Raw genomic sequence first — 47,799 nt, 5'->3', positions numbered from 1 at the left:
GAACAGATCCCACGACGAGCCGTTGGTGCGCCACAAGTAGCCGCTGCTGAGTGTGCTGCCGCCGCGACACCAGACGCCTTGGCTCGCCGCGATGCTGGTCACGATGGTGCATTGGGCGTAGTTGTCGCTGCTCGCCATCGGGGTCGCGGCGCGCAGGATGGTGTTGCCACTGGACGTATCCGGGGCCAACTGCCCGCCGATGATCGACCAGTCACCGCTGACCTCAACCCAGCCGGGCCCGAGGTCGCTGCTGTCGGGGCGGTTGAAGTCGTCGCTGAAGCTGGCCACGGGTCAGGCGGTGGAGCTGGACCGGTAGAAGTCCGTGATCGTCAGCGTGAAAGCGTTCCCGTCCGGAGACCATGTCAGGTCGTGCTTGGTGAGGGGGATCAGGTCCGCGTCGGTGCCGGTGGAGACGTCCGGGTCGTAGCAGATGGCCACGGCGCCGACCGGGTTGCCGGTGGGGGAAGCCCATGTGACGTCGGTGGCGTCGATGTTCACGCGGTCGTTGGTGTCGTCGATCGTCACCGTGACGGAGGCGAGGGCCTTGCGGCCGACGGTGGTCTGCTCGTTGGTGGTGCCGGAGACGACGTCGGCGAAGGTGTCCTTGTCGCGGAGCACACTGTCCGCCTCCAGGCCGCTGGATTCCAGGGCGATGAGGACGAGGCCGTCGTTCGCGGCGGGAAGGCTGGCCAGGTGCGCGACCCGGCCGAGCGCCTGGTTGAAGACGATGTTAGCCACGACGATCTCCAATCAGGTAGCACGTGATGGGGGTGTCCCGCCGCCCGTGGCGTGGATGAAGCGGCGGCGGGACGTCGAGGCGGGTGAGCAGACCGCCCCGGCTTGTGGGTCCGCCCGGCCCCCACAGCCGGGCGGACCGGGGCCGAGCGCTGGGGGCGCTACAAGGCCCTTCCCTGCGGAGACCACCGACGCAGGGAGTCAGGCGGCACGGGCTGTTTGTCCACCTGGGGTTTTGATGCTGGGGGCCGGGGTGGGGGTGACGACTTCTTGGGTCTCTCGGTCCCGCTCGGCGGGGTCGATTTCCATGAGGTCGTAGCGGGCGTTCCGGCCTTTGCCGTGGACCGTGATGCGGCCTTCGGATGCCCAGCGCCAGATCGTGCCGACCGGGCGCCCGGTCCAGTAGGCGACATCGGCGGCTGTGGCGAGCGCTACGGAGGGCATGATCACCTCCGGGAACGACGAAGGCCACCCAGTGCGGGTGGCCTCAGCGCGAAGTACTGCTATCTGAGCAGATCATCACTTCGGTTCTGGGGTTGTGTCAAGTCATTCGTGTGGCGCATGTCAAGTGGCGGGACGCTACTGGTCATCGAACAGCGCCCGAACGATGTGCAGGTACTCCCAAATCCAGATGCCGAGTTGTTCGGCGGCTGCGTGGTAGCCCTCGTTGCGGATTCGCCGGTTGGGCCGCCACGTTCCGGCAGCGTGCCGCGCGACCCAGTACCCGCAGCGGGGCGACATGACGGGCGGCATGCTGAGCCAGTAGGCGGTGACGTCGTCGACGGGCGGCGGCTTGTGCCCCCACGGAGGGGCGCTCACGCCGCTCTCCAGTCTCGCTCGGTGTCGGCGAGGAGCGCGCGGATGTAGGCGAGCGCCAGGCTCACATCGTCCTGCTCCGCCCGGAGAGTCGGCCGGGCCACGGGGATCGTCTGCCACAGCAGGCGGGACAGGGATGGGCATTCGGGCCGGTCGTGGCGCTCGACGCCTTCGCTCATGCCGCGGCCTCTGCCGTTCCTGCGAGCGCCTGCTCCTGTGCGGCCCGGAGTTCCCGCCACTCCCCCAGGGTCTCCCACCGGCCGCCGCACGCCCCACAGTGGACGCGGTGGGAGGCGGCCGAGGCGGTCAACGGCTGCCCGCAGTAGGCGTCGCCGACGCGACCGGGGCAGGCACCTATCTGCACGCGGCCCGGCCTGCGCTCGTCGGCGACGATGGCCGCGCATTCGCCGTGGAGCTTGCGGAGTTCGTCGATATCCTGCCCGACCTCCTCGTAGGAGGAGCACGCCCACAGCAGGTTGTCGCCGAGGAATCGCACCAGATGCGGCACGGCCTGCGCCGGGGAACCACGCCACGGGGCGATCGTCCAGCCCAGCACAGCCCGCCACGCATCCTCAATCGCCGACAGGCGGGCCGCCACCCCGCCCGGCCCGACCAAGGCCAGCACTTCCAGGCGCGGCGGGATCGGCGGCGTCTTCGACCCCGACATGCCACCACCCGAACGGCGCGCCCCACGCATCAGCGCCGCCGTCGAGTCGAGCCGACGGAACAGCGCGGGGAGTTCCGTGATGCGGGCGAGTGTCTTGTCTTCGCAGGGGCGGCACACCAGCCGGCCCGCCTCCGCGACCCACAGCTGCCGCCCGCAGCGCGGAGACACGCAGGTCGGCCAGTCGTAATCATTGAGAGTGGGGTGATCGTGCACGGCAGGCTCCTCGCGGTGGCTCGGGAAGCGGGGGGTGCGATAAGCCAATTGTTGCACTAGAGGTTGACAGTGTGGGCCAATGGCACAGTCGACAGCGTCGGGGAGACTGAGGCATGAGCGAAGCACAGCGACAGGAGCCGTCTGATGGATGACCTCGTGCAGTGGCTCGGCGCCCAGCTCGACGAGGACGAGCGGATTGCGCGGGTGGCGAGCAGCGGGCCGTGGTCGGTGGACAATGCGACCTACGCCGAGACCATCTACGCGGTCGACGGGACTGCCGTTGTCGGCGGTGGACGTTGGGGCGGCGAGGCTTCTGTCTTCGACTCGGCAGAGGACGCCCTTCACATCGCAGCGCATGATCCGGCGCGGGTGCTGCGCGAGATCGACGCCAAGCGGCAGGCTCTCGCCCACTTCGAGCGAATCCAGCAGCTCACCAAGCGGGATATCGAAGCCTATGTGCTCGCCGAGGGCGCGGTCTCAAAGCAGATCCAGATCATGGCCACCGCCTACGCGGACCGGCCCGGCTACCGGGAGGAGTGGCGCCCGTGATCGCCTTGTATCTGCCGGGCTCGTCCACCCTCCCCCGCTGGGTGCAGGTCACGGTCGGCATCGTGCTGCTCGGCCTGATCGCCGCCCGAATCTGGCTCACCTACCGCCGCCGCAAGTGATTCCCGAATACTGCCCCGCGCCGTGATCGGACGGGGCAGACTGCGGTCATGGCAGTCCGCTACGGCATCCAGGCAGACACGCAGCGCGAATGCCAGCAGGCACTAGAACTCCTGTGCCAACAGCTCGGCTTGGAACCCGCGCTGCCGCCGAGGCTGCTGTCGGATGACCGGTGGATGGCGCGGGCCGTACCCACGACAAGAGCCCCGACTGCCAGCGACGGCGGCCGGGGCTCCGGTGTGAGCGGGTAGGTCAGGCAGCCTTCGTTTGCTTCTCGCGGATGTCCCAGACGAGGCCGAGGTCGTCGACTTCGAGGACGGTCCCGCAGTCGCCGCACGTGTATTCCTTGTGGCCGCCGTCGGTGACCTTGCCGGTCATCTCAGCGTCGCAGCAGTCGGGGGCGAGGTCGTGGCCGAGCTCGTCGGCGAGCGAAAGTTCCATGTAGCCGCAGATGGTCGGGGTCATGCGCACGGGCCTTCTCCTATCGCCAGGCGGGGCCGTCGTATTCGACGGCATGGATTTGGGCGTCGGGGTGCTCGGACTGGGTGCGGAGTACGTCGGCGACGAGGGATCCGAGGCTGTTTGTCGTGTTGAAGCTGAGCAGCGTGCCGGTGCGGCCGTCGTACAGCCGGTAGTTGATGTTGGTGTGGGTGACGTTGCGATCCGGCAGCTTCTTGCCGTTCCAGAGGTCGGCCATCACGCCGCCGCCCCGGCAGCCGGCTTGGCGCCGAGGCGGACCGCGCCGACGACGGCAGCGACACCGAAGGCGGCCACCGCTGCTGCGACGGTCACCGGGTCGGGCGCGCCGGCACTGATAGCGCCTGCCGCGGTGGCGCCGATGGCGGCCGTCGATGCGACGATCACGGCGGCGATCCGCCTCGGGCTGGGGACCTGGTGCACAGGATCCTCCTACTGCTGGTTGGTGGATTTGGCCCACACGCCGCTGGTGCGGGAGTAGATGTTGCGCTGGTCCTGGTAGAGGTCGCCTGCGATGTGGATTTCCGGAGGCGGCGGCGGGACCGCGGCGACGAGCCGCCTCACGGCAGACCCGACGGCGGCGACGAGCAGGGCGAGCGCGGCGACACTGCCCGCACTCCAGGCGATCACCGCCGGGTTCGCATGCTCGGTGGCGACCATGAACACGGACCCGGCCAGGATCGGCAGGCTTAGCCCGGCCCCGCCGTACAGGGCTACGCGGCCAATCTGCGTCTCGCGGGGGGTCATCGGCGGGGTGCCGGGCTGGACCACGGGCTGAGGGCCTACCGCGTGCGGGAGGGGCTCGGCGGGCTGGCGGGCTGGGGCGTGCGGCACTGCTTCGTTTACGGCAGCGATGAGCTGGTCGGCGATCTCCTGGGCGGTGCGTTCCCGCTGCCCGTCCGTGTCGGTCGGGCGCGGTTCGGGCAGCGGCACAGTCATGGCTGTCGAGCCCCTCTACTTGCCGGAGACGTCGTTGACAGTCTGGGTAGCCGCGCTCGCCCCGTTGCCGATCATCGCCTGGACCTTGTCGACGACACCCGCACCGAGGGGCGTCATCATCACAAGCACCCAGAACAGGGAGACGACGGCGACTTCTCGGCCTCGGAAGCTGCTGTCCTTCTTCATCCAGATGGCGATACCGACGGCCACGATGAGGGCCAGGCCGGAGATGGTCAGATTCATGTGTGCTGTCTCCTGATCGGGTTAGGCGCTGATGGATTCGGTGTCGAGGGGTTCCGCGACGTGCCAGTCCTTCTGGATCTTGGCGAGCTTCCCGAGGCGTTCCAGGCGGGCCGTGGCGTTGGCGACGTTCGTCGGCTTAAGATCGGTGACCTCGGCGATCTGCCTGTTGCGCCGGGCCCCGCCGTCCACGGCACGCCAGACAAGCTCGGAACGGCTCGGCGGCACGATGTCGTCGAGATCGTCGTCATCGACGTCCGTGTCGGCTTCGGCCGTGAGAGCGCTGGCTGCCGGCTTGGTGTCGATGACCTTCCTGCCCTTCCCGCTTCTCTCCTGCTCCTTGGCGACGAGCTCCCGCAGGAACGTCTCCTCATCGGCGGCGTCGAGGTGCCGGTACTCCTCACGCCGCAGGTAGGCGAGACCCGCCGGGCCGGCCGCGACCGCGGCATCTGCCTCGGCGCTGCTCAGCGTGCACAGCGGGAACTGGCGGGCGACGCGGGCCGGGTTGGAGTGGAACATCGCCCGTGACTGCGTGTACTGGGCTTTCCCGTCGGCGATGTAGCACAGGCCGCCCGTCTCCGAGCCGTTCGGGAACCGCTCGGGGAGGGGCGCCAGGCGGAACTCGGGGGTGCGGGAGCCGAGCGACATGATGTCGACGTCGGCGCGCGCCGTGCGGAACAAGGCGATGTTCCCGGACTGCAGCATGTCGCGAACCGCGTTCGCCGACGCGCTGGAACCGATGGCGTCCAGGTTGGGGATCTGCACCCAGATACGGGCGGCGATTCCGGCGGCGCGGGACAGGCGGCCCGTGCTGGACACGGCACCCAGGAGCGGCTTGACGTGGTCGGCCTGGGGATCCTTCAGGATCATCTCGTTGAACTCGTCCCACGTGCACACCATGGGCTTGAACGGGTCATCGGCAACGAAGAAGGAGCGGCCAGTCTCGGTGTAGCCCTCCTCGTCGAGCCACTGCATCTTCATCTGCTCGGCAAACCGGTACTCGGAGACGGCGTTCGCGGCCTGACCCATGAGCATGGCCCCGTAGAACGATTTGAGCAGCCAGTCGAGTTCGTTCAACCACGAGGCGTAGCCGGCTCCGCCCTTGCCGTCGGCGAGCCACGACACGAACCCGTTGAGGCGCTGCGCAATCTGCAGGTCTTCTTCGAGGCTGGTCTTGCCGGCGCCGGTGGTGCCGGAGCCGAAGGAGTGCACGGATGACGCCGACGGGCGTCCGGACAGGCCGCGTTTCTTGCGGTCGAACTTGAGCAGCCGCCACTTCGCGGGCCGCCCGTAAATGTCGCTGCCGACGGTGATGTAGCCCTGCTCGTCCATCGTGAGGGAACCGAGGTCGAGGGCGACGCCGTCCTGCAGCGGGTTGACGCTCATCTCGTTGACCTCAAGGCGGCGGGCGTCGACCATCCGCAGGTGCAGGCGGTCCACCGCGTCTTCGCCGGGCAGGTCGAGGGCTTGGGCGATGGCGCGCGGCTGCACGTCGGCGACGGAGGAGCCCTTGCGGGGCATGAGCAGATGGAAGCGCCGCCCAAACTCGGTGGCCTCCGGGTTAAGGAGCTTGCTGCCCTGGTAGGGGCTGTACTCATCCCACACCGCGGCGAGGTCATCCATGTCGAGCTCAGCAGAGGTCAGGGCGCGGAGGCGGACGGTGAGCTTGGCGCGGTTGGCGGGCATGTCGTCAGGCCGGTAGATGTTGACGGCCCGCGGCGGCACCTCGAACGCGATGCTCACGGTGTCCTGGCCGACGCCGGCGGCGGCCTTCGTGGTGGTGGACACGATGATCGCGGTCAGCTTGTCGTCGTCGAGCTGCAGGCTGACCAGCTTCGAGGCGGGCAGGATGCCGCGTTCGCAGGCGATCCATTCCGCCCAGCGGGCGTGGTACCAATCGACGCCCTTCAAAGGTGCGACAGGCCCGGCGTCGCGGGCGGGCAGCCGCCACATGCGGGCCCCCCAGCCTGCACCGGCGCTCACTGCGAGCATGCTGCCCCACCACGGCAGGCCGATTGCGCCGACGGCGGGCAGGGCAAGCAGTGGGCTGGTGCGCAGCGTCATCTCGCCGAGCGAGTAGGGGCGCCACCAGGCGCTTCCCCAGTCGGGCAGGGTGTGCTGCCATGCCTGGGTGAGCAGCGTGCACCGGGCCCGCTGGCTGGCAGCGCTCGCGGCGCGTACCAGCTGGGGCCGGTGCGGGTGACGGCGCCAGCCGTCCCCGACGACGTACAGGCCGCTACCTGTCGGGCTGCTGGCAGGCACGGCGAGATGGCGACGCATGCGGCGGACCCTGCGCCGGTAGCCGCTCATGCTGCGGCGGCACAGCCACTGCCAGGGTTCCCCCTGCCCGGGCAGCCACCGCCACGGGCCCGGATACATGCCGAGCGCGGACCAGCCGGCGGCCACGCTCGTGGTGCCGAGAGCTGTGTACAGCAGCGGGTCGCCGGTCAGGCAGGTAGAGGCCAGACCGAGGCTGGCGCCCGCGTACAGGCCAGGATTGTGCAGGCGGGCCGCCAGCGCGCTGCTACGGCTCGTCTTGTGCTGTGGGTCTTTTGTGGTGGTCGAGGGCTTGGCTATCGTCGAGGCTGCCATCCGGGTCTCTCCGAGTCTGAGGTGGTGAAGGGCGGGGCCGGGCCATAGCCCCGCCCTTCGCGATGTGCGGCTAGCGACGCTTGATGAACTCGCGGTCGGCCATCTTCACGGTGTGTGTGCGGTTGGCGTCGGCCATGCGCCCGTGCTGCGCCTTGGTCTCCGACTCCAGGCCCTGCGCGTTGACGGCCAGAGAGTCGGCGGCGGACACGATCTGGCCGACGTTGCCGGCCATCGCGTTGGAGAGGTTCGAGATCTCCATGTAGGCGGTCGTGGTCGGCTCATCGACGTCGAGTTTCGTCATGGCCTCCGACAGGTACTTCGCCGAGTCGGCGCGCTCCTGGAAGCGGATTTGCATCCGCTCGACGGCCGACTTGGTGCGGGCGGCCCGGATGCCGTATGCAGCGGCCCTGGCGAGGAGAGCCGCATAGGTGACGGCTGCGCCGGCCTTCTGTGCTGCGGTCGTCGTACTCATGGTCAGGCCGCTCCTGTCGTCTCGTAGACCTCGCTGTGGGCGTTGGCATCCTCGGCGTCGACGGCGTCGGAGATGTAGGCGTCCCGCTCGGCGACGTCTTCCATGTCTTTCGCGATCTCGGCGTAGACGCCCTGACCGGCGATGAGGAGAGCCTTCGCTTCCACGACCTTCTCGCCCTGAGTGATCGTGTTCTTCTGCAGGTCATCGATCTGACTGTGGATCACCTCGTACTGTTCCTTGCAGCGGGTGACCCAGCCGATGACCTTCGCCCCGAATCCGGCCTGCCTCAGCCTTGCGACCAGATCGTCGCCGCGGCCGATCTCCCGCTCGGCACGGGAACGAACTCGGTCGTACACCCGGGCGTCCTCTTCGCACATTGCGGAGAGGTCGTCGGTTTCGTCTTCGACGGACTCGTAGGTGACGTCTGCTGCCATGCGGCCAACTCCTGGCGTGTTGGAAGGTGGTGGCGTGTCGGACCGGGGCGTTTCCATCTCGGCGTCGGGCGGGGTGGTGTAGTCGGGGAGGTGCGCGAAGGACCCGTCCGGGTCGTAGTCGGGGTCGTCGGCCGCCTCCGGTTCCGGCGGCTTCTTGGCGCTTGTGTCGACGTCGCCGCTTGGTGCCGTCGCCGGCTCCTTCGGGGCTTCTGCATGCGCGTCCGGTGCTGCTGGCTCGTCGGGTTTGGACGTGGCGTCTGCCGCGTCTTTCTCGGCGCCCGTTGTGGTCGGCACCGTGGGGATGGGCGGCACATCCGGTGGCCGGGCGGGCGGCACCGGCACGAGTACCGGGCCGGGGTCTTCGTGCCCGGCGTTTTTGCGGCGCTCGCGGTAGCGCTGCCAGGCGTCTCGGCCTGTGTGCTGGGCCCAGGTGACGCCGCGGCCCGTCCATTCCCCGGCGCGGGCGCCGAGCGGGGGCCGTGCCGGGCGGTGGCTCCGATAGCCCGACCCGAACGTGGCGGGCACCGGGGCGGACGTTCGAACTGCGGTGGTGCTGTCCGCGGGCACCGGAGCGTCCTTGTGCTTCTCCGCGATCCTGCGGACGGCTTTCTCGTGCCGCGCGGCCTCCCGCATCTGGTCGCGTTGTGCTGGCGACAGGCCCAGCTTTGACTGCTCGCTCTGCGCGCCTGACTGGTACGCAAGCCATGCGCAGGCGGCGATGAGCAGAATTTCCATCAACTTCCCCTAACTGGCTGTGATCGGGGCGGGTGAACGGCGGGGTTCGTGCGCGCACGTGCGCGCGTAGCATCCGGAACGTTCACTTGTCGACCGGGTGAATGAACGAGTGAATGTTCACTGGGTGTAGCGGTCGGCGATGCGTTGAAGGGCATCGCCGACCTCACGCCACGCACGGTTCGCCACCACCGGATCCAGGCGGCCGAGCGTGCTCCGCAGCCGGTCCATCCGGCGGATCGCCCCCGACTTCGGGGACAGCCGATCGGCCCGCTTGATCTCCTTGGGCCAGTAGGCGGCACCGCGCACGGCTGGCCTCCTTTCGTTTCGTCGTTGCTTGCTGCGGTGGGACTGGTGGCGTCCGGGTCTGCTTGCCGGGTCTGCGCCTGTTCCGCTCACCGGGTCACTCACCGGGCCGTTCACCTGCGGTTTTGTTCTGTCGACTGCGTCCGGCAGGCGCAGCAAGGTCCAGGGCTGGGGGCACTGGGCCTCACTGGTGGTGCCGGCTATCGGGCAGGGGCGCCGGTCTCGCGGGCTTCGATCGCGCGCCAGGAGGTTCGGACGCGTTCTTCGCGGGCGCGGAAGCCGCGGGCGCGGAACTCGTCCTGTGCCTGGCGGTAGGAGCGCGGCGGATCCATGTTGTATCGGAGCCAGCGCAGGACTACGTCGAGCTGCTCGTCGCTGAGCTTGGAGTCCTTCTGCGGCACCGGGACGCCGGCGGCATCGGCGAGCTCCTGCAGCTTCATCGGGTTCTGTACCGGGGTCTGATGCCCGGCTGTCTCCCCAGGCACCTGCACGCCCGATTCGTCCCGACTCGCAGGAGACGTGACCACAGGTGCAATCTGCGGGGTGACCTGTGTGACCACTGCGTGACCCTCCTGGTCACCGCGCCCGGCGCTCACGGCCGTGACCACAGGCTGCGGAACTGCCCCTTCGAGACGCCTGGCAGCGAACGCGCGGGCCTTCTCGCCATGCCGCTCGTCGGACTTGGTCAGCTTCTTCTCGGCCTTGGCGCGGGCCTTGTCGATCTGCTTCTGCCCCTTGGTGAGCATCTGCGACTGGGCGACCTGCCGCTCCACCGACGCGAGATGGGACGCCGTCTCCGCAACCACGTCGGTGCGCGCCTCGACCCGCATGTGGCGGGCGTCGGCCGCGGCCAAGGCGCGGGCGTTGCGGTCGCCAGCGGACTGCTCGGCGATCTGCGCCGCCGTCGCCCCGTCCGCGAGGACGTTCCCCGCGAACAGGCGCAGCCCCATGAACAGCGCGGCGGCGACAGGAACGAACGCGAACACCTGCGCGTGCCCAAGGACGAGCAGGGTGCCGGTGGACACCCCGACCGCCACCGCCGACAGTCCCAGCATCACGATCATGCCGACACGCGACCGCAGCCGGATCGCCTGCTCCGACATGCGCAGCGCACCAATCCACAGCGCGTCGTACACGATCGCGATCGACCAGCCCGCCGCCAGGCCGAGGGTGCCGTGGAGGCCGAGAATGTGGCCGAGCTGCCCGCCCACGGTCACCGCGACCAGCGTCAACGCGGCGAGCGTGAGGAGAGCCTCCACCACAGCGAACACGTTCAGACGGGCCATCAGCCGCCTCAGCAACTCCATGATCTCTTCCTTTCAGGTTGAAGGGCGACTGGTCAGCGGCGGTACCACGGCACGTCCTTGGCGGTCTCACCCTTGCGCTCGTTCGCAGCCAGGTAGTCGGGGTCGGTGTCGTCCTGGTCGCGGGTGTTGAAGCGCTCCAGGTCAGCGGTCGCCTGCTTGTGGGCGGCGACGGCCTCCGGCGCGCCGAGGATCTTGTTCTTCCAGCCCATGACGGGCTCCCTTCGGGTATGGACTCCGGGGCTGTCCCGGCTCCCCTCACCGCCCGTGCGGGACGGGCGGATCGGGCAGCCGGTCAGACCTGGGCGTCGCGCTGCTGGATCAGCTGGATGACGAGGCGCGGAAAGTCGGCGACCGCATCGAAGTCGGCGAAGGTCACGCCGTACTGCTCGGCCACCCGCACCATGTCGTCAAGGACAGCCGCCGCATCCGCGCACTGGAGGGCGCTCGGCTTACGGCTGGGCACGTACTGATCGGCTGCGGCACCGATCCGGGAGCCGACGTCATCGACATCGCCCCGGCCCATCAGCCGTGCTTCCGCTGGAAAGCCTGCAGCTCGGCCGTCGACATGCTGTTGGCGATGTCACGGACGGCCTGCTCGTCGCCCTGCCGGGACGCTTCGAGAAGGGCATCGGCCTTCAGGGTGCCGATGCCGGCCTGGGCTGCCTGCGCGGTCACGGCAGCGAGATCGGCGGCGAACTCGTCAAGGTTGCGGGCCATGTCGTCTCCTTCGTCTGGGATTCGGGTGTGGTGCGCGCCCCGGGCCCGAGTCGATCGGGCACCCTTCACGGCAGATCACCGGGGCTGAGCCGTGCTGGCGGGCGGAATGGGTCCGCGGTTCGCCCGCCGGCACGGCGGTCATCGGGGTTAGCGCTGTACGACGGGTTTGCGGATGTCGCGGTGGTGGACGGTGACGGTGTGGCCGCGGCGGCGCAGACGGCGGGCAAGGCGTTCGGCGACCACGACGGAGCGGTGACGGCCGCCCGCACAACCCGATCCGACGACGATGTGGTCGCCCTTCGGGCCCTTGGTGTAGGCGAGGACCTGCCGCACTGTGGCCCGCAGCAACGGGCGGATGCCGGTGGTGCGCATCACCGCACGCCGCACCAGACGGTCCCGGCCGGTCAGCTGCTGCATGCGCGGGTCGACGTGCGGGTCACGGAACGCGCGCCGCAGGTCGAGGACCACGTCGGCTTCCGGGGCGGCGTCGTGCAGGAACCCGAACGACACGATCGCGACCGTGGCCATCAGGCGGCGGCCGGGTAGTCGAAGCCATCCAGCTCGACGACCAGGTCGGGGTCGACGGCCTGGGCGTGGTCCCGGACGAGCTGCATCACGTCGATGCGGCCCTCGTTTCGGGCGGCCAGGTAGTCGTCGATGATCTGGGCGGCGTAGGCGTCGGACGCCTCGGCAACCGTGGTGGAGGCGCGGCGCTTGACGCCGAGCTCGGTGACGCCCGCATCGGCATCGAACAGAATCGTGGACATAGCGGACATGGCGGGGTCCTCTCAGGGACGCAGGAGTAGTGGAGGTGGTGCTGGTGAGGTGAGGAGCCGCCGGGCCGGGGGGAGAGGTCCCGGCGGCTTCGCACCCGGCCAGAGCCGGGGGTGAAGCCGTGACGGCGGGGCCAGGGGAGAACCCGCCGCCACGGCGGAACAGGGGTTACGCGGACGGCCGCACGATCACCAAGAAGCTGTCCGACGCAATATCCATCACGACCTCGGCGGGCGTACCCTCCGCGCGGCGGGCCGCAGCAAACTCATCCGCAGGCCACGAACCACGCGGGCCACCAGCCGGAAAGCGGGCCAGAATCGTGCGGCGGACATACGAGGCGGCCTCATGCGCAGCCACATCAGCCGGGCTCAGGATCACAGTCGTCATCGAATCCACCTGCCGTCCCGCATCGCCGTCGAGCCGTCGGCCAGCGTCACGTCACGGACCAGCCACGACGGCACCGCCCCATCCAGCTCGCGGCGATCGAACTCCGCCTGCCAGCAGGCGTCCCGGTGCATGCACGACACGGTCACCTTGTAGGCAGGCTCCAGAGCAGCCTTGATCTCGCCGGCCCGTTCCTTCGACGGCACAATGATCGAACCGCAATTGCGGTTGAAGCCGATCAAGAACAAGTCGCGCAAGGCGACACCGCGCACATCCAGCACCGACAGCACCGGCTCCGCCGCCCCATGCACAACCACACCATTCGCGTGAGTGGTCGTCCAACGACACGCCCACCTGTCCGACCAGGCACTCACGACGCCACCACCTTCACCGGCGAGTCGACAGGCAGGGTTTCGGTCCGGAGAGCCGGCGCCGGGGCAAGCGCCGCCTCCAGACGAGCCACGGCAGCCACGGCAGCCGCAGGCAGAGGAGCAGTCGGGCGGGAAGACGGCGGAGCGGGGGTCGTCGTGGCCATCAGGCCACCTCCTCTTCGGGAACGTCCGTCGACTTCAAGACGGACTCAGGAATCCGGAGGGCGCCTGTGGCGCCATCGTCGGGCTGGAAGGGCTGGCCGTTCCGGAAGGCAGGAATAAAGCCCTTGTGGATCCAGCGGTAGACGGTCGCAGGGTGCACTCGGAAGTGCGTTGCGACGTCTCGAACTCGCAGCATTGCGCCTCCTGTCGAGTGCTTCGCATCTGTGAGCAACCATAAAGGCTTGACGCTTAACGTAGCAAGCTTCGCGATGCGCTTCTGGCCAGAAGCCAACGCATCCATATTCATCAAAGGATTAAGGTTGAGGAGGTCAGAAGAACAGCGTCAGCATGAGGGGAGGCACAAGAGATGGCCGAGAAGCAGCGCACAGGCGACTCGCTCGCCTACGTAACCGCCCAGCAGGCCGAGCAGGCAGACGCCTGGACACAGGAGACGCGAGGCCAGGGAGGGCAGCACCTAACCGAGGTGGCAGAAGTCGATCCACCAACGGAGGTAGCGAAGGCCCTGCGCCTCCCGAGCCGAGAGAAGGTGATCGTTCGACGCAGATCCATCCTGCTAGATGGCGACGTCATTGAGCTCGCCGACTCCTACTACCCCGCCCCCGTCGCCCGCGGTACGGGTCTCGCCGAGAAGAAAAAAATCAAGGGTGGCGCGCCAACCCTGCTAGCCGAACTCGGCTACAAGCCGCGTCACGTGCACGAAGACCTAGAGTTCACAAGCGCCAGCGAGTCCGAACGGACGATGCTCGTCCTCCCCGAGGGGGCGGTCGTCCTTCGGCTGCTGCGCACGACGTTCACTGCAGACGGGAGCCCCTACGAAGTGCAGCTCATGACCATGAAGGCGCCTCGTCGCCTCCACTACGAGATCGAGGTCGACTGATATGCCGGAGCCGCACCAGGACAAGCGCCCCCTCGCCGAGCGGATCGCCGCCGACATGCGCAGGAAGATCATGGCCGGCGACTGGGAGCCCGGTCGTCAAGTGCCCACAAACGAGACCCTTCGCGGCGAGTACGACACCTCCAACGTCACGATTCAGCGAGCTCTGCAAATCCTCAAGGATGAGCGGTTCCTGGAGGGTCAGACAGGCGTCGGCGTGTTCGTGCGCAGCGAGCGGGCACAAACGATCTCACCCGCGCACTACATCACGCCCGCAGAGCCAGGCGCTCCATACCGCTGGCTCACCGAGGCGACCAAGCGCCAGCAAACCAGCAAGTACCAGATGCTCGATGTCGGCGAAGTGGAACCGCCCGTCGAAGTCGCACGAGCGCTCCGCCTAGAGGCCGACGGAACAGCAATGCTCCGATCAAGGATCGGCTTCCTGGATGGGCAGCCGGCCGAGATGGTGCATTCCTACTACCCGATAGAGCTGGCACGCGGGACACGCTTGGCGGACCGCCGACTCATCCCTGGCGGATCTCCGGCCTTGCTGAACGAGATGGGCTTCCCCACCCGCTCCCAGGATGACGTGGTGGCCGCCCGCCCGGCGACAACAGAGGAGTACGTTGCCCTGGAGATTCCGCGGGACGTGCCCGTCTTGGAGATCTTCCGGATCGTCTACAGCGACAACGACCGCCCGATAGAGGTCACGCTCCTGACGAAGGCTTCACACCGGTTCAAGATGGGCTATCACATCGACTTGCCTGTCTGACCAGCGCTGCAATCGACGCCCCCAGCAAGGAAGCTGGGGGCTTTCGCGTGCCCACTGCGCGAAGCCTTGATACAAAGACGCATAAGCTCTACGGTCTGACCTGTGACCGAGCGACCTGCAACTGGCGCGATCGGGCACAAGAAACGGCCGAGGTGCGTCAACACCCCGGCCGTCGAAGTCACCAGCGGTGTCAGCCGCTGATCAGCAACTCAATCCTTGCGAGATTGGAGCTCACCCATGAGCTTAGCGCCTGCCCTCTCCCCCGCGCACCTGCTCGACACCCCGCTGCCCGACTTGCTTGCCGAAACCGGAGTTGAGGTCTACCCCAGTTCGATCGACGATCGCGGCTTCTTCGGCGCTGTGGTCCAGCGCAAGTCAGGAGAGATCGTCCTGACGATGCCGATCGGCCGCTCCGAGCTGGAGCACGACACGATGGCCCGCTACTTGCTGGCCCAGGTCTTCGACGTCGACGTCCCAGCCATGCCGGCTCCGATCGTGACGACCAAGTTCTGACCGGACCACCTGCGGCGTCTCGTCTTCGGGCGGGGCGCCGCTCGCGTAGTGCTTTGCGGCTCGGCTCGCCGCGCTTGTGCTGTTGCGTCTCGGGCCTGTCTGCTCGCCTCTAAACTGGCCGCCGCCGCCTTCGAAAGGACCCTTCTCATGCGCCCCGCCGATTTCCGCGACTACTTGATCGACGTGTTGAAGAACAGCCCGGATGTTCAGCGGGTGGAGGTGCTTGATGACGGCCCGCACCCGTATGCGCTGGCTGCCACGGTGGCGGGCCGCGAGTCGCGGTGGCAGGTGATCGGGCAGCTCGCGGAGGGCGCGAAGCACGACACGGCGACGGCGTCGGTGCAGGCGGGGCCGCCCGTGTTTGAGGCGGCCCCGGTGTCGGGTGCCCCGGATGCGTGGCTGGCCGGGGTGGTGGGTGCTGCGGAGCCGACGGATGTGGAGTCGATCAGCGTGTGGTCGTCAGAGGAGGGCCGTAAGCCGGGGCTCACGATCGTCTTCCATAACGGCGAGAAGGCTTTCGTGCGCCTTGCGTGAGCCCTTCCCGGCGTCGCCGGCGGGTCGCACGGTGGTGTGGTCGTCCCTCCGAGGAGGCCAGTATGTGCGATCGTCAGAGCAGTCGCCGTTTCGATCCTGTCGAGTGCCGGGCCTGTTGCCCGGTGTGCGGCGCTTACGGGAGTGCGGAGCCGGGTCAGCCGACCGCGTCTCATCAGGCTTACGGCAGCCGGGAGACGTGTCCGGGAAGCGGGCAGCCCGCTCAGTGAACGACGATGCCCCCGACCAGGCGGTCGGGGGCATCGTGCTGTCTAGCCGCCGACCGTCGGCTGCTCGTCAGCAGCCGGTTCGTCGGCTTGGGCACGGTCGTCGATGGTGATGCGGACGGGCGTGCCGTCGCCGTGGGTGCGGGGCTGGTCGATGATGGCCTGTACCGCCTTCGTGATCTTGTTTTGGATGTGTTCGGCGATGGCGCGGGTTACGGGGCTGTCGGTGTCGCGGGTGACGTGGGCGAGGCTGATGATCGCGGCGACGAGGCTGGGCCCGGACAGGCGGACGCTGACGAAGCCGTCCTCGTCGTGGACGGCGCCGGGGATATGGAAGTGCTCGGCGTTGCCCGCGGTCTGGACGAGGAACGCCCAGGTGTCACGGTGGGCTTCGAGGGTGGCGTGGGCGACGCCGGCGGCGGCTGTGAGGATCCCACGGTCCGGCATATCGGGGTCGTAGTCGTCGGGCTCGGTGAAGTGGACGACGCGCTCGCTGCTGTGCTCGGCGGGCTCGGCAACCGGTCCCGTTGCAGGCTCGTCGGCGGGTTGTGGGGCGGGCGGTGTCTGGTCGACGCGCGCCTTGAGCTGATTGTCGAGGCCGTTGATGCCGCCGCGGATGGCGACGAGTTCGGTGGTGATGCGGGTGAGCGGGTCGCTGATGTCCCTGCGGGTGCGGTCGATGCCGTCGCGGACCACGGCCCGGTTCTCGGTGAGGCCGGTGGTGATGGCGGCGGTGGCGTCCTGCCGGATCTGGTCGATGGCGAGCTGCTGGTCGGCGGCTTGCTGCTTGAGGGCGGCAAGGTCGGTGCTGATCTGTCCGAGCTGGGCGAGTACCTGCCGGAGCAGGTCAGCGTTGTCGTTGCCGAAGATCGCCATGGGCCCCCCTGTGGTCGTCATCTGACCTGGTCAGGTTGAGGCTGGCCGGGAGGGGCGGCAAGCGCGTGAACTGGCCAACGGAGGCGTGTTCGGGGCGCGCGCACCAGGCTCTGCTCCGGGAAGCGCAGGGCGAGCGCCGCCCATCATCATCCGGCCGCTCCGATGCTGAGCCTGGCCCGCGCCGCGCAACAGGAGGGCGCGCGCCGAATCGTACTGGTCCAGGCAAGTCGGGCGTGGTGCTGGTGAGGGGCGCGGCCGTGGCCGTCTGGTTCGCGCGGGTGGCGGCGGGGCGTGGCCGTAGCTTTGCGTGTGGCGAGTCTCGGCCGTTGTGGCGGAGTCTGTTTCGCGTCTGTTTCTGGGGGTTTGGATTCCAGTGAGTGTCGCCCGGTGTCCTGCAGTCCATGTGGGTGCGTGCAGTCCGGACTGGATCTCGATGGCCAGCTCTGCCGGGCCAGTAAGTTCGGGGCGAGGTCGCATCGGAGTCGCTTTCCGGTCACGTTGATGATCTACGCAACGGGAGGGGCTACGAGCTAACCGCCTGTCAGGGAGTTCCGCCGGACGGGAATCGGCAGGTCACTGACCTGCGTCGACTGAGGAGTTAGGTAGTTAGTTCGTAAATGGAGACACAATATGGGCTGCACGCCGTGTCCGATCAGGGCGCAAACCTCATGTCTCATACCTGTCGGCCCCGATAGGTTTCGGGGAGGCGAGGCAGTGCCGCGCCTCTGACGCGTCGGGTAGTTGCTGGCTGCTGTCGCAGCCGCCACCGACAAAGGTAACAGAAAGGTAACAGTGGATCTTGTGGATCATCCGCAAGTAGGAGAGAAAAGGCTGCAAGCACCAGAAGAGTAGCCATCAACGCGAACGGCCGGGCGCTACCAACGCCCGGCCGATTCCACCGGCGAGTAGTAGCTCGCCAGCCCAGTAAGAGTCCTCGTGGAATAAGGAACTCATGCCAATGTCAACCGTACCGCAAAGCGCCTCTGCCGCTTTAGAGCGGCCCGCGTCCGCGCCATCGGCCCCGTCGGCGGGGTCTGCCCGTAACGTTCCGGGGAGGTGCCGCCCTGGCATCGTCCCTCTCCTGGACGCCCCGCTCGCCGACCTTCTGTGCGAGTACGACGTAAAGCTCGTCGAGTCATCGATCACGGACCGCGAGTTCCTAGGCGCGTTCGTGGAGGGCAAAGACGGCCGGCGTGCACTGTCGATGCCGACGGGCCGGTCGGGGTTCGAACGCGACACCGCGGCTCGGATGCTGCTGGCAAAGTGGCTGCAGCTTGACGCCCCGCCGCTGCCGGCGCCGCTGACAGTCGTCCGCCCCTGACCACAACCTCCTCTCGCCCCTGCCGGCGCTCCGGCAGGGGCGACGGGCTGCGATGCGAGGGCTCCGCAGGCAGGCGGCATCCTTGGGGCTCTGTGGCACGCCAGGTGCCACGCGAGGAAAGGGGCGGGCATGGAAGGCTTCTTCGACGGGCTTGAGAAGGCGATCGATGAGCGGAACTGGCACGCAACGCTGGTCATGGCGCTGACGCTGCCGGACATCTGCGTGAAGGGCAGCGATCTCGGCAGCAGGACCTCCAGGTCCCGCTACGCGGCGTGGTTCGAGACCTACGTGGCGCCGGCATACACCCGCTACGTCGGGGCTACTGATCACGGGGAGGAGATCCGGTTTCTGTCGGGCAGGGACTGCTATGCGCTTCGCTGTTCCGTACTTCACGAGGGCAGCGACGACACGACCGCCCATGAGGTGCGCGAGGCACTCGACAGGTTCCATTTCTGCACTCCGGGTACGCGCGGCAACAACGTGCACATGAACATGTCGGATAGGGCGTTGAACCTGATGGTGGACGTGTTCGCGCGCGATGTTCTGGCTGGTGCCCGCGCATGGTGGGCGTCTTTGCCGGATGCAGAGAAGACCGCTGTTCGGGCGCACCAAATCACTTTCCATGACACGGACGGCGACATCCAGTTCGGGTGAAGCCTGTTGCCGCTGGTGTGCTCGCATCTACTCCCGTCGGGCGTCGTAGCGTGTCCACGGCGCTCGACAGGCGTTGACGGAGGCATGGACGTTGAAGATCTTCCGCAAGTGGCCGCACCTGAGACACCCCTCGACTTCGAACTGTGGGGCCTCCTAGAACGGGGCGGCGGCGAGCGTGTCGCCGTGTTGAACGTGGACGAGTTGCGGGCAGCGACGCTGCTGCTGCGCGTCTTGGCGGCGGGTGACGGTGTCGGACACGAGCAGGCTCTGGCACTGGCCGGGAGGATCGATCGTCGACTGCCCGACGCACGCTGATTCGCCCCGCAGCAAGAAGCTCCCGCACCGACATCCGGGCGGGGGCTTTGCTGTGGGTCAGGCGGGTGGGGCGAGGACGGAGACGAGGTTGATGAGCCCGGCCTGGTCGCTGATGAGGAGGACGGTGATGGCGCCAGGAAGGATGGCGGACCGCATGCGGACGGGTCCGCCGGTGTCGAGCCCGTAGGCCTGGGTGGCGGCATCGGGATCGTCTTCGAGGCGCGGGATCAAGTTGAAGAACGCGAACTGGGCCTCGTGGGGCAGGGCGGCGATGAGGTCGAGGGCGAGCTGGTCCCGCTCGAAATGCCAGGTCACGCCGCTGAGTGTCCTTGGTGCTGGCGCATGCTCTGCTCCCACTGCTCCCAGGCGGTCCGCGATTCCGGTGTCTCACGGTACTCGGCCGGGAGCTGCCCGTTGTGGGTCTTGGCGTATTCGAGGGCGGCATCCACGTGGGGCTGCCCCGTGTCGCGCCAGTCTTCGACGAGACGCTGCCAGCCGGCGAGAACGTCGGGGAGTTCGGGGATCGGCGTCAGGTTCGCTTTGCGGAGGAATGTCTGCCGGAGCTCGGCGACGGGGATGGCGTGGGCGATCGCGTCGATGGTCCACGGTTCGCTGCTCATCGCTGCCTCCCGGCGGGGAATTCACGGGTGGTGATTTCCGGATGGGATTCAGCGTAGCGCCCGGCCGGACGGGCGTCCGGCTCGACGTCCAGATCGGCGCGTGACGCCACGTCTGGCGGAACGTTGTTCCCGGCATGAACGTGGACGACGATCTCACGGCCGAGGACCCGCCGGCCCCGCTACTACCCCTGCTGCCGCTGGCGGAGACACGGGAGCTGATGCTGCTGCTGGCCGCGGTACGCGACGGCGGCCAGCCGGATCGGGGGGTAGCGGGCAGGCTGCTGTCGGAGCTCGCCGCCCGCGTCCCGTCGCAGGACTAGCGTCGCCGCCTGGGGGCGGGTCCGTGAGGGCTCTGCCAGGCAGGCCCTCGGGCCCGGCGAGGGCGGTGCAGGGCCCGCACGCCTGGTGACCATACTCGTCGGCGTACAGGCCGCGGTGGCAGCAGGTGCAGGTGGCGGTGGCGTCGGGGTTCACGGCGTGCTCCTGTCGTGCGGGCGGTGCAGGTCAGGCGAGGACGAGGGTGGCGAGGGCGGCGGCCTGGTCGGCTTCGGCGCCTGCGGCCTCGATAGCAACGCGGGGTGGCTGGTCGGTCATCGGCCCTTTTCGGGCGTGATCTGCGTGCGGTCGTTTTCGGCTCGGATGTCGTCGAGGGTGAAGGTGATGCGTCCGCCGTCGTTGTGGTGGTGAATTTCGCGGGCGTAGCACTTCTGCTTCAGGACGCGGACGCTCGTGTAGGGCAGGAGGTGAAGTGCGATGACTTCCTCCGGTGACCAGCGGCGGAGGTGCACGAGGTATTCGGCTTCTTCGAGCCGGTCGTACAGCTCGTGGAGCGCTTCTGCGGTGAGGTCTTCGAGGGGGATGCGTCTGGTCATGCGGCGTTCCTCTGGTCGGGGTAGTCGATGTCGTCGAATCGGATGAGGTGGCGGCGGAGGGCGATGACGACGGCATGGGTGCGGGAGCGAGCGCCGAGCCGTACCGCGGCTTCCTTCAGCCGCAGGTGAATGCCCTGCTCGGTCGTGCCCAGGCGGTGGGCGATCTGGCGGCTGCTGTAGCCGGACGCGGCCAGGCGGAGCGCAGCGAGCTGTCCGGGGCTGAGGGGCTGCCCGTAGAGACCGGGGTTTCTCACGGCCGCCTCCCGCTGGCCTTGATGCGTCCCCGCGAGTCGACGATCCCGTCGGCCTGTGCGAGGAGTTCGAGGGCGCGTCGCAGTACGGACGGGGCGTGTTCTTTGTGGGCGGCGAACGCGGCGAGGATGCGGGCGGAGCGGTCGTCGGGCATCCACCGCACCGGCTGCCGGGCGGTCACGGGGTGGCCTCGGAGCCAGGCCGCCATGCCGCAGGGTCGTGCTTGTCGTCGCGTTCGGGCATGACGATCCGGTCGCCCCGAACGCCGTAGCCGATGACGTCGCCGGGGCGCAGGTGAGGGTTCCCGGCCGACGTGCCGTCGCAGTCGTCGGCGGGCCCGCATGGGTCACCTTGGTGGCGGCCGTGCTGGCAGCGGTCGAGATCGGTAAGGATCTTGACGAGATCCTGAGTGTCCATGAGGGATCGCGCCATCGTGTTGTCCGCAGGTTCATCGGTACGCATTCGGGCGCGGGCAAGGCCGTCGATGGTCGCTTCGACCTTGGCGTGCAGCGGGGAGTACATGACGCGCTCTGAGCAGTGGAGGGCGGCGTTCATCTCGGCGTGGCTGGAGAGGTGACGAAGGCAGGCGATGAGGGTCTCTTCGGCCTTGGCGAGCTCGCGCCGCAGGTCGATGACGGTCGGGTCGGGCATTGCTGCTCCTGTCGGTTCGGGGTGGGGCGGCGGCCGGAACCACCGCCCCAGGGATGGTCAGTAGTCGTCGTGGTCGACGTCGCCGTAGGTGACGACGTGTCGGTTGGCAGGCATGTGGCCAGCGGGAAGGATGCAGCCGGAGCCAGGGGCATCCCCCTCACCGAAGGTGCACCAGCCGGTCTCCCTGCTGGCCGAGTCCCCGCCGGGCTCTCCCGGGTCGACTTCGGGGTGCGTGAACCGCACGGGCTTGCCAAGCTCGCGGGCGTAGGCGATCTCGGCGCGGGTGGAGTCCCCCACGTAGTCCCCGATGACGAGGACTTCGTCGGCGAGCCGGATCTTCGCCCGGTGGAGTTCGTCGAGGCGGATCTTCCCGGCCTCGGCCTCCGCGTCGTCGGCCCACAGCCGGTCGGCGATCTTCATGTTGCAGCCCGGCTTGACGACGATGTGACCGGCCCACGTCAGCTCGCAGTCGGCGGCCGTCATCTCGTCCATGAACCGGGTAGAGCCACAGATCACGACGATCTTCGGGATGCCGAGGCGGGCCTTCGCGTCGGCGAGCTTCTCTTCCGGGGACAGCAGTTGCGGATAGGACACAGTTCCTCCTGGTCAGGCTGGGGTTTCGTATTCGAAGCTGATGACGATCTCGTCATCGGCGATGTGGAAGCGCAGGGCGTCGTCGTGCAGGCCCTGGCCGTCGGGGATTCCGTGGTGCTGCCGGTACGCCTGTTCGGCGACCGCCCACGCCTTGCCGATCTCGGCTGCCGGAGCACCCCACGGGGCGGCGGCGGGCACACGCCAGCGGCGAATCGTGCGCGTCACCGTCTCGCACGTGAACTCAGCCACGAGACTCCCCCGCCTCGTCGGCCATGCGGCCCGGGTTGTGTGCGCCGCAGTGGTGCTTGCAGCCGTAGCAGGGGCAGCGACACGGGCTCGGACTCGTCTCGTAGCCGGGGCACGAGGCGATTGCGGCGGTCACATCGGACGGGCAGCCGCAGCCCCAGTTGTGGGTCTCCGGAGTCCGGCAGTCGGCCCCCTCCCCCGTCTGCCGCGCCTCGTCGGCCGTGCGGCGCAGCTCCTTCTCGGCGCGCTGTCGGCGGGCCATTTCCTGGCCGAGGTGGAAGTCCGCGTTTTCACGGATGCGTTCAGCGGACGCCAGCTCTCGCCGGAGCTTTGTGTTCTCCCGCTGCAGGCTGTCGCGGCCGTCCGTGACAGCCGCAAGCTTGGCCTGCCAGTAGCCGACCGTCTCGGCCCCATCGGCGGGCTCGGGCAGGGCAGCGATGGCTGTGCGCAGCACGTCGATATCGGCCCTGACAAGCCGTGCCCACGGGTCCCGGTCGGACTCGTCGAGTACGTCCTGGAATCCCTGGGCGTGGGCGATGAGACGGTTGACAATTTCCCGGACGTCGGTGGTGGCGGGCGCGGGGAGGACGGCCAGCACCGCGTCGGCGTGCTCGCCGTACTCGTCGGGCTCCAGGCCGTCGTCGTCCCACTCGAAACCGGACGCCTCACAGATCGCACGACGGATGCGGTCGCGGAGATTCTGGTCGGCGGTCTCGTCCACGGGTGTCGTGCTGGCGTACAGGCGGTCGAGGAACCGCATCTTCTGCTGGCCGTCGGCAGGACCCATGGTGTCGCGGATGCTCGGCTGGTCGGCGGGTGCAGACGACGCGGCGGCGCGGAGGCGGGCGTTCTCGTCTCGCTCGGCGTCTCGCTCGAACAGGTACCGGGCTGCGTTGCTGGCCTCGGCGTCCAGTGCCCGCGTGATCTCCCCGTCCGCGACGGCGATGACCGCGTCGGCACGCCTGCGGTAGTCGTGCTCGTCGTCCTCGAACTCGGTCGGCCACTCGTGGCCGTCCCGCTTGGCCATCGCTGCCGCGTACCGGTCGCGGCGCTCGTCAAGCTGATCACTCATCGGTGTCTCCTGATCTTCGTGGAACACTGGCGGGAGCACCGCCCGGATAGCAGCCGGGCGGTGCGCTTGCGTGGTCACGGGGCGGGGCGAACGGCGTTCATGCAGTGATCCACCGGCCCCACTTACAGCCGGTACACAGCCAGGCCGCGCCTTCACGGAAGTCGTCGCTGAACCGCGGCTCATAGGCGACGGGTCCTCCGCACTCCGGGCATTGGCTGGGCCGACCGTCCGGCTCCGGGTCGTCAACTTCCACCGCATCGGCGTGCTGCGCTGGGTCGTTGACCTGATAGTCCTGCTGGAGGCGGTAGCCGGCGGCCGTGTACCGGGGCAGCAGCTCGTCCTCCACGAAACTGCGGCCACGATCATCGTCGAGCCCGTCGTCCGGGCCACCGTCGACGCGGACGGTGTAGCCGTCGGTCCATAGATCGACAGTGATCTCGTCGGTGCCACGGGTCAGGGCCCATGTGTGCTGAACGTGGTCGTCGGAATCAATCACGGGGTGCTCCTTCGGTTCGGCTTGGGGGTTTACGGGGCGCTGCCGTCGAGGTAGGCGCGCGCGGCAGCCTCCACCTCGCCGGCACAGCCGGCAGCGATAGCGGTGATCGGTTCGTGGTGGTCGAGGCGCGGATTCATGCCGACCATCCAGGCCCGCGCCACCTCCGCCCCGTCCCGCGACGCAGCCAACAGGCGGCAAATCCTGTAGGCCGCCGTGCGCTTCGCCGGAGTGTCGAGAAGCGCCACCACATCCGCGCCGAACAAGGCGGTCAAGCAGGCGGTGATCTGGCGCTGGGCGGGCGCGGTCACCGCTGCGCCTCCCCGCGTGTGCGACGGTAGGCGTCGAGTGCGGTGTGGCCGTTGACGACGATGTGCGGGGCCGCCTTCTTCGCCATGTCGATGGCGGTACCGAGGTCGAATCGGTGCTGGTCAAGCCAGTCGTCGTCACGCCCGGAGGACCGCATCTCGTAGGACCACTCCCCGGCCGCGTTCAGGCAGTCGCGGTGCCGGACGACTGCCCACCGGTCATCGCCCCGGTACTCGACGTTGATCGTGAACACGCTTCGGTTGATGTCGCCCTCGGGCAGGATCGACACCTCGTAGCGGGTCGCCTGCACGATCGCCGACGGGACGCCGGGGGTCGCGTTGCCGAGCTGTTCGCGGATCTCCCGCATCGTCATCGCGGGCTTCTGATCGCTCATCGCTGCACCGCCTCGGTCTTGCGCTCGGCGCAGTCGACCCAAGCGACGACGGCCGGGAACTCGTTGCTGGCCGTCGGCTCGTCGGAGCAGCCGCCGCAGACCACCAGCTGCTTGACGTGCGAGCAGGCTTCCTTTCCGGGGATCTCGTCGCCGTCGTCGGTGAAGTACTCCTCGCACTCCCGCTCCAGGCACTCCAGTCCGGCGACATCGACCGTGACCGGCTGATGCTGGCGGGGCTTGGCGGGCTGGAACGCGCGAGCGTGCTGGCGGTTGTCGCAGAAGGACCACGCCACCATGTCGCCGTGTTCGGCGGAGCAGGCCGGGCAGCAGGTTCCGGCGGGCGCCGACAGGCACAGGACGCCGTCGTCGTAGGTCTGGTGGCCCAGCGTCATCCACTCGTCCCAGGCGTCGGTGTACCGCTCGGGGATCGGCTTGTGCGGGCAGTGCTCAGTGTCGGCGTCCCAGTAGAACGGCGTCGGTTCGTGGTCGTAGTTGCTGGTCATGTGCTGCTCCTTCGGGTCGGGTCGATCAGGTCAAGATCCGGAACCGCTGCACGGGTCCGTGACGGCCTCAAAGAGGCAGGGACAGGAAAAGGGGGGCACCGGGCGGGAGTTCGGCCGCCAGAGGCGCGATACACACCCTCCACGGGGCTCAGGCGCGCGAACCGCAGAAGGACCGGTCCCCGTGCGGCGGGCATCACGCGGCTTCCCGGAGGGCGGCCAGCAACTCGGCCCGGTGTGCGGCCTGCTGCGCCGGCGACAACGGCACCGGTCCCGTCGGCGGCATCGCGTTGCCGGTCGGCACGGCCTCGGCGTACAGGCGGCCCAGCTGGTCAGCAGGCGGCAGACGCAGCGCCCGGCGGGCCCGGGCCACCGTGGACTCATCGCAGTACACGCGGCGGGCGATCGAAGCGTTGGTGCGCCCTTCGCGGATCAGGGCGGCGATGTCGGCTCGGACCTTCATGCGGCGGTCTCCTGGGCTTCCTGCTGGCGGCGGTCATGGACGGTCTGGCGGGCCCAGCCGCCGTCGTGGCAGGGCACGGTGGGCGTGACCTGGCATTCGGGGCAGCAGGCCGTCAGCTCGGCCCACGCGGAGATGCGTTGCGGGTGCGGGGCGGTCAGCTGTCGGCCGGAGGCGCGCAGCACGCACGGCCGGTGCGCGGCGGCCCCGCAGTGCGGGCACGGCACGGCGCGGGCGGGGTGCTGGCTGGCCCGCATAAAATGCCGCAGGCTGTCGGGCATCGGGGCACCGGCGTGACGCGTCATCGGGTCTCCTCCGAGTTCTGGGTAGCGGCAGCGATCCCGTCGCAGGTCGCCTTGTCGGCCTCCCGCTTGGCGGCGTAGCGGGCGTTGGCGGCGGCGATCTTCTGGAAGGTGGCGTCCTCTTCGAGGAGCCGCGGGTCGCTCTCCTCGCGCTCCTTGCGGTCGGACCAGCACGGCACGCACAGCAGCGGCTGCTTCGGGACCGAGCACCATGGGCAGGTGAACGCCCCGGCGCCCAGGTGTAGGCCGCAGTCCGGCTCGTACAGGAACAGCGGGCGGGTCTTCTTGCAGCCGTCACAGCGGGCTTCGGCTGGCGCGGTCGTCATGGGGTCTCCTTCGGCGGGCAGTTGCCGCAGTCGCAGGGCTGGTCGGGTCGGTTGATCTCGTTGCTGTAGTGCCGGGCCGCCGCCCGCCACGCCGCGGGCGGATAGCTCCACTCCCGCGGCGGACCGGGCGACGACGTGCCCGGCGGCCACGCACCCGGCCGGTGCCCGGGCGGGCGGGCGGCGGGAGGCGGCGGGTCGGCGCGGCGGGCACGGCCGATGTCGACCTGTGCCCGCAGCAGGGCCCGCAAGTCGTCACGGCCCTCACCGCGCACAGCCCTGATGTCGTCGACCTGAAGGCCGTCGTCGTCAGGGATCGCGAAGTCGCTCACGACGCCGCCTCCTCGTCGACGATCACCGCGTCCGGGATGCCCTCGGCCTCGCGGGCGAGATGCGCCGCAGACCGAGCCTTGATCGCCCGCTCCTGCTCGCGCCGCTCCTCCGCCGCCAGTTCCGCCTCACCGGCAGCAGCCCGCAGCCGGGCACTGTGCGGCTTCTGGCGCGGCTTGCCCATCGGCTGCTTCTCCGAGACGCCCGGCGCCTTACACGGCCGGCCTATCGCCGCCTGGCAGGCCGGGCATTCGATGCCGAGCGGCCCGGACCGGCGCACGCTGTCCAGCAGTTCGGTTTCCACGGCGCCCTCGCTGGCCGCCTCGTCGCCGAAGTGCAGCCCGCGCGCCTCCAGCTCGCGCATGAACCGGTCGGCGCCGCCCTCCAGCTCCAGGCGGCCCGACGGGGCAGCCGCACGGCCGGAGGCAATCGCCTGCACCTGGCCCTTGTAGCGGGCCAGGAACTCCTGCGGCGTCTCGTCCGGCAGTGGCTCGTACTGGAAGTTCTCCAGCCGCGCCGACCGGATCTTGGAGCGGAGGGTACGCACGTGATGCGGCAAGATCCACAGACGGTCGTTCGGATTCTGAGGCGGCGTCGTGTAGTAGGCCGCGACCGCGTTCCGGGTGTCCTGGTCGAACGGCACGTCGGGGAGCGCGGCAGCCCAAGACTTGGCGGCGGCCACGGACGGCTGCCTGTTGTCGAAACCGGAGCAATGCGCGAGGAGTTCGGCGGCCTCATCGGCGTTCATGCGGGATCTCCTTCCTGGCGGAGTTGTTCGGCGATGGCCATCCAGCCGGCAACCTTCGCGTCGGTGCCGGTGAGGGTCTGGCCAGAGGGGAGCTGGATGACATTGCCGGGGGCTTTCGTCCGGTTGGCGCGCTCGCTGGCGTACTTCGCGGAGCGGCGAACCCACTTCTGCCACTCGGTGGGCCAGTTCGGTCGCCGAACACCCTGGGCGCGGAAGTGGTCGACGAACTGTGCGGTCTCGTAGTCGATGTCGAGTCCGGGGCCGAAGGTGTCGAGGGCCCAGCGACGCATCGAGTCGGTGAGCCCAAAGCCGTCGATGTCGATGGGGGCGTCGCCGTGAGGCGGCGTGGAGATCGGCCCGCTACTACCTGATGTCTTATCCCCCACCTCAGCCACAACGGGGTTAGGGGCAGGGGCAGGGGCAGGGGCAGGGGCAGGGGCCGCGCGCACGTGTGTGGCCGCGCGCCCGCGCGTAGAGCCTCTCGGACCCCCCTCGGCAGGGGGCTGCGCAGGGGTGTCGGAGGGGGTTACGGAAGGGGGTGCGGAGGGGGTTCCCGAACCCCCTTCCGTGGGGTCGGGAGGGGGGTTGCCGAACGCCTTGCGCAGGGTGTTGATGTGCTCGACAACCTGCTCCCGGATCGACGGGCCGCGAGAGCCATCGCGCTTCTTCGTCGGCTCGCTGCTGAGCTCGTCGAGCGGCACGCGATCCATCTCGGCGAGCAGAGCCCGACGCAGCCGCCACGAGGAAATCTCCAGGGCCCCGGACACCATGGCGCCCATGACTTTCGGCTGCTTCCACACGCCGTCGTTACGGATAAACGAACGGATGAGGAGCTCCTCCGTGTCGTCGTCCATGACGATGAAGCGGGCCGCTTCCAGGGCCTGGAGCGTCTTCTCCAGCTCGGCGAAGTTCAGGCCGCGGGCCTTTCGGGACCAGCGGCGCAGGGTCAGGTCGAGCAGGCCGGCGTGATTCAGGTTCGGCTGCGAGATCAGGAACAGGTAGAGGCGCTGCTCGCTCGGGTCGAGGGCGAGGAAGTCGTCGTCATCCCAGATGCTCGTGAGGATGCGTCCGTGTCCACGGGCCATTACGAGGTCTTCTTTCGGTACATGCGGATGGGGTCTTTGGGCGCGCGGAACCAGGCCCTTCAGGGCGGTCGGCTTCGCGGCTGGCGCGAACCCATATAGCCAACATACACTTGGCCACATGCGTGTTGGCTATAGTTGTGCAACTGGATGTGGCCTAGGCCGTGTGGGACCATGCGGCCATGACCGAGGAGGAGACCGTGACCCGCCTGAAGGAGGCCGCCGAGGCGAAGCGTGCCGCCGAGAAGGCCGCGGCCAAGCAGTTTGAGGACGCTGTGGCCGTTGCCTTGATCGACGGGCTGAAGCCCAGCGCAGTCGCCACGGCAACCGGCTACAGCTACGAGACGATCCGCCGCATCGCGCGCAGGCGGAACATCGAGCCGCTGCGTGAGCCGACCGTCACCAGTAGGAAGAAAGCCCAGTCGGGGGGCGACTCCCCGGCCTGACCGAGGAGAGCCCGCGTGGCGCACATCGAAGACCAGCCGACCTCCGTGTACCGCCTGTACACCCGTGGGGGTCGGCTTCTGTACGTCGGCATGACGAACAACCCCGATACCCGCTTCGCCTTCCACGCCCTGACCAAGCGCTGGTGGCATCTCGTCGAGAAGCGCGAAATCGAATGGCATCCCAATCGAGGAACCGCCCGCCAACATGAGGCCATCGCCATCAAGGCAGAGAAGCCCGTCCACAACTCGATGCACGCCGCGGCCGACGCTCACGACACTCCCCTGCGTGACGCCCGAAGCCGTCTGTCCACACTGGTCGACGAAGTCCGCGTCGAGCACGAACCGCGCTGGCTCACCTACTTCGGTCAGCGATACGTTGCGCTGGTCGAGCCCGCCTTCCATGAGGAGGCCGTCGAGAACGAGCGCATAGTCAACGCGCTGCGCGAGATCGATCCCGAGCTCTACGCTCGACTTTCCGCCGACGACTGATCGCATCTCTCCTCCTCCCTCCGGGCCCCGCCGCGTGCGGGGCCTTTGTCGTGCGGCTATGGCTTGCTGGTGAGGTGCCAGCCGTTGCAGGCGCGGCAGTGGTAGGCGCGGGTTTCTTGCCGCCGCCAGCTGGCGGATTCTTTGAGGACGGCGAGGGCGTATTTGGCGCCGATGCGGTCGCGGTAGCGGCGTTTGCCGGTCGGGCAGTCCGTCGGCCGGGCGCGGGCCGCGGTCATGCGGCGGCCCGCTGCCGGTGGCGGTGGACGGTGCGGGGCGAGCAGTGGATGCGTTCGGCGGTGATGTCGGCGGGGTGTTGCCAGGTGGCGCACTGCTGGATGGCGGCGGCGCGTTCGCGTGAGGTAAGCCGGTGGGGTGGGTCGCCGGCGGCGGCGCGTTCGATGGCCGCCCAGTCCGGTTGTGCGGGGATGTAGGTGCGGGCCTGGTAAGCCCGTGAGCGGATGCGGGAGCATGCGCGGCAGTACAGCCAGCCGTTGCTGTCGTGGGCCCGGTTCTGCGGGAAGGGGTGGCCGTGGCGGCATGCGGGGCTGTCTGCGGTGGTGCGGTAGCCGGGCAGGCCGAGGTGTTTGCGGTGCCGGGCGACGGTGGTTCGGGCGGCACCGGTCGCCTTGTGGACGGCGAGGTCGCTGTGGCCTTCCCGGAGCAGCTTCTCGATGTGGAGGCGCACGTCGGCGTTCACGCGGCTACCGCCTTGCTGCGGTCGCGCTTCTGTCCGCTGCGCCATTCGGCGACGATGTTGCGGACGGTGGAGATGGACACTTCGTGGTTGAGGCGGTCGAGGATTTGTTCGGGTTGGTAGCCGCACCAGGCGAGGTGGATGATCTCCTCGCGGCGCAGGGCGGCGCGCTCGTGGAAGTTGAGTTCGGCTTCGGCCTCGTCGGGGTCGAAGGCAGGGTCGTCGATGCGGCCGTAGTCCTCCCACCACTGCGGGTCCGGCCAGCCCTCACGCTCGGCCCGGTTGCGCGTCTTGCGCGCCACCCCCGGGGCGACCCCGTGCTCTACCGGGTTCTGGTCTCGCAGTAGCTCATAGCAGCGCTTCACAGCCTTGGCGCTGTCGGCGCTCACCCTTGCCTGCAGCGCGAGCCGGGGGGCCGTGGCCGGATGGACGCCGATGTGGGGGCCGAGGGTCTTCATGGGCCAGCCGAGGCGTGCCAACGCCTGCAGCCTGCGGCGGGTTCCGGTGCTGTCGATGAGGTGCGGCACGCCTTGGTCCACGCTGACGGCAAGGATCTTCTCTGCGATGTCGGGGGTGGCACGCCTTTTGCGGGGACGCTTGGGGCCGAGGTCGTACAGGAAGCCGCTGACCGTGGCCGTGTAGAGACCTGCGATCTCGGCGACCTGGGCGCAGCTCATGCCGTGTGCCTTCAGGTTGAGCAGGTGCTGGTGGATGGGTTCGGCATCGACGAATGGCTGCCAGGTGCCGTAACCCTGCTTCCGGTAGCGGATGTTCTGGTACGCCCGACTGCGTGCCATGCACTCGGGCCGCTTGCAGCGGTACTCCTTCACGCAGGTGAGGTTGCGGTGGTGGGGGGCTTCGCGGACGGTGGTGGTCACGGCCGCTTCTCCTCTCGCTGCTGGATGTCGGCGATGGTGTGGTGGGCGCGCGTGAAGCTGGCGCCGATGCGGTTGGCGGCGTGGTAGCCGGCGAGGACGGCTGCGGCACCGGTTGCGGCGAGCAGGCCGCGCCAGGCGTACTGGGCCCGGGTGAGGGCGGTCGTGTAGGTGTCGATGACGGCGAGGGCGTCGGCGGTCATGCGGCCCTCCGCTGCTGTCGTGCGTTGCGGCGCTGGCGGGCGATGCGGCGGCCGTCGGCGGTCAGTCGCCAGACGGCGATGGGGTGGCCGTGGGTGGCGGCCGACGTGGAGGGCACGTACTGGCCGGTTCGTTCGATGATCCCGGCGGCCCGCAGACTGTTGATCGCAGCGCCGAGGAAGCCGGTGCCGAGGTCGGGGAGCACGTCGCGGATCTGGTTGCACGACCATTCGGCGTGCTGCTCACCGAAATGCAGGACGGCCTGCTCGACGAGGAACCGGTCCCATTCGGAGTGCTTGGCGATGTCGGCGAGGAGCGCGTCCTTCTCGGTCGACGCGAGCCGCTCGGCGACGGTCAGGTGCTTGGTCACTGTGGTCTCCTAGATGAGGAGCCGGCTGCCTTGCCCGCAGCCGGCTCAGGCGTGCGCGGGCTAGGCGACGATTTCGGCGTCGACGGGCTCGTCCTCGGAGTCCGGTTCGCCGTCGTCGAGGGCCGTGGGCTGCGGCATCGGCGGGAGAGGTTCGGCAGGCTGTCCGGCCGTGATCTCTGCTGCGACCTCGGCCTGGGCGCGGAGCTGCTCGCGCATGTACTCGGCCGAGGTAGGCACCCACTTGGAGAGGCGGCGCACGGCCGTCTTCAGCCACATGGCTTCTTCGCTGGTGTTCCACGGCGAATAGTCGGCGCCTTTGCCGTTGGCGCTGTCGGACTTCTCCTTGGCCTCCATGACCTGCCGCCGGTTGAGGACGACGACCTTGGATGTGGCACCGTCCTTCATGACGGCGTAGGCGTAGACGCCAACGAGGTCGCCGCGTTCGCCGCTGAACCAGTCGATCTCGTGGACGGGGCGCTCGTCGCGGCCGGGAACGTACTGGAAGCTGTCGCGGGCGCGAACCGTTTCGACGATGACGGAGGAGACGGCGCCCGCCCGGTAGATCAGTTCGACGATCCCCTGGTAGCCGACGATGCCCTTGATGATGAACTTGTATCCGTGGGCCTTGGACTTGCGCGGAGTCAGGTAGAACTGTTCGGTTCCGGGCTCAAGCCCCAGACGTGCGGCGGTCTTCAGCTCGCGCAGGAAGACGCCGACGTCGGTCTGTGCGGCCTGCATGAGCATCTTGTCGCCTCGGATGGCGCCGGATGCGAGGCGCACCCACTGGTCGACGTTGATGTGGGAGGGGACAAGGGCCGCGTACTCGTCGCGGTACTGCTCGATCTGGGCGGCGGGCCCGTTGTCGCGGACGGCGACGGCGTTGGAGACGTTCTGTTCGGTCATGCTGCGGTGCTCCTGTTTCGTGCGGGCTGGAGGGAGTAGGTCTTGCCGTTGCGGACGGTGCGGGTGGCGACGCGGTCGTCGCCGCAGATGGCCCGCCGGCCGTCGGCGATCTGGTCGAGGACGAGCCCGGAGGCGTGGCGCTTCTCTTCTTCGGCCGCCTTGAAGGCGGCGAGGGAGGCGAAGTAGCGGTCGCGGAGGGCCGGGTCGATGGGGACGTCGACGTCGACCATTCCGTCGGGGATCTCCTTGACGGCCTGGAAGGTGGCGGTGTGGCCGTCGATGGAGGGGGCCTGTCCGGCGGCGAGGGAGTCCATGAACGCCTGGCCCGCGGTGAGCATCAGCTGGGTGTCGGCGTCGTCGGGCTCGACGACGTATTCGCGGTAGTCGGAGAGGCCGATGAGGACGGCGACGCGACCACGGCGTGCACCGAGGGCGCGCAGGTACCAGCGGACCTGGGCTTTGTAATGGACGGGGATCTGGTCGGTGCCTTCCTCGCCCCATTCGTGGTCGTCGTAGGCGGTTTTCGCTTCGATGACTTCGAGTTCGCCGTCCGGGGTGAAGCCGAGCCGGTCGGGGTTGGCGATCCACCAGGGCAGGTCGTCGGCGGCGTAGGTGCCGGACGGGAGGACGAGGAGTTCGGGGTGCCGGGTGGCGAACTCGTCGCAGATGGTGGGCTCGTGCTTTTTGCCCCAGTACATCTCCGAGGCTTCCTGTACCGGCCCGACGTTGCCCTTCTTGCGGTGCCACAGGGAGAACGTCGACTCGTGGGGGCTGAGGCCGAGGATGGCGGAGATCTCGGAGCCGCCGATGCCGTTGGCGCGGGCCGCGTGCCATTCGGGGCTGCCGGGCTGGAAGGTGCCGAGCAGGCGGCCGGCGGGAGGGGCTGGCTGGACGGCGGTCATGCGGCGTCTCCGATGCAGGTCTCGCAGCGGCCTCGGAGGTCGAATGGTCCGGCCGCGTCGCCGCAGGTGCAGGTGAGCGGCGCCTGGCCGGTGGCGATGGCGTGGAGCTTGGCGAGTCCTTCCTCGTCGTAGCGGGCGAGGTGCATGGCCGCGGACAGGGCGGGATAGGCGTCGCGGAGGATGGCCCGGTTCTGGTGGTCGGCGCGCTCGATGGCGGCCATGAGGTGCTCGGTGAACGGGCCCGGCTGGCATCCGCCTTGCCGGTCGTAGCGCCACAGGACGTGGCGGGCGGTTTCCTTGGGAATGGTGGGGCTTGTGGTGCTCATGTGGCGCTCCAAAGGGTGTCGGGTGCCGTGGCCCCCGCCCGTGCGGGGGTGGATGGGGTGGGGGCCACGGCTGCCGCGGAGCCGGAGGGTGCTCTACGCGGCGTCTACGGTGGCGGCTACTTGAGGCGGACGGGCATGCACACGGCCCGATAGGTGGTGTTGTCGTCGTCGGCGTGCATGAGTACCGACTTGGTCGGCGTGTACAGCCACAGCCGCACCGGGCCCTCCATGGGGGCCAGCAGGGAGCTGAGGAAGCCGGGCCGGAAGGCGATCTGGAAGCCGTCCAGGTCGACTGTTTCGGCGTCGACCTGGCTGATGCCCCTGCTGCCGTCCGTGCCGCCGCGCACCGTGATCCGTTCGCGAGTGAAGTCGAGGACGACCGGCTTCTCCTCCTTGTCGTTGACGAGTGCGGCCCGCTTCACCGCCTCCATTAGCTCGCGGCCGTCGACGATCGCCCAGCCCGAGGCGCCTTCCGGCTGCGGAAACAGCCGGCCGATGTCCGGGAACTCGCTGGCGATGGTGCGGCTGGTGACGGCCAGTCCTGCCCCTGTCAGGGCTGCAACCCCGTGCCCGTTGCCGAAGGACAGGTGCACGGGCCCGCCCGCCAGGGCGCGGGACGTCTTCTTCAGGTCTTCGGCCGGGATGAGGAGGCTGCCGTCGCCGTTCTCAGGCCGCCAGTCGAGGGCGTGCTCGACGAGCCGGTATCGGTCGCTGGACCGGATCCGCAGGGTGTCGCCGAGGGCGGCTACTTCGACGCCGCCGAACGCTTCGAGCTGCCCGACCGCATCGTCGGTGCTCATGGCGGCCTCGGCGGCGTGCGCGACGGCCTTGTTGAAGGCAGGGCCGTCGACGGTGCCGGACTGCTTGGGCGGGTCGGGGAGGGCCGGATAGTCGCGACGTTCCATGGCGGGGAGGCTGAACGCGTTGCCGGGCGTGGACACCGTCACTTCGTGGTCGTCGGCAACCACATCGACAGGGCCGGCAGGCAGGGCGGCGGTCACGTCGGCGAGGAGCCGCCCGGACACGAGCACCTGGCCCGGCTCCAGCGTCTCGGCGTCGAGTGTGGCGCGGGTGCTGGTTTCCAGGTCGAACCCGGACAGGGTCGCCGTGTCGGCGGTGGCTTCCAGCAGGAGGCCGGCGAGGACGGGGTTGAGCGGCTTGGCGGGCAGCCGCCGGTGGGCTCGTCGGGCGGCTTCGGCGAGTTCTTTCTGTTCGATGCGGAGTTTCATGCTGCTTCCGTCTCGGGCTCGTCCTGCTCGACGGTCTCGTCGTCGCGGGGCTCAGGCTGGGCGTAGCCCTTGGTCTGCAGGTCGGTGAGCGGGAAGAGGGGGAACTGGGCGGGCTCGGTGATGTCGTTCACGGGGTTCTCCTGAAGGTTTGGCCGCCGGCCGCGGCGGGGCGGGTCACCGCACGGCCGGCGGAGTCTGAGGCAGCGTCGAGGCGGTGCCGGTTCAGAACAGGGCGGGCTCTTCGACCTTCCGCCAGCCCGAGAGCGTCCAGGCCATCCCGGCCTGTCGGCTGCTGTCACAGATCGGGTGATGGCATTCTTCGCCGGTGATGCTGTCGAAGCCGCGGCACGAGATCAGGTAGTGGAAGAGCCGGGAGCTCACGATCTTCTCCATTGGGGAGAGCTGGCTGTCCCGTACCAGGGCTGCCTCGAGGGTGGCTGCGGTGCCTGTGCCAGCGCAGCCACCTGTTCCGTAGGGGTCTCCGTGGCGGGCGATGAGCTGCTGGCGTGTCACCTCGGCTACGTCGCCGCACACGCGGCAGCCCGTGACGTACAGGAGCTCTGTGGTCTTGTGGTCCCAGTGCTTGGCCCATGCGATCTCACCCGGGCGGGGGCGAGTTGCCGGGTCGTAACGGTCGTACTCGCCGACCGTGTCCGGCATGTGTCGCCAGTGGTGCACGAGGCTGCCGCTCTTCTGGTCTAGCCGGAATACTTTGATCTCGAACGGGGTCGCCTCGAACCAGTAGCGGCGCCCGCCGATGACGCGTCCCCAGGCCGTCGTGGTGCTGTTTCCGCTGAGAGGCCGCCGTGCGGTGATTTTCACGACGCCTCCCTCACGGCCGGGAGCGGCAGGGTGTCATCCTCCGCGCGGCCCCAGCTCGCCTGCCGGGGGCGGTGGGCGTCCCAGAGGGGCCGGACGTCGATGGGTGCGGTGGCCTGGTCCTCGACCGCGGTGGTGTCGCGGTGCATCGGCGGGGCGGTGACGATCTCGGCTTCGGTGCGCTTGTGTCCTTCGGCCTGCCAGGCGTCGTACACGTGCTGGCGGTCGTCGACGAGGAGCATGAAGTAGTCGTCGGCGGCGGCCTTGAAGTTGAGGAGCTTGGTGTTGTCGGCTCGGAGTGCGGCGACCTGCTGTTCCAGGGCGGCGATGCGGTCGCCGACCCGGTGTTTGCCTGTCTTCGGCCGGTGGATGAGGCTCACGACGTCTCCTTCTTCTTGGCGAGGTCGCGGATGCCGGGCCGGGGGTGGGCGACGGGTGTGCGGCTGGTGTCGCGTTCGGGCCGTCCGGGCGCAGGTTGCGGGGTGGTGCGGGCGGAGATGGCGGTGGCCTCGACGCCGAGGAGGAACAGCAGGCCGCAGGCGAGGACGGTCAGATCAGGGCTCATGTCGTGACCTTCCGGGTGAGGAGGTAGAAGCGGCCGTCTTCCGCTCCGCCCTGGATGAGCAGGCCCCGCTTGCGGAGGGCGGCGAGGTCGTGGCGGGCGGTGGTGCGTTTCGGGGCGCCAAGGCCGCGGTTCAGGTCGTGCACGCGGCTCGCCCTGATGACCCCGCCTTCGGCTTTGAGGGCTTCGAGGAGGCGTGTCTGTCGTTCGCTGAGCTGGCTCATCACGCCCCCTGCGGGTTGAGTTCGTCGGGGATGTCGACGTGGCCGTCGAGGATCGACCGGATGAGGTCGGGGTCGGTGATCCAGCGGGGCACGGGCCGTTCGACGACGCCGACGGCGGCGAGGAGGCCGGGCAGGATGACTGGCGGTGCGGTTGCAGGCATGGGCGGCAGGTTGTCGAGGGCGGTGGGCCGCTCGGGCAGGATCGCGGTCATCACGCCACCGCCTTCGTGCTGTCGGTGCCACCCACGGGGGTCTGCTGCCAGTCGCGCATCGGACGGCCGACGGTCGTCCTCCACACGATCGGGCCGTGGCACTTGCGGTACGGGTTGTGGAACCAGGCCCGGCGGAAGGACGTCTTGCCGCAGTCGGGGCAGGCGATCTCAGGCCCGACGTGTCGCCTGTGGCCCCTCGCTTCGAACGCTTCCTGCCGCTGGTACTCGTCGGGGCGTTCGAAGTCGAGTGATCCGTCGATGACGTCGGCGTCCTTGAGGGGGATGTCGGTCCAGTCGTCGGCCCAGTAGGCGAGGGCTTCGTCCTCGGTCTCGGCGTCGACCCACAGAACCCGCACGATCGTCTCCGTGACGATGATCGGGAAGCGCCGTTCGTTGATGCCCCACGCGTTGGCGGGCAGCGTCTCTTCGAGGAGCGACTCGACATCCGGGTCGGGCAGTTCGGGCACGATCCGCTGCCACTTCTGGCCGAGGTACTCGTGCGGACCGACGTGCTGCAGGTCGCGGTCGCACCTCTGGTAGCTGCTCTCCGGCCTCAGCTCTCCGCACTTCATGCCGCCACCTCCGAGAGTCGCCTCTGCTGGGTCTTGATGTCGCGGATGCGATGGAGGGCTTCGATGAGGTCGTCGATTCCTGCGAGCGATGTGGTGGTGAGGGAGATCGACAGCTTGTCGCTGCCTTGCTCGTCACCGAGGACGAGTCGCTGCTCCGGCCTGCCGTCGAAGCCCCGCCCGAAGTCCGTGCCCACCGGGCCGTCATCCAGGTCGTAGAGAAGGCCACCGATGATCCGTGCGGTCATGATTCGTCTCCGTCCTTGGTCTCGGCCCGGAGGCGTGTGATCTCAGCGCGGGCTTCGGCGAGCTCGTCGGCGGTGGTGCGTGCCCGCTCGGCGTGCTGTGCGACCGTGTCTCGCCACCGCTGCACGCCGGCGAGCACGCGGTTGGCGACGGCCAGCATCTGCTCGGGCGGCATGTTCTTCGGCGGCGCGATGACGATCTGGTCCCCGGCAAGATTGCCCGGGTACAGGTAGAGGTGGCCGTCGGTGCTGCCCATCGATTCGATCTGGCCGTCGGGCGTCCAGGTGGTGCGAAGACTGCTGCTCACGAAGCACCTCCGGGGCGCACGTCGATGTGGGTGAGGGCGATGCAGGCGGAGTGGCCGTTCACCCAGACGACCGGGGTGTGGCCGCTGAGGACGGTGGCCCGGCTGCGGGTCGTCGTGACGAGGTGCTCATCGCCGGGGTGGTCCTCGGGCCGGCAGCCGGGGTAGGCGATCACGGGGGTGCCGACCGGGTTCGCGGCGTTGAACCGGGCCGCCTGACGCCACAGGTTGTTGAGTGCGGTCTGGCGGGCGATGAACGCCGCCCAGCCAGGGTCGTCCTCGCAGGCGCACGCCTCGGGGTGGGCGCAGGCCAGGGCCGCGAACTCGGCCTCCAGCGGCTCCGGCTGATGCCGGTACGCCTCGGCCAGTGCAACGGCCTTCGCGTCGCTCTCGACGTCCACGATCGGATTCGCGGTCATGATGTGGCCTCCTCGTCTTCGCGCTTCCACTGCTCCTCGCGCTCACGGAGCTGGCACTCGACGTTGAAGGCACCCTCGTAGTCGCGGTCCTCGCGGGCGGTGACGGCGAGTTCGGCGTAGGACCGGCGGATCTCGTTGCGGTGCGCCTCGACGGCCGGGCGCTTCAGCTCCCGCACCCGAGCCCGTGCCTCGTCGCGTTCGGCGCGGACCGCAGCCAGCTCGGCGGCGACTCCGGCGCGCACGGCGGGCATCACAGCGTCGGCGATAGCGAGAGTCCGCTCCGTGTCGCGCTGCCCGTAGGTGGGGTAGATCAGCTCGGCGATGTGCTTGCGGATTTCGGTTTCGCGCTGCGGTGTCAGGCGGTCGGTCATCGCTGGTCACCGCCCTCGGTCTTGCGGAGCAGGTTGTGGACGACGTCGCGGGCCGTCTCCCAGCCCAGACCGCCGCCAACGGCAGCCCGCTGCTGCGGGTCCTGGATCGCGGCGTACACCTCACGCAGCACCTCGGCGCGGTAGGCGTCAGCCAGCCGCTCAGCCCTCGCGAAGCCCGGCTCGTTCGGCAGGGCTACCAGGCAGAAGCCGATGAGGTTCTCGCGGGCGCTCATGACGCGCTCCCCGTCAGCGGGAGGGCCAGCTTGACGATGCTCAGCAGCAGCTCATACGGCACCGGTGCCCCAGACTCGGCGAGATCCTCGTACCGGCCGAAGAGGCGGCGGAGCTCCCGGCGCTGCGCCTGCAACTCGGCGGCGTGGGCCAGCATCTGCTCGTCGGCGATGCGCGCCTCCCAGTACACGGTGCCAAGCTCACGCCGCGCCGCCTCATGCTCAGCCACGGGAAGGTGGAAGAACGCCCGTTCGACGATCTCGTGCACCTCGAAGCCTTCCGGGCGTTCAGCCCTCAGCTCCTCGTCCGCCTCGGCGAACATCGCCTGCAACGGAGTCATCACCAACTCAGGCTGGACAGCGACGATCGCCTCGAAGTCCGTCAGGTCACTCATGCCGCACCGCCGAGCGTTTCCTGCTGCGGGTACTGGGCGGCGTAGTAGCGGTCCCAGGTCTCCTCGAACACCGGCAGGTGCCGGGCCGTCCACGCCTTCGTCTCCCGCACCGAACCGTTCGGCAGATCCGCCTGCCGGGTTCCGATGTCCTCGCCCGTGCGGCCCTTCCAGATCGCCGCGGCACGCCGGCCGAACCAGGACTGCGCCGACTCGATGTCCTTGCGCTTCAGGCCCTTGCCCTTGAGGAAGTCCGGCACGTACAGCGGCACGTCCATCGGGTCGACGTCCGGCTCCTCGCCCAGCGCGCGGGCGGCCACCAGGCGGCCCTTCGTCTCCAGCCACCCCGGCGAGACGATCGGCGCCAGGATCGACAGCACCTCGGCCTGCTGCTTCGCCCGCGAGATCAGCGAGTCGAGCTGGTCCTCCGTGGCACGCGGGTTGATGGTGCCGCCCTGCGTCCAGTACGCCTCGATGGCATCCGCGGTCTCGTTCTGGAACGCGACCAGCGTCGGGCGGGCCTCGACCTTGACCCGGTTCTCGTTGATGGTGGCCAGCAGCATCAGAAAGGTACGGACCGTGGCCGTCGAGTGGAGGCGCGTCTGGGTGTCACCCGGCAGCTGCATGGGGCTCTGCCCCACGGAGGCCCAGGAGCGAGTCTTCAGCTTGGCGAGCTGCGTCGAGTAGTCGAGGCCCAGCGACTCGATGGCGGGCTTGAGTAGCACGCGCGGTTCGTCGTCGATCAGAGTGGTGTGGATGGAGCCGGCGGACAGGTCGAGTTTCACGACCTCGCGGGACTCAGACGATGATGGGGACACGGGGTCCTTCTTTCTCTTGCAGGTGGATTGCAGGTGAGGGAGTTCCTCGGAGGCCCCGTCTGCCGGTGTGTGGAAGCCCGGCGGGTGGGGCCGCATCGCCGTCAGGCGGCGGACTTGGCGGGCTTGCAGATGCCCTTGCGAAGGCGCGTGATCTTGGCGGGCTCGGCGGGGACGCGGCAGAGCTTGCGGATCTCTTCGCGGTCCTCGGGGCTGAGCCACTTCGCCCGGCCCATGCGGGTGTGGGGGAAGCCGTGGTGGTTGAGTCCGTCGAGGAGCCAGCGCTTGCCGCAGCCGAGGTCAGCGGCGGCTTCGTCCGGTGGCAGGTAGCCGTCGCGTCGCATCATCGTCTCGGTGTCGGCTGTCGCGGTGTCGTTGCTGCCGGCGGTGGGGGTGGACATGATCACCTCTCTTCTGGGTCGCCCACTGTTCGGGCGAGGATCTGGTCGTCTGTGGCGTTGAGGGCGGTGCGGAGCCGTATGTAGCGCTCAGGCCCCATGCACTCCCGGGTGCCTGTTTCGAGCCGTTGCAGGTAGCTGCGTGAGATGCCTGCCGCGTCAGCGACTGCTTGGACTGAGTGGCCCTGACTCATGCGCCGTCTTCGGAGTGATGGCCCGTGCACCTGGTAGGTGGCTGGGGGTCTTTCCATGCACTGAAGCTACGCGTTTCTACGCGTTAACGCTACTAGTACCGCGCAGTAACATGTAGAAACGCGCATTTTTTTGCCCGAGCGGCTCGCGCCACGACACGGAATCGTCAAGGTTCCAGCCAGATAGCTGAGTGTTCCTAGCTGTTCCTACGAGCTCCTGCGATGATGTGGGTCATGCCACCCCCCTACGACGCAGCCGCGCTGCAGCGGCTTGCGACCGCAGTCATCCAGCGCCGCGTCGACCTCGGACACAACAAGATCGACGTAGCCAGGGCCGCGGAATTGCAGATCAACACGTACAGCAAGATCGAAGACGCCAAGCCGGTGCGCCTGACCACCTACGGCAAGGTCGAAGCCGTCCTCGGCTGGGCGCCCGGCAGCTGCATCCACATCCTCGACGGCGCCGCCGCAGCCACCCTCATAGAGCGGGACGAGGCGGGCACCATCTCACCGGTCCGAGCCGAAGACCTGGCGAAGGACGTCGGCGACGCCGTGCAGAACGCCGCTATCGCGGTCGGCGACGATCTCAGCGCCGCCCAGATCCGCGCCCTCAAGCAGCGGGCGGTGGAGGAGGTTATGCAGCGGTGGAAGGAGCGCGGAATTGAACAAGATTGATCAGATCTGCGGCACAACCTTTTCCATACACCGATTCGTTACCTAAGAACGAGCGCCACTCTGGACGAACCTGGTCACAACCGCCCGTCAACATGGCAGCATCTTCAACTACTTGGGAGGTTCCCTCGCACCCGAAAGGGGGAGCCCATGCACGAACTGCTCGTGGTCGACCTGGGCCCCGGATTCTTCGGATTCCATGGCCAGGTGGCTGGGAAGGTCGTGTGTGTTGCGACGCCGAAGGTTAAGTACGACGCACAAGCGCGACGCAAAGTACGTAGCCTGATAGAGCGTCAAGGAGGCTCCTGCGCCGACTGCCAGAACTGCGTCATAGGCAGCCAAGGGTCGTAGGACAGGAGCAGCGGAGGGCCGGCGGCAGGGGTGCCAGCCGGTCACCGCAACGCAAGACCAGGGGGCGAACATGGCCTACGTCGAGTGGCGCGGAAACACCTGCCGAGTCGTGTGGAACACCGGCGCCAAAGATGAACGCGGCAAGTGGATCTACGACCAGCAGGGCGGATTCACCGACGAAGTCGTTGCCAAGAACTACGGTCTCGACCGCGAGGCGGACATCCGCAACGACCGCTACGTCAGCAAGCGGGACGGCTCCCTCCTCATGCGGGACTACTGCCGCACCTGGCCAGAGACTCTCGACGTCGGGCACCTGCGCGACAAGGCGATCCGGTCCATGCTGCGCCTGTACATCGTGCCCCGCTGGGGCGATACCGCGGTCGGAGACATCAAGCCCTCCGCCTACCGGGCCTGGAAGATCCAGCTCAAGGCGAAGCCCAACGTCGGCGACAAATACGGTGAGGAGATCCTCACCGTCTTCTCCATGCTCATGGACGACGCCGTCGACGACGGCCTGCGCGCCGCCTCGCCGGTCCCGAAAGGCAAGCGCGCCCGCCGCGGGAAGTACACGAAAAAGCCGCGCGAGCGCAAGCGTGAGATGCGCATTGAGGACGTCCATCAGTTGGCGTGCAACGCGCTCGTCTTCTGGGGTTTGGACGGTTTCGTCTTCGTCTGGACGATGGCCTGCACCGGCATGCGGCCCGCCGAGCTGTACGCCCTGCGACGCGCCTACACGCACCCCGCCTGGCCGGCCTCCGACCCGCTGGACGACCCGGAGGAGCGGGACCGGGCAGAGCGGCATGCGGAGGATCTGGAGCGGTACGGCCCGGACCTGATGCCTGCGGTGCGTGTGCAGTGGCAGCACCAGAGGGAGGGCGGCGAACTCAGGGAGTTCCCGCCGAAGTACGAGTCCCGGCGCGCTCTGGTGATCCCGCCGTTTCTCGCCTCGCTGCTCGAGCTATTGCTGGGCAGTCACGATGGCGAGTACGTGTTCCGGTCGGTGACGGGCGGTCTGCTGGCGAACGCGAACTTCACCTACTACTACTGGCGGCCGGTCGCGGACGGCAGGAAGGCGTCGCAGGAGTTCGAGCGGACACGCCTGGGACAGCGGCAGAAAGTATCCTCGCGCCGCCCGCTGCCGGAGATTCCGGCGACCGCCTATGCCAGGAAGCGCCTGTATCTGGTGCGGCACGGCCACAAGGAGTGGATCGACGAGGACGGTCACAGCCGGATCGCGACGGAGACCCGGATGGGACATGAGGTGGCCGGCGTCGAGGGCCTGTATGCGAACGTGACAACGGGTATGGAGCGGGCCATCATGGATTCGTTGCAGGAGCGCTTCGAGCGGTTCCTGCGGGAGGAGAGGCCGGAGTTGCCTGACGGTTCTCCCATTTCTCTCCCACCCGCACTTGTTGAATGGTGGAAACAGCAGGTCACAGCGGTGAACCAGTCCGGTTGATGATCTGGTTCATGAAGTTCATCACCACGAAGAGCTTCATGCCCTTCGTCTACTACCGCGTCGTACTCGGCCTCGTCCTGATCGTCCTGGTCAGCATGGGCGTCCTGAGCCCGCACGCGGGCGAGTCGGCGGGATGAGTTCCGAGCGGTCCGCGGCCGGGGCCGGGGCCGGGACGGTGCAGGCCGAGCGCAGGGCCGCCGCGTAGCGGAAGAAGGCCTCCGTGCGGGCGCCCGACTCGCGTGACGGGCGGGTGAGGTCCCCGCCGGGGAAGAAGCTGCGGCGCAGGGCCTGGCTCATCTCCAGTTGTACGCCGCTGCCCGACAGCGTCCTGTTGCAGATGTTGGCGGGGTTGGTGCCCGCGATGTCGCCCGTGGCGGCGGTCACGGTGAAGCCGGCGACCCGCAGTTCGCCGGCCGCGCGGGCGGCCAGTGCGGTGTCCCGGCCGCCGATGGCGGTCGTGGAGAGCAGGCGGTCGTCGTCCTGATAGCCGTGGAAGGACAGGCAGCCGCGGGCCGTCGCCACCAGGGCGAGGGCGCGGGGCTCGTCGTAGTTCGTCGACGTGATGTGCAGGTCGCCGTTGCCGGAGGACTTCATTCCGTCGAGTTCGTAGTACCGCAGCCACGTCCCGGCGACCTCACGGGCCATTTCACCGGACCCCGCCTCGATGCCGCCGCCGTGGATGGCGATGGACGCCAAGGACGCCCCCGCCGGGTCGGTGGACCGGATCCGGTAGTCGACACCGTCGACCTCCGCCGCCGCGAGCTCCGCCCAATCGCCGTACAGATCCGCCACGTGATCTCACGCCCCCTCCGGGCTGTAGTCGGAGGCGCTGTCACCACCGGTCGCCGTCCCTACGTGCCCGGAGTCGGCGGTGCCGTCCGGCGGTGACGTTGCGCGCACAAGTGTCCTATACCGCCATGACGTCAGCAGGACTCCTCGAACTTCACCGCACTGAGCGTCACGGGCCGGCCGTCGAGCTTGGCGCCCGCGGCGGGCTCCTGGCCGCACACCTGCCAGTTCGACTCCATGAGGATGAAACGGTCCTGACCCGAGGCGTCATTGACCGTGATGCTGGTGCCGGAGTCGAGGGCCCCGCGCGCCACCTTGACCGCCTTGCCCGTGAAGTCGGGCATCTTCGCTCCCGCGGCCCGGGGCTCTTCCGCGCCCGCGTCCTGGGCGGGGCAGGTCTCCTCGAGCTTGACCGCGGCGAAGTCGACCTTGGTGTCGGTCGAGTGGTCCCCGGCCTTCGGGGTCTGCGAGCAGACCTTCCAGTTCCGGTCGAAGGCCTGCATACGGTCGCGGCCGAGCGCGTCGTGCGAGGTGAGGCCGTAGAAACCGGCCGCCTGTGCCTGGTCCTGCGCGGACTGCAGCCCCTTGCCGGTCATGTCCGGCAGCGCGGCGGTCTCGGCCTTCTCGTCCCCCGCCTCCTCGTCCCCCGCCTTCTCCTCCGACGCCCCTTCGTCCGCTTCTCCGGTGACGACGGGCTTGTCGGTGGTGGTGCTCGTACCGGTGCTCGATGCCTGGTCCGGGCCGCAGCCGGTGAGTGCGAACAGGCTGGTGCCGACGACGAGCGCGGCGGCGATGGAGCGGGCGTGCATGATCCCCCTGGGATGGCGCAGGTGCTGAAGGGATCATCATGCGCCACGTGGGGGACGGTGAAGACGCAGTGACGTTTTGGAGGACCTCGATCCTCTGTTCGCCCCCTGTCCGCCCTCCACTCACCCCTGGTTCGTCCTCTGCCACCTCGCGTTCGCCCGTCCTGCGCGGAGCGCATACAGGCACACGTGGGCGTCACCCCGGCGACGAACGCCACCCCGGCACGGGCGCCACCTTCCCGCCGGACGGTGGCACCCTGCCGGACCACGGCGGACCACGCCGGCCTGGTGGCCGGGCCTAGGACTGGGGGCGGCTTCCGTGGTTGGCCGCGTGCTTGCGGCGGGCCTTCTTCTTACGGCGTCGCTTCGACGACATCTCGCCACCTCTCTCGGTAGAACTCAGCGCGGGCTCCGTACGCACTCGACAGGGATACGTCACACCCATCGAGCCGCTTTCCACCGTTCCATACCGATATGAGAGCGGCTACCCGAGGCAGATCGGCCTCGATCGATCACTTGGCGGAGGTGTGCGGTAGCTGACAGTTCCGATTGTCGTAGGTATCGCCTAGGCTGGCCGCATGCCCTTAACCCCACCACCCCATGGTTCCGTGCGCTCTTCGGCGGAACTGAACGAGCGCATCCGCAGCCTGTGGCTGCGTGCCGGCGGACGCCTCTCGGCCGAGCAGCGCGCCGAGTACGAGCGACTGGTGACGGAGTGGGCGGCAGCGGTCCGCGCGGAGATCGTGAAGGCCGCCTAGCGCCGCCTGGAGCCTGTCGTTCGGATCAGCCCCGGCCGACCCTCGGCGCCGGACCACCGCCCACCCGGCGGGCGCGGTTCCTGCACGCCCCTTGGCTCGGCACCTCCCGTGCCCAACACTGAGCCGATGACGCAGCGCGTGGAACTGGCCGCCGTGATCGACCGTTTGGCCATCGATGCCCTCATCACCGAGTACGCGGTGACCGTCGACGACGGCGACTGGAGCGCCTACGAGCGGCTCTTCGCCGCGCAGGGCCGTGCCGACTACGGCTCGGCGGGCGGTATCGCGGGAAGCGCCGCCGAGGTCGCGGCCTGGCTGGCCGAGACCATGCGGATGTTCCCGATGCGCCAACATCTCATCGTCAACCGGAAGCTGGAGTTCGGCCTCCTCGACCAGGACGTCGGCGACACCGCGCGTGTGCGGGCCGACTATGTGAACCCCATGCGGTTCCCGGACCGCGACGGCGACGCGCAGTCCACGGCGCCGGACTTCGAGTGCGGCGGTCGGTACTCCTTCGCGCTCCTGCGGACCCCCGCCGGCTGGCGGCTGCGGCAGGTCACGGTGGAGGAGAAGTGGCGCCGGATCAGCGAGCGGGCCCGCGAGGCAGCAGCCACCCGGAAGTGATCCGATCCGGCTCGCGCTGACGCGGCAGGTGGCCGTCCTGACCGGCCGGGCCGGGCCGCCGGTCAGCCCTGCATGGCTGCCCGACATGGCCCGCTCCTCCGTCGGGCCGGCCCCACCGCCGCGGGATGGCCCATCCCGGCCGCCCACCGGGGGGGTGACCCGCTTTAGCCGCCTACCGGGGAGTGCCCCACTCCGGCCGCCCGCCGGGTAATGCGCACTCCGGCCGCCCACCCGGAAGTGACCCACTCCAGCCGCTCACCGGGGAGTGCCCGACTCCAGCCGCCCGCCCGGAAGTGACCCACTCCAGCCGCCCGCCGGTCAATGCTCACTCCAGCCACCCACCCGGAAGTGACCCACTCCGGCCGCCCGCCGGGGAGTGCTCGACTCCAGCCGCCCGCCCGGAAGTGACCCACCTCAGCCGCCCACGGGGAAGTGCCCCACTCCGACCGCCCGCCGGAGAGTGTTCGCTCCCCCCACCCGGAAGTGACCCACTCCAGCCACCCACCGGGAAGTGCCCCACCCCAACCGTGCAGGCGATCCGGCCCGCTCCGGCCGTCCACGTGAACCGGCCCGCCTCCGCCTCCGGCAGAACTGACTCACCCCCGCCGGAAACCGGCCGGCCTCCGCCGAGGACCGCCCCGCTCCCCCCGCCCCGTGCCGCCGAGCACGAATACCCCCTGTTCTAGATCGCCGAGGGCGCGCACACTGGGACGCCCGGCGGGGCGGCGGGATCGAGAAAGGCGCTGCATGTATCAGTTCGGCGACCGCGACGGCGACGGCGCGGGAGACGGCTCCGGGGTCAGCACCGGAGACGGCACCGCGGCCACCACCCGAGGCGGCACGGGAGGCGGCACGCAAGGCGGCGACCGGCGGGGTCGGTCCGGGGCTCTCGCCCGGCGGGCCATGGCCTCACGCTGGTCGCGCGGCGGCATCGCCGCCCTGGCCGGCGCGCTCCCCGCCCTCGCCTTCCCCGCGCCGTCGCTGTGGTGGTTCGCGTACGGGGCGCTGGTCCCCTGGATCCTGCTGATCCGCACCGCTCCCACCGCCCGGCGGGCCATGCTCGACGGCTGGCTCGGCGGCCTGGGCTTCATGGTCGCCGTACACCACTGGCTGCTGCCCAGCCTGCATGTCTTCACCGTGGTCATAGCAGCGCTGCTGGGGCTGTTGTGGGCGCCGTGGGGCTGGCTGGTCCGCCGCCTGCTCGGCGGCGCGGCGTCTCCGGGGCGGGCCACGGCGTCCCTGGTGGTCCTGCCCTCGGGCTGGCTGATGGTCGAACTGGCACGGTCGTGGGAGAACCTGGGCGGCCCCTGGGGCCTGCTCGGTTCCAGCCAGTGGCAGGTGGCCCCGGCGCTGCGGCTCGCGTCGGTGGGCGGGGTGTGGCTGGTCAGCGCACTGGTCGTGGTGGTGAACGTGGGCCTCGCGCTGCTGGCGCTGACCCTGGCGGGGCGGCTGGCGGCGGCGCATGGCCCGGCATCCCGCACCGGCGCCTCGGGGCCGGACGGCACGGGACCAGGAGTCACGGGCGCCACCGCCCCGGCCACCGCCCCGGAGGTCCCCACCCCCCGTACCACCGGGCAGTCCCCCACGTCCGGCACCACCGCACAGTCGCCCCACGCCCCCCATACCGCCGCACAGTCCCCCGCGCCTCGCACCACCGCACGCGTCGCCGGCACCGCCGTCCCCGCTTGCGCGGGAATCCTCGCCGTGGCCGCCCTCGCCGCGGCCGCCTCGGCGTGGGCCCCGCGCCCCCAGGCCGCCGGGGAGGTCCGTATCGCCGTCGTGCAGCCCGGTGTCATC

General features: G+C 69.1%; 85 protein-coding genes and 3 pseudogenes (1 of these 88 only partly in view). 17 read left to right on the top strand and 71 right to left on the bottom strand.

Translation table 11 applies throughout. The annotated features are described in order from the left end of the window. The 6 genes from RIF68_RS00440 to RIF68_RS00415 all read right to left on the bottom strand — a co-directional run. Nucleotides 1–288: the start of a hypothetical protein gene (locus RIF68_RS00440; RefSeq protein WP_309049101.1), read on the bottom strand. Its footprint begins 699 nt before the window's first position; only the first 288 of its 987 coding nucleotides appear in the window; it begins with the start codon at nt 286–288; its stop codon lies off the left edge, out of view. Nucleotides 289–291: 3 nt separating this feature from the next. Next, nucleotides 292–738, bottom strand: a complete 447-nt coding sequence (locus RIF68_RS00435; protein WP_309049100.1) for a hypothetical protein — start codon at nt 736–738, stop codon at nt 292–294. Nucleotides 739–936: 198 nt separating this feature from the next. Then, entirely contained in the window at nt 937–1,179 is a 243-nt protein-coding gene (locus RIF68_RS00430) for a DNA-binding protein (RefSeq protein ID WP_309049099.1), read from the bottom strand. Between the two features lie 135 nt (nt 1,180–1,314). After that, nucleotides 1,315–1,554 carry a hypothetical protein gene (locus RIF68_RS00425; RefSeq protein ID WP_309049098.1) on the bottom strand — a complete coding sequence of 80 codons (240 nt, stop codon included), beginning with the start codon at nt 1,552–1,554 and terminating at the stop codon, nt 1,315–1,317. After that, nucleotides 1,551–1,730, bottom strand: coding sequence for a hypothetical protein (locus tag RIF68_RS00420; protein WP_309049097.1), 180 nt, complete (start codon nt 1,728–1,730; stop codon nt 1,551–1,553). Before RIF68_RS00420 ends, RIF68_RS00425 begins: the two co-directional genes overlap by 4 nt. Continuing rightward, a complete protein-coding gene (locus tag RIF68_RS00415; RefSeq protein WP_309049096.1) occupies nt 1,727–2,431 on the bottom strand; it encodes a hypothetical protein in 705 nt (234 codons plus the stop codon). Before RIF68_RS00415 ends, RIF68_RS00420 begins: the two co-directional genes overlap by 4 nt. 144 nt (nt 2,432–2,575) lie before the next feature. On the opposite strand from RIF68_RS00415, the gene RIF68_RS00410 reads away from it, so the two are divergent. Together RIF68_RS00410 and RIF68_RS00405 are read left to right on the top strand one after the other, a co-directional pair. Further along, nucleotides 2,576–2,980 (top strand): DUF6221 family protein, encoded by a 405-nt coding sequence (locus RIF68_RS00410; RefSeq protein WP_309049095.1) that lies wholly within the window; start codon nt 2,576–2,578, stop codon nt 2,978–2,980. Beyond that, the gene (locus RIF68_RS00405) at nt 2,977–3,099 is read left to right on the top strand and encodes a hypothetical protein (RefSeq protein WP_309049094.1); all 123 of its coding nucleotides are present in this window, start codon (nt 2,977–2,979) and stop codon (nt 3,097–3,099) included. The genes RIF68_RS00410 and RIF68_RS00405 overlap by 4 nt, the downstream gene beginning before the upstream one ends. 250 nt (nt 3,100–3,349) lie before the next feature. On the opposite strand, the gene RIF68_RS00400 is transcribed toward RIF68_RS00405, so the two are convergent. The 18 genes from RIF68_RS00400 to RIF68_RS00315 all read right to left on the bottom strand — a co-directional run bounded on the left by RIF68_RS00400 (nt 3,350) and on the right by RIF68_RS00315 (nt 13,311). Next, complete coding sequence (locus RIF68_RS00400; protein WP_309049093.1) at nt 3,350–3,568, bottom strand: hypothetical protein; 219 nt, start codon at nt 3,566–3,568, stop codon at nt 3,350–3,352. Between the two features lie 10 nt (nt 3,569–3,578). Then, the gene (locus RIF68_RS00395) at nt 3,579–3,797 is read right to left on the bottom strand and encodes a hypothetical protein (RefSeq protein ID WP_309049092.1); all 219 of its coding nucleotides are present in this window, start codon (nt 3,795–3,797) and stop codon (nt 3,579–3,581) included. Beyond that, a complete protein-coding gene (locus RIF68_RS00390) occupies nt 3,794–3,997 on the bottom strand; it encodes a hypothetical protein (protein WP_309049091.1) in 204 nt (67 codons plus the stop codon). Before RIF68_RS00390 ends, RIF68_RS00395 begins: the two co-directional genes overlap by 4 nt. A gap of 9 nt (nt 3,998–4,006) precedes the next feature. Further along, entirely contained in the window at nt 4,007–4,513 is a 507-nt protein-coding gene (locus RIF68_RS00385; RefSeq protein WP_309049090.1) for a hypothetical protein, read from the bottom strand. A gap of 15 nt (nt 4,514–4,528) precedes the next feature. Beyond that, nucleotides 4,529–4,756: a hypothetical protein gene (locus RIF68_RS00380; protein ID WP_309049089.1), complete on the bottom strand. Its 228-nt coding sequence runs from the start codon at nt 4,754–4,756 to the stop codon at nt 4,529–4,531. 21 nt (nt 4,757–4,777) lie between these two features. Further along, nucleotides 4,778–7,345: a hypothetical protein gene (locus tag RIF68_RS00375; protein ID WP_309049088.1), complete on the bottom strand. Its 2,568-nt coding sequence runs from the start codon at nt 7,343–7,345 to the stop codon at nt 4,778–4,780. Nucleotides 7,346–7,415: 70 nt separating this feature from the next. Next, nucleotides 7,416–7,817: a hypothetical protein gene (locus RIF68_RS00370; protein ID WP_309049087.1), complete on the bottom strand. Its 402-nt coding sequence runs from the start codon at nt 7,815–7,817 to the stop codon at nt 7,416–7,418. A gap of 2 nt (nt 7,818–7,819) precedes the next feature. Next, the gene (locus tag RIF68_RS00365; RefSeq protein ID WP_309049086.1) at nt 7,820–8,986 is read right to left on the bottom strand and encodes a hypothetical protein; all 1,167 of its coding nucleotides are present in this window, start codon (nt 8,984–8,986) and stop codon (nt 7,820–7,822) included. 117 nt (nt 8,987–9,103) lie between these two features. Then, nucleotides 9,104–9,292 (bottom strand): hypothetical protein, encoded by a 189-nt coding sequence (locus RIF68_RS00360; protein ID WP_309049085.1) that lies wholly within the window; start codon nt 9,290–9,292, stop codon nt 9,104–9,106. Between the two features lie 197 nt (nt 9,293–9,489). After that, nucleotides 9,490–10,596, bottom strand: a complete 1,107-nt coding sequence (locus tag RIF68_RS00355) for a hypothetical protein (protein WP_309049084.1) — start codon at nt 10,594–10,596, stop codon at nt 9,490–9,492. 32 nt (nt 10,597–10,628) lie between these two features. Then, entirely contained in the window at nt 10,629–10,805 is a 177-nt protein-coding gene (locus tag RIF68_RS00350) for a hypothetical protein (RefSeq protein ID WP_309049083.1), read from the bottom strand. Between the two features lie 83 nt (nt 10,806–10,888). Next, nucleotides 10,889–11,059, bottom strand: coding sequence for a hypothetical protein (locus RIF68_RS00345; RefSeq protein WP_309049082.1), 171 nt, complete (start codon nt 11,057–11,059; stop codon nt 10,889–10,891). A 59-nt stretch (nt 11,060–11,118) separates the two neighbouring features. Then, on the bottom strand, nt 11,119–11,313 hold the full coding sequence (locus RIF68_RS00340) for a hypothetical protein (protein ID WP_309049081.1): 195 nt from the start codon (nt 11,311–11,313) through the stop codon (nt 11,119–11,121). A 147-nt stretch (nt 11,314–11,460) separates the two neighbouring features. Then, nucleotides 11,461–11,823, bottom strand: coding sequence for an ATPase (locus RIF68_RS00335; RefSeq protein WP_375165651.1), 363 nt, complete (start codon nt 11,821–11,823; stop codon nt 11,461–11,463). A 17-nt stretch (nt 11,824–11,840) separates the two neighbouring features. After that, nucleotides 11,841–12,080: a hypothetical protein gene (locus RIF68_RS00330; RefSeq protein ID WP_309049079.1), complete on the bottom strand. Its 240-nt coding sequence runs from the start codon at nt 12,078–12,080 to the stop codon at nt 11,841–11,843. Nucleotides 12,081–12,255: 175 nt separating this feature from the next. Continuing rightward, nucleotides 12,256–12,444 (bottom strand): hypothetical protein, encoded by a 189-nt coding sequence (locus RIF68_RS00325; RefSeq protein ID WP_309049131.1) that lies wholly within the window; start codon nt 12,442–12,444, stop codon nt 12,256–12,258. A 26-nt stretch (nt 12,445–12,470) separates the two neighbouring features. Next, nucleotides 12,471–12,761 (bottom strand): hypothetical protein, encoded by a 291-nt coding sequence (locus RIF68_RS00320; RefSeq protein ID WP_309049078.1) that lies wholly within the window; start codon nt 12,759–12,761, stop codon nt 12,471–12,473. Between the two features lie 244 nt (nt 12,762–13,005). After that, nucleotides 13,006–13,311, bottom strand: a complete 306-nt coding sequence (locus tag RIF68_RS00315; protein ID WP_309049077.1) for a helix-turn-helix domain-containing protein — start codon at nt 13,309–13,311, stop codon at nt 13,006–13,008. Nucleotides 13,312–13,371: 60 nt separating this feature from the next. Here RIF68_RS00315 and RIF68_RS00310 point away from each other — a divergent pair, with 60 nt between their 5' ends. The 4 genes from RIF68_RS00310 to RIF68_RS00295 all read left to right on the top strand — a co-directional run bounded on the left by RIF68_RS00310 (nt 13,372) and on the right by RIF68_RS00295 (nt 15,718). After that, a complete protein-coding gene (locus RIF68_RS00310) occupies nt 13,372–13,902 on the top strand; it encodes a UTRA domain-containing protein (RefSeq protein WP_309049076.1) in 531 nt (176 codons plus the stop codon). A 1-nt stretch (nt 13,903) separates the two neighbouring features. Next, nucleotides 13,904–14,671 (top strand): GntR family transcriptional regulator, encoded by a 768-nt coding sequence (locus RIF68_RS00305; RefSeq protein ID WP_309049075.1) that lies wholly within the window; start codon nt 13,904–13,906, stop codon nt 14,669–14,671. Between the two features lie 237 nt (nt 14,672–14,908). After that, nucleotides 14,909–15,184, top strand: coding sequence for a hypothetical protein (locus RIF68_RS00300; RefSeq protein WP_309049074.1), 276 nt, complete (start codon nt 14,909–14,911; stop codon nt 15,182–15,184). A gap of 147 nt (nt 15,185–15,331) precedes the next feature. Further along, complete coding sequence (locus tag RIF68_RS00295) at nt 15,332–15,718, top strand: hypothetical protein (RefSeq protein WP_309049073.1); 387 nt, start codon at nt 15,332–15,334, stop codon at nt 15,716–15,718. 269 nt (nt 15,719–15,987) lie between these two features. Here RIF68_RS00295 and RIF68_RS00290 read toward each other — a convergent pair whose 3' ends face one another. Further along, a complete protein-coding gene (locus tag RIF68_RS00290; RefSeq protein ID WP_309049072.1) occupies nt 15,988–16,839 on the bottom strand; it encodes a hypothetical protein in 852 nt (283 codons plus the stop codon). A 1,429-nt stretch (nt 16,840–18,268) separates the two neighbouring features. On the opposite strand from RIF68_RS00290, the gene RIF68_RS00285 reads away from it, so the two are divergent. Next, entirely contained in the window at nt 18,269–18,793 is a 525-nt protein-coding gene (locus tag RIF68_RS00285; protein ID WP_309049071.1) for a hypothetical protein, read from the top strand. Between the two features lie 84 nt (nt 18,794–18,877). Continuing rightward, nucleotides 18,878–19,108 (top strand): hypothetical protein, encoded by a 231-nt coding sequence (locus RIF68_RS00280; RefSeq protein WP_309049070.1) that lies wholly within the window; start codon nt 18,878–18,880, stop codon nt 19,106–19,108. A gap of 57 nt (nt 19,109–19,165) precedes the next feature. On the opposite strand, the gene RIF68_RS00275 is transcribed toward RIF68_RS00280, so the two are convergent. Both RIF68_RS00275 and RIF68_RS00270 read right to left on the bottom strand, forming a co-directional pair. Beyond that, nucleotides 19,166–19,423 (bottom strand): hypothetical protein, encoded by a 258-nt coding sequence (locus RIF68_RS00275; RefSeq protein WP_309049069.1) that lies wholly within the window; start codon nt 19,421–19,423, stop codon nt 19,166–19,168. Continuing rightward, nucleotides 19,420–19,728, bottom strand: a complete 309-nt coding sequence (locus RIF68_RS00270) for a hypothetical protein (protein WP_309049068.1) — start codon at nt 19,726–19,728, stop codon at nt 19,420–19,422. Before RIF68_RS00270 ends, RIF68_RS00275 begins: the two co-directional genes overlap by 4 nt. Nucleotides 19,729–19,862: 134 nt before the next feature. Here RIF68_RS00270 and RIF68_RS00265 point away from each other — a divergent pair, with 134 nt between their 5' ends. After that, nucleotides 19,863–20,048, top strand: coding sequence for a hypothetical protein (locus tag RIF68_RS00265; protein ID WP_309049067.1), 186 nt, complete (start codon nt 19,863–19,865; stop codon nt 20,046–20,048). Between the two features lie 270 nt (nt 20,049–20,318). Here the strand turns inward: RIF68_RS00265 and RIF68_RS00260 are convergent, their stop codons facing one another. The 17 genes and pseudogenes from RIF68_RS00260 to RIF68_RS00180 form a co-directional block, all read right to left on the bottom strand. Further along, complete coding sequence (locus tag RIF68_RS00260; RefSeq protein ID WP_309049066.1) at nt 20,319–20,600, bottom strand: hypothetical protein; 282 nt, start codon at nt 20,598–20,600, stop codon at nt 20,319–20,321. Beyond that, the gene (locus RIF68_RS00255) at nt 20,597–20,854 is read right to left on the bottom strand and encodes a LuxR C-terminal-related transcriptional regulator (RefSeq protein WP_309049065.1); all 258 of its coding nucleotides are present in this window, start codon (nt 20,852–20,854) and stop codon (nt 20,597–20,599) included. Before RIF68_RS00255 ends, RIF68_RS00260 begins: the two co-directional genes overlap by 4 nt. Beyond that, nucleotides 20,851–21,033: a hypothetical protein gene (locus RIF68_RS00250; RefSeq protein WP_309049064.1), complete on the bottom strand. Its 183-nt coding sequence runs from the start codon at nt 21,031–21,033 to the stop codon at nt 20,851–20,853. Before RIF68_RS00250 ends, RIF68_RS00255 begins: the two co-directional genes overlap by 4 nt. Beyond that, nucleotides 21,030–21,503 (bottom strand): hypothetical protein, encoded by a 474-nt coding sequence (locus tag RIF68_RS00245; RefSeq protein ID WP_309049063.1) that lies wholly within the window; start codon nt 21,501–21,503, stop codon nt 21,030–21,032. Before RIF68_RS00245 ends, RIF68_RS00250 begins: the two co-directional genes overlap by 4 nt. Before the next feature lie 213 nt (nt 21,504–21,716). Further along, nucleotides 21,717–22,097: pseudogene (locus RIF68_RS00240) on the bottom strand (hypothetical protein); the annotation flags it as partial. 12 nt (nt 22,098–22,109) lie between these two features. After that, on the bottom strand, nt 22,110–22,346 hold the full coding sequence (locus tag RIF68_RS00235) for a hypothetical protein (protein ID WP_309049062.1): 237 nt from the start codon (nt 22,344–22,346) through the stop codon (nt 22,110–22,112). After that, the gene (locus RIF68_RS00230; protein WP_309049061.1) at nt 22,339–23,493 is read right to left on the bottom strand and encodes a hypothetical protein; all 1,155 of its coding nucleotides are present in this window, start codon (nt 23,491–23,493) and stop codon (nt 22,339–22,341) included. The genes RIF68_RS00235 and RIF68_RS00230 overlap by 8 nt, the downstream gene beginning before the upstream one ends. 19 nt (nt 23,494–23,512) lie before the next feature. Then, a complete protein-coding gene (locus tag RIF68_RS00225) occupies nt 23,513–23,911 on the bottom strand; it encodes a hypothetical protein (RefSeq protein WP_309049060.1) in 399 nt (132 codons plus the stop codon). Nucleotides 23,912–23,940: 29 nt separating this feature from the next. Beyond that, on the bottom strand, nt 23,941–24,219 hold the full coding sequence (locus tag RIF68_RS00220; RefSeq protein WP_309049059.1) for a hypothetical protein: 279 nt from the start codon (nt 24,217–24,219) through the stop codon (nt 23,941–23,943). Then, nucleotides 24,216–24,611, bottom strand: coding sequence for a hypothetical protein (locus RIF68_RS00215; RefSeq protein WP_309049058.1), 396 nt, complete (start codon nt 24,609–24,611; stop codon nt 24,216–24,218). The genes RIF68_RS00220 and RIF68_RS00215 overlap by 4 nt, the downstream gene beginning before the upstream one ends. Next, on the bottom strand, nt 24,608–25,114 hold the full coding sequence (locus RIF68_RS00210; RefSeq protein ID WP_309049057.1) for a hypothetical protein: 507 nt from the start codon (nt 25,112–25,114) through the stop codon (nt 24,608–24,610). Before RIF68_RS00210 ends, RIF68_RS00215 begins: the two co-directional genes overlap by 4 nt. A gap of 193 nt (nt 25,115–25,307) precedes the next feature. Then, nucleotides 25,308–25,574: a helix-turn-helix domain-containing protein gene (locus tag RIF68_RS00205; RefSeq protein ID WP_309049056.1), complete on the bottom strand. Its 267-nt coding sequence runs from the start codon at nt 25,572–25,574 to the stop codon at nt 25,308–25,310. Beyond that, nucleotides 25,571–25,876, bottom strand: a complete 306-nt coding sequence (locus tag RIF68_RS00200; RefSeq protein WP_309049055.1) for a hypothetical protein — start codon at nt 25,874–25,876, stop codon at nt 25,571–25,573. The genes RIF68_RS00205 and RIF68_RS00200 overlap by 4 nt, the downstream gene beginning before the upstream one ends. Continuing rightward, the gene (locus RIF68_RS00195; RefSeq protein WP_309049054.1) at nt 25,873–26,199 is read right to left on the bottom strand and encodes a hypothetical protein; all 327 of its coding nucleotides are present in this window, start codon (nt 26,197–26,199) and stop codon (nt 25,873–25,875) included. Before RIF68_RS00195 ends, RIF68_RS00200 begins: the two co-directional genes overlap by 4 nt. Beyond that, the gene (locus RIF68_RS00190; RefSeq protein ID WP_309049053.1) at nt 26,196–26,528 is read right to left on the bottom strand and encodes a hypothetical protein; all 333 of its coding nucleotides are present in this window, start codon (nt 26,526–26,528) and stop codon (nt 26,196–26,198) included. Before RIF68_RS00190 ends, RIF68_RS00195 begins: the two co-directional genes overlap by 4 nt. Next, nucleotides 26,525–27,274, bottom strand: coding sequence for a hypothetical protein (locus RIF68_RS00185; protein WP_309049052.1), 750 nt, complete (start codon nt 27,272–27,274; stop codon nt 26,525–26,527). Before RIF68_RS00185 ends, RIF68_RS00190 begins: the two co-directional genes overlap by 4 nt. Continuing rightward, nucleotides 27,271–28,359: a hypothetical protein gene (locus RIF68_RS00180; RefSeq protein ID WP_309049051.1), complete on the bottom strand. Its 1,089-nt coding sequence runs from the start codon at nt 28,357–28,359 to the stop codon at nt 27,271–27,273. The genes RIF68_RS00185 and RIF68_RS00180 overlap by 4 nt, the downstream gene beginning before the upstream one ends. 179 nt (nt 28,360–28,538) lie before the next feature. Between RIF68_RS00180 and RIF68_RS00175 the strand changes: the two genes are divergently transcribed. Then, nucleotides 28,539–28,802, top strand: a complete 264-nt coding sequence (locus RIF68_RS00175) for a hypothetical protein (protein WP_309049050.1) — start codon at nt 28,539–28,541, stop codon at nt 28,800–28,802. A 15-nt stretch (nt 28,803–28,817) separates the two neighbouring features. Next, nucleotides 28,818–29,291, top strand: a complete 474-nt coding sequence (locus RIF68_RS00170) for a GIY-YIG nuclease family protein (protein ID WP_309049049.1) — start codon at nt 28,818–28,820, stop codon at nt 29,289–29,291. 56 nt (nt 29,292–29,347) lie between these two features. Here the strand turns inward: RIF68_RS00170 and RIF68_RS00165 are convergent, their stop codons facing one another. The 25 genes from RIF68_RS00165 to RIF68_RS00045 form a co-directional block, all read right to left on the bottom strand. Further along, the gene (locus RIF68_RS00165) at nt 29,348–29,527 is read right to left on the bottom strand and encodes a hypothetical protein (protein ID WP_309049048.1); all 180 of its coding nucleotides are present in this window, start codon (nt 29,525–29,527) and stop codon (nt 29,348–29,350) included. Then, nucleotides 29,524–29,988 carry a hypothetical protein gene (locus tag RIF68_RS00160; protein WP_309049047.1) on the bottom strand — a complete coding sequence of 155 codons (465 nt, stop codon included), beginning with the start codon at nt 29,986–29,988 and terminating at the stop codon, nt 29,524–29,526. Before RIF68_RS00160 ends, RIF68_RS00165 begins: the two co-directional genes overlap by 4 nt. After that, on the bottom strand, nt 29,985–30,863 hold the full coding sequence (locus RIF68_RS00155) for a hypothetical protein (RefSeq protein WP_309049046.1): 879 nt from the start codon (nt 30,861–30,863) through the stop codon (nt 29,985–29,987). The genes RIF68_RS00160 and RIF68_RS00155 overlap by 4 nt, the downstream gene beginning before the upstream one ends. Next, nucleotides 30,860–31,063, bottom strand: coding sequence for a hypothetical protein (locus tag RIF68_RS00150; RefSeq protein WP_309049045.1), 204 nt, complete (start codon nt 31,061–31,063; stop codon nt 30,860–30,862). The genes RIF68_RS00155 and RIF68_RS00150 overlap by 4 nt, the downstream gene beginning before the upstream one ends. Then, entirely contained in the window at nt 31,060–31,431 is a 372-nt protein-coding gene (locus RIF68_RS00145) for a hypothetical protein (protein WP_309049044.1), read from the bottom strand. The genes RIF68_RS00150 and RIF68_RS00145 overlap by 4 nt, the downstream gene beginning before the upstream one ends. Nucleotides 31,432–31,491: 60 nt before the next feature. Then, a complete protein-coding gene (locus tag RIF68_RS00140; RefSeq protein WP_309049043.1) occupies nt 31,492–32,334 on the bottom strand; it encodes a recombinase RecT in 843 nt (280 codons plus the stop codon). Next, the gene (locus tag RIF68_RS00135; RefSeq protein ID WP_309049042.1) at nt 32,331–33,236 is read right to left on the bottom strand and encodes a lambda-exonuclease family protein; all 906 of its coding nucleotides are present in this window, start codon (nt 33,234–33,236) and stop codon (nt 32,331–32,333) included. The genes RIF68_RS00140 and RIF68_RS00135 overlap by 4 nt, the downstream gene beginning before the upstream one ends. Next, nucleotides 33,233–33,562 (bottom strand): hypothetical protein, encoded by a 330-nt coding sequence (locus RIF68_RS00130; RefSeq protein WP_309049041.1) that lies wholly within the window; start codon nt 33,560–33,562, stop codon nt 33,233–33,235. The genes RIF68_RS00135 and RIF68_RS00130 overlap by 4 nt, the downstream gene beginning before the upstream one ends. 116 nt (nt 33,563–33,678) lie before the next feature. Beyond that, entirely contained in the window at nt 33,679–34,791 is a 1,113-nt protein-coding gene (dnaN, locus tag RIF68_RS00125) for a DNA polymerase III subunit beta (protein ID WP_309049040.1), read from the bottom strand. Continuing rightward, nucleotides 34,788–34,922 (bottom strand): hypothetical protein, encoded by a 135-nt coding sequence (locus RIF68_RS00120; protein ID WP_309049039.1) that lies wholly within the window; start codon nt 34,920–34,922, stop codon nt 34,788–34,790. The genes dnaN and RIF68_RS00120 overlap by 4 nt, the downstream gene beginning before the upstream one ends. A gap of 91 nt (nt 34,923–35,013) precedes the next feature. After that, nucleotides 35,014–35,613: a hypothetical protein gene (locus RIF68_RS00115; RefSeq protein WP_309049038.1), complete on the bottom strand. Its 600-nt coding sequence runs from the start codon at nt 35,611–35,613 to the stop codon at nt 35,014–35,016. Continuing rightward, a complete protein-coding gene (locus RIF68_RS00110; protein WP_309049037.1) occupies nt 35,610–35,990 on the bottom strand; it encodes a hypothetical protein in 381 nt (126 codons plus the stop codon). Before RIF68_RS00110 ends, RIF68_RS00115 begins: the two co-directional genes overlap by 4 nt. Beyond that, nucleotides 35,987–36,175, bottom strand: coding sequence for a hypothetical protein (locus tag RIF68_RS00105; protein WP_309049036.1), 189 nt, complete (start codon nt 36,173–36,175; stop codon nt 35,987–35,989). Before RIF68_RS00105 ends, RIF68_RS00110 begins: the two co-directional genes overlap by 4 nt. Next, nucleotides 36,172–36,396, bottom strand: coding sequence for a hypothetical protein (locus RIF68_RS00100; RefSeq protein ID WP_309049035.1), 225 nt, complete (start codon nt 36,394–36,396; stop codon nt 36,172–36,174). Before RIF68_RS00100 ends, RIF68_RS00105 begins: the two co-directional genes overlap by 4 nt. Next, complete coding sequence (locus tag RIF68_RS00095) at nt 36,396–36,611, bottom strand: hypothetical protein (RefSeq protein WP_309049034.1); 216 nt, start codon at nt 36,609–36,611, stop codon at nt 36,396–36,398. The genes RIF68_RS00100 and RIF68_RS00095 overlap by 1 nt, the downstream gene beginning before the upstream one ends. Continuing rightward, nucleotides 36,608–37,180, bottom strand: a complete 573-nt coding sequence (locus tag RIF68_RS00090) for a hypothetical protein (protein WP_309049033.1) — start codon at nt 37,178–37,180, stop codon at nt 36,608–36,610. Before RIF68_RS00090 ends, RIF68_RS00095 begins: the two co-directional genes overlap by 4 nt. Continuing rightward, entirely contained in the window at nt 37,177–37,425 is a 249-nt protein-coding gene (locus RIF68_RS00085) for a hypothetical protein (protein WP_309049032.1), read from the bottom strand. The genes RIF68_RS00090 and RIF68_RS00085 overlap by 4 nt, the downstream gene beginning before the upstream one ends. Then, complete coding sequence (locus tag RIF68_RS00080; RefSeq protein ID WP_309049031.1) at nt 37,422–37,730, bottom strand: hypothetical protein; 309 nt, start codon at nt 37,728–37,730, stop codon at nt 37,422–37,424. Before RIF68_RS00080 ends, RIF68_RS00085 begins: the two co-directional genes overlap by 4 nt. After that, nucleotides 37,727–38,146 (bottom strand): hypothetical protein, encoded by a 420-nt coding sequence (locus RIF68_RS00075; protein WP_309049030.1) that lies wholly within the window; start codon nt 38,144–38,146, stop codon nt 37,727–37,729. The genes RIF68_RS00080 and RIF68_RS00075 overlap by 4 nt, the downstream gene beginning before the upstream one ends. Continuing rightward, nucleotides 38,143–38,517, bottom strand: a complete 375-nt coding sequence (locus RIF68_RS00070) for a hypothetical protein (protein WP_309049029.1) — start codon at nt 38,515–38,517, stop codon at nt 38,143–38,145. The genes RIF68_RS00075 and RIF68_RS00070 overlap by 4 nt, the downstream gene beginning before the upstream one ends. Further along, entirely contained in the window at nt 38,514–38,750 is a 237-nt protein-coding gene (locus RIF68_RS00065; protein WP_309049028.1) for a hypothetical protein, read from the bottom strand. Before RIF68_RS00065 ends, RIF68_RS00070 begins: the two co-directional genes overlap by 4 nt. After that, the gene (locus tag RIF68_RS00060) at nt 38,747–39,142 is read right to left on the bottom strand and encodes a hypothetical protein (RefSeq protein ID WP_309049027.1); all 396 of its coding nucleotides are present in this window, start codon (nt 39,140–39,142) and stop codon (nt 38,747–38,749) included. The genes RIF68_RS00065 and RIF68_RS00060 overlap by 4 nt, the downstream gene beginning before the upstream one ends. Next, nucleotides 39,139–39,957: a phage antirepressor N-terminal domain-containing protein gene (locus tag RIF68_RS00055; protein WP_309049026.1), complete on the bottom strand. Its 819-nt coding sequence runs from the start codon at nt 39,955–39,957 to the stop codon at nt 39,139–39,141. Before RIF68_RS00055 ends, RIF68_RS00060 begins: the two co-directional genes overlap by 4 nt. 101 nt (nt 39,958–40,058) lie before the next feature. After that, complete coding sequence (locus tag RIF68_RS00050) at nt 40,059–40,355, bottom strand: hypothetical protein (RefSeq protein WP_309049025.1); 297 nt, start codon at nt 40,353–40,355, stop codon at nt 40,059–40,061. Between the two features lie 2 nt (nt 40,356–40,357). Continuing rightward, a complete protein-coding gene (locus tag RIF68_RS00045; protein WP_309049024.1) occupies nt 40,358–40,603 on the bottom strand; it encodes a helix-turn-helix transcriptional regulator in 246 nt (81 codons plus the stop codon). Nucleotides 40,604–40,777: 174 nt separating this feature from the next. Here RIF68_RS00045 and RIF68_RS00040 point away from each other — a divergent pair, with 174 nt between their 5' ends. The 3 genes and pseudogenes from RIF68_RS00040 to RIF68_RS00030 form a co-directional block, all read left to right on the top strand. Next, complete coding sequence (locus RIF68_RS00040; protein WP_309049023.1) at nt 40,778–41,218, top strand: hypothetical protein; 441 nt, start codon at nt 40,778–40,780, stop codon at nt 41,216–41,218. Between the two features lie 418 nt (nt 41,219–41,636). Further along, nucleotides 41,637–43,025 carry an integrase gene (locus RIF68_RS00035; protein ID WP_309049022.1) on the top strand — a complete coding sequence of 463 codons (1,389 nt, stop codon included), beginning with the start codon at nt 41,637–41,639 and terminating at the stop codon, nt 43,023–43,025. Next, a pseudogene (locus RIF68_RS00030) lies at nt 43,022–43,162 on the top strand (undecaprenyl-diphosphatase); the annotation flags it as partial. The gene RIF68_RS00035 and the pseudogene RIF68_RS00030, both read left to right, overlap by 4 nt. On the opposite strand, the gene RIF68_RS00025 reads toward RIF68_RS00030, so the two are convergent. Next, a complete protein-coding gene (locus RIF68_RS00025; protein WP_309049021.1) occupies nt 43,116–43,817 on the bottom strand; it encodes a poly-gamma-glutamate hydrolase family protein in 702 nt (233 codons plus the stop codon). The pseudogene RIF68_RS00030 and the gene RIF68_RS00025 sit on opposite strands and share 47 nt — an antisense overlap. Nucleotides 43,818–43,948: 131 nt before the next feature. Beyond that, nucleotides 43,949–44,623: a PASTA domain-containing protein gene (locus RIF68_RS00020; RefSeq protein ID WP_076687222.1), complete on the bottom strand. Its 675-nt coding sequence runs from the start codon at nt 44,621–44,623 to the stop codon at nt 43,949–43,951. A gap of 575 nt (nt 44,624–45,198) precedes the next feature. Between RIF68_RS00020 and RIF68_RS00015 the strand changes: the two genes are divergently transcribed. The 3 genes and pseudogenes from RIF68_RS00015 to RIF68_RS00005 all read left to right on the top strand — a co-directional run. Continuing rightward, nucleotides 45,199–45,378, top strand: coding sequence for a hypothetical protein (locus RIF68_RS00015; protein ID WP_076687221.1), 180 nt, complete (start codon nt 45,199–45,201; stop codon nt 45,376–45,378). Between the two features lie 126 nt (nt 45,379–45,504). Continuing rightward, nucleotides 45,505–46,002, top strand: coding sequence for a nuclear transport factor 2 family protein (locus RIF68_RS00010; RefSeq protein ID WP_076687220.1), 498 nt, complete (start codon nt 45,505–45,507; stop codon nt 46,000–46,002). Nucleotides 46,003–46,905: 903 nt separating this feature from the next. Next, nucleotides 46,906–47,799, top strand: a pseudogene (locus tag RIF68_RS00005) (hypothetical protein); the annotation flags it as partial.

Source organism: Streptomyces sp. (genome assembly GCF_031178505.1).
Taxonomy (GTDB): domain Bacteria; phylum Actinomycetota; class Actinomycetes; order Streptomycetales; family Streptomycetaceae; genus Streptomyces; species Streptomyces gulbargensis.
The sequence above is the reverse complement of the archived record's forward strand: the minus strand, read 5'-3'. Positions and strand labels throughout refer to the sequence as shown.

What these genes read in the sequence shown, in the direction of transcription:
- RIF68_RS00090 (WP_309049033.1), bottom strand. Translation starts at nt 37,180, where the DNA reads ATGAAGTGCGGAGAGCTGAGGCCGGAGAGCAGCTACCAGAGGTGCGAC.
- RIF68_RS00045 (WP_309049024.1), bottom strand. Translation starts at nt 40,603, where the DNA reads ATGGAAAGACCCCCAGCCACCTACCAGGTGCACGGGCCATCACTCCGA.
- RIF68_RS00035 (WP_309049022.1), top strand. Translation starts at nt 41,637, where the DNA reads ATGGCCTACGTCGAGTGGCGCGGAAACACCTGCCGAGTCGTGTGGAAC.
- RIF68_RS00070 (WP_309049029.1), bottom strand. Translation starts at nt 38,517, where the DNA reads ATGACCGACCGCCTGACACCGCAGCGCGAAACCGAAATCCGCAAGCAC.
- RIF68_RS00265 (WP_309049067.1), top strand. Translation starts at nt 19,863, where the DNA reads ATGAACGTGGACGACGATCTCACGGCCGAGGACCCGCCGGCCCCGCTA.
- RIF68_RS00100 (WP_309049035.1), bottom strand. Translation starts at nt 36,396, where the DNA reads ATGAGCCAGCTCAGCGAACGACAGACACGCCTCCTCGAAGCCCTCAAA.
- dnaN (WP_309049040.1), bottom strand. Translation starts at nt 34,791, where the DNA reads ATGAAACTCCGCATCGAACAGAAAGAACTCGCCGAAGCCGCCCGACGA.
- RIF68_RS00315 (WP_309049077.1), bottom strand. Translation starts at nt 13,311, where the DNA reads ATGAATATGGATGCGTTGGCTTCTGGCCAGAAGCGCATCGCGAAGCTT.
- RIF68_RS00050 (WP_309049025.1), bottom strand. Translation starts at nt 40,355, where the DNA reads ATGTCCACCCCCACCGCCGGCAGCAACGACACCGCGACAGCCGACACC.
- RIF68_RS00385 (WP_309049090.1), bottom strand. Translation starts at nt 4,513, where the DNA reads ATGACTGTGCCGCTGCCCGAACCGCGCCCGACCGACACGGACGGGCAG.
- RIF68_RS00210 (WP_309049057.1), bottom strand. Translation starts at nt 25,114, where the DNA reads ATGACCAGCAACTACGACCACGAACCGACGCCGTTCTACTGGGACGCC.
- RIF68_RS00380 (WP_309049089.1), bottom strand. Translation starts at nt 4,756, where the DNA reads ATGAATCTGACCATCTCCGGCCTGGCCCTCATCGTGGCCGTCGGTATC.
- RIF68_RS00150 (WP_309049045.1), bottom strand. Translation starts at nt 31,063, where the DNA reads ATGACCGCCGACGCCCTCGCCGTCATCGACACCTACACGACCGCCCTC.
- RIF68_RS00260 (WP_309049066.1), bottom strand. Translation starts at nt 20,600, where the DNA reads ATGACCAGACGCATCCCCCTCGAAGACCTCACCGCAGAAGCGCTCCAC.
- RIF68_RS00280 (WP_309049070.1), top strand. Translation starts at nt 18,878, where the DNA reads ATGGACGTTGAAGATCTTCCGCAAGTGGCCGCACCTGAGACACCCCTC.
- RIF68_RS00180 (WP_309049051.1), bottom strand. Translation starts at nt 28,359, where the DNA reads ATGGCCCGTGGACACGGACGCATCCTCACGAGCATCTGGGATGACGAC.
- RIF68_RS00410 (WP_309049095.1), top strand. Translation starts at nt 2,576, where the DNA reads ATGGATGACCTCGTGCAGTGGCTCGGCGCCCAGCTCGACGAGGACGAG.
- RIF68_RS00370 (WP_309049087.1), bottom strand. Translation starts at nt 7,817, where the DNA reads ATGAGTACGACGACCGCAGCACAGAAGGCCGGCGCAGCCGTCACCTAT.
- RIF68_RS00175 (WP_309049050.1), top strand. Translation starts at nt 28,539, where the DNA reads ATGACCGAGGAGGAGACCGTGACCCGCCTGAAGGAGGCCGCCGAGGCG.
- RIF68_RS00195 (WP_309049054.1), bottom strand. Translation starts at nt 26,199, where the DNA reads ATGACGACCGCGCCAGCCGAAGCCCGCTGTGACGGCTGCAAGAAGACC.
- RIF68_RS00330 (WP_309049079.1), bottom strand. Translation starts at nt 12,080, where the DNA reads ATGTCCACGATTCTGTTCGATGCCGATGCGGGCGTCACCGAGCTCGGC.
- RIF68_RS00075 (WP_309049030.1), bottom strand. Translation starts at nt 38,146, where the DNA reads ATGACCGCGAATCCGATCGTGGACGTCGAGAGCGACGCGAAGGCCGTT.
- RIF68_RS00060 (WP_309049027.1), bottom strand. Translation starts at nt 39,142, where the DNA reads ATGAGTGACCTGACGGACTTCGAGGCGATCGTCGCTGTCCAGCCTGAG.
- RIF68_RS00245 (WP_309049063.1), bottom strand. Translation starts at nt 21,503, where the DNA reads ATGCCCGACCCGACCGTCATCGACCTGCGGCGCGAGCTCGCCAAGGCC.
- RIF68_RS00200 (WP_309049055.1), bottom strand. Translation starts at nt 25,876, where the DNA reads ATGACGCGTCACGCCGGTGCCCCGATGCCCGACAGCCTGCGGCATTTT.
- RIF68_RS00085 (WP_309049032.1), bottom strand. Translation starts at nt 37,425, where the DNA reads ATGACCGCACGGATCATCGGTGGCCTTCTCTACGACCTGGATGACGGC.
- RIF68_RS00310 (WP_309049076.1), top strand. Translation starts at nt 13,372, where the DNA reads ATGGCCGAGAAGCAGCGCACAGGCGACTCGCTCGCCTACGTAACCGCC.
- RIF68_RS00185 (WP_309049052.1), bottom strand. Translation starts at nt 27,274, where the DNA reads ATGAACGCCGATGAGGCCGCCGAACTCCTCGCGCATTGCTCCGGTTTC.
- RIF68_RS00355 (WP_309049084.1), bottom strand. Translation starts at nt 10,596, where the DNA reads ATGGAGTTGCTGAGGCGGCTGATGGCCCGTCTGAACGTGTTCGCTGTG.
- RIF68_RS00165 (WP_309049048.1), bottom strand. Translation starts at nt 29,527, where the DNA reads ATGACCGCGGCCCGCGCCCGGCCGACGGACTGCCCGACCGGCAAACGC.
- RIF68_RS00040 (WP_309049023.1), top strand. Translation starts at nt 40,778, where the DNA reads ATGCCACCCCCCTACGACGCAGCCGCGCTGCAGCGGCTTGCGACCGCA.
- RIF68_RS00105 (WP_309049036.1), bottom strand. Translation starts at nt 36,175, where the DNA reads ATGAGCCCTGATCTGACCGTCCTCGCCTGCGGCCTGCTGTTCCTCCTC.
- RIF68_RS00305 (WP_309049075.1), top strand. Translation starts at nt 13,904, where the DNA reads ATGCCGGAGCCGCACCAGGACAAGCGCCCCCTCGCCGAGCGGATCGCC.
- RIF68_RS00420 (WP_309049097.1), bottom strand. Translation starts at nt 1,730, where the DNA reads ATGAGCGAAGGCGTCGAGCGCCACGACCGGCCCGAATGCCCATCCCTG.
- RIF68_RS00375 (WP_309049088.1), bottom strand. Translation starts at nt 7,345, where the DNA reads ATGGCAGCCTCGACGATAGCCAAGCCCTCGACCACCACAAAAGACCCA.
- RIF68_RS00140 (WP_309049043.1), bottom strand. Translation starts at nt 32,334, where the DNA reads ATGACCGAACAGAACGTCTCCAACGCCGTCGCCGTCCGCGACAACGGG.
- RIF68_RS00290 (WP_309049072.1), bottom strand. Translation starts at nt 16,839, where the DNA reads ATGACGACCACAGGGGGGCCCATGGCGATCTTCGGCAACGACAACGCT.
- RIF68_RS00135 (WP_309049042.1), bottom strand. Translation starts at nt 33,236, where the DNA reads ATGACCGCCGTCCAGCCAGCCCCTCCCGCCGGCCGCCTGCTCGGCACC.
- RIF68_RS00300 (WP_309049074.1), top strand. Translation starts at nt 14,909, where the DNA reads ATGAGCTTAGCGCCTGCCCTCTCCCCCGCGCACCTGCTCGACACCCCG.
- RIF68_RS00215 (WP_309049058.1), bottom strand. Translation starts at nt 24,611, where the DNA reads ATGAGCGATCAGAAGCCCGCGATGACGATGCGGGAGATCCGCGAACAG.
- RIF68_RS00020 (WP_076687222.1), bottom strand. Translation starts at nt 44,623, where the DNA reads ATGCACGCCCGCTCCATCGCCGCCGCGCTCGTCGTCGGCACCAGCCTG.
- RIF68_RS00285 (WP_309049071.1), top strand. Translation starts at nt 18,269, where the DNA reads ATGGAAGGCTTCTTCGACGGGCTTGAGAAGGCGATCGATGAGCGGAAC.
- RIF68_RS00205 (WP_309049056.1), bottom strand. Translation starts at nt 25,574, where the DNA reads ATGAAGGTCCGAGCCGACATCGCCGCCCTGATCCGCGAAGGGCGCACC.
- RIF68_RS00065 (WP_309049028.1), bottom strand. Translation starts at nt 38,750, where the DNA reads ATGAGCGCCCGCGAGAACCTCATCGGCTTCTGCCTGGTAGCCCTGCCG.
- RIF68_RS00340 (WP_309049081.1), bottom strand. Translation starts at nt 11,313, where the DNA reads ATGGCCCGCAACCTTGACGAGTTCGCCGCCGATCTCGCTGCCGTGACC.
- RIF68_RS00010 (WP_076687220.1), top strand. Translation starts at nt 45,505, where the DNA reads ATGACGCAGCGCGTGGAACTGGCCGCCGTGATCGACCGTTTGGCCATC.
- RIF68_RS00430 (WP_309049099.1), bottom strand. Translation starts at nt 1,179, where the DNA reads ATGCCCTCCGTAGCGCTCGCCACAGCCGCCGATGTCGCCTACTGGACC.
- RIF68_RS00015 (WP_076687221.1), top strand. Translation starts at nt 45,199, where the DNA reads ATGCCCTTAACCCCACCACCCCATGGTTCCGTGCGCTCTTCGGCGGAA.
- RIF68_RS00295 (WP_309049073.1), top strand. Translation starts at nt 15,332, where the DNA reads ATGCGCCCCGCCGATTTCCGCGACTACTTGATCGACGTGTTGAAGAAC.
- RIF68_RS00350 (WP_309049083.1), bottom strand. Translation starts at nt 10,805, where the DNA reads ATGGGCTGGAAGAACAAGATCCTCGGCGCGCCGGAGGCCGTCGCCGCC.
- RIF68_RS00270 (WP_309049068.1), bottom strand. Translation starts at nt 19,728, where the DNA reads ATGAGCAGCGAACCGTGGACCATCGACGCGATCGCCCACGCCATCCCC.
- RIF68_RS00130 (WP_309049041.1), bottom strand. Translation starts at nt 33,562, where the DNA reads ATGAGCACCACAAGCCCCACCATTCCCAAGGAAACCGCCCGCCACGTC.
- RIF68_RS00365 (WP_309049086.1), bottom strand. Translation starts at nt 8,986, where the DNA reads ATGGAAATTCTGCTCATCGCCGCCTGCGCATGGCTTGCGTACCAGTCA.